The following is a 56892-nucleotide window of genomic DNA, read 5'->3' on the forward strand; positions in this document are numbered from 1 at the left end:
CCCGCCCCACCCGGCCCCGGTGGTTCTGTGAGGTTCCTTGCCCCTGGGCAAGGAAATGCCACCCTGCCGGTTGTGACTGGTGGCCGTTGCCCCAAGACTGGCGGCGGACAAGCGGACGACCAAGTGGGTGGAGTGCGGCGTGGGTGCGGTCGGGGAAGCGGTCGGGCGGGGGCTGGCGCGGTGGCGCGGGGCCGCGTTGCCGATCGTCCAATGTGCCCTGTCCGCTGGTCTTGCGTGGCTGGTGGCGACCCTCGTCATCGGGCACCTGCACCCGTTCTTCGCGCCCATTGCTGCTGTGGTGAGCCTGGGGGTGTCGCTGGGGCAGCGGTTGCGGCGGGTCGGGGAGCTCGTCGTCGGCGTGTCGGTCGGGGTGGGGGTCGGGGACGCGCTGATCAGTTGGATCGGGAGTGGGCCCTGGCAGATCGCGTTGGTCGTGGCGTTGGCGATGTCGGCGGCCGTGCTGCTGGACGGTGGGTCGGTCATCGCGTTGCAGGCCGGGAGCAGTGCGGTGCTGGTGGCCACGTTGTTGCCGCCCAGTGCCGGGGGTGGGTTCGACCGGATGATCGACGCGTTGACCGGTGGTCTTGTCGGGTTGGCCGTGGCGGCGTTGATCCCGGCCAATCCCGTGACGGTGGCGCAGCGGCAGCTCAAGGCGTTGACGAACACGCTGAGCCTTGCCCTGAGGAACATCGCCGAGGCGCTGGACGAGAAGGACGCGGTCAAGGCCGCCGGGGTGTTGGCCGAGCTCAGGACCAGTCAGACGGCCATCGACGACTACAAGGCGGCGTTGCAGACCGGTAGTGAGATCGCGAAGATCGCGCCCATCCGGTGGCGGTCGAAGGACGAGCTCCGCAGGTACCAGACGGCTGCGGGGCCGGTGGACTACGCGATTCGGAACACGCGGGTGCTCGCGCGGCGGACGATGGCGGCTCTCAAGGCGGACGAGCGGATTCCGGACGGGGTGCCGGGTGTGCTCAAGGAGTACGCGGACGCCGTGGACTGCCTGAAGGGCGAGTTGGAGAAGGGCAAGGAGCCCAAGCAGACGAGGGAGGCCGTGCGGGACGCCGCGCGGGCTCTCACCGCGCGGCGTCTCGGCGGGGACGGGTTCTCGTCCAAGGTGGTGCTGGCGCAGATCCGCAGTGTCGCGGTGGACCTGCTGCAGGCGACGGGGCTGAGTCGGAGTGAGGCGATGGAGGCGTTGCCGCCGCTCAGCCCTCCGGCCGGTTCAAAAGACCCACTAGAAGCGAGTGAACCTGCTCGTGATCGCGAGGATCGGTCAGGACGCACGCAGCGCCCGTGATCGCGTACCACTCCTCCGCGCCCTCGTAGCGGACCAGTGCGCGGAGCTTCCCGTCGTCGGAGAGGTTCGTGCACAGTTCCAGGTCTCCGGTGACGACGCCGACCTCGTCGGTCATCACGCCACCGGGGCCTGCCACGAAAAGCGTGGAGAGGGACGCCATCAGCACCTTCCGAGCATGCCCGTCAGTTCGGTCTTCTCCGCCGAGTTCACGCTGAGGCTCCAGCGGTACTTGGTGTGTACCCACATCTTTGCGTAAGTGCACCAGTAGGACGTCAGCGGCGGCTTCCAGGTGGCGGGGGTCTGGTCGCCCTTCGCCTGGTTCACGTTGTCGGTGACGGCGATCAGCTGCGGGCCCGACATGTCGTTCGCGAACGACTGGCGCTGCGCGGTGCTCCAGGACGCCGCTCCTGACCTCCAGGCGGCCGCCAGGGGCACGATGTGGTCGATGTCCACGTCGGACGCCGCGGACCACGTCGCGCCGTCGTAGGGCGAGAACCAGCGGCCCGAGGTGGCGGCGCAGGCGGAGTCCGTCACGACGTTGGTGCCGTCGCGCTTCAGCACGGCCTCGCGGGTGTTGCACGTACCCGACTGGGTGATCCAGTGCGGGAACTTGTCGCGCGAATAGCCCGTCATCGAGCCGTCCGCGCGGACGGTGAGGCCGGCCAGTTCCGACTTGGCGGTGGCGGCGGAGGGGATGTTCGGCGGTGTCGCGAGTGCAGGGGAAACAAGACCAAAGGTGATCGCCGCGGTGGCAACGAGAACACCAATGGTCCGGTTAACTTTTGACATCGGCCCGACCTTCCTTGTTGGAAAGTGATCGGGCCTACCCTCAGTCACGCTATGAAATTAAGCAATGCCTTCGAGTGACACTCAAGTGAATGACAAGCGCATGACTAAACGCCTCGGACGAGCCTCAGGTCCTCGGTGTGGCGGTACCAGGTCCACTTGTCCATCGGACGAGGGTGCTTGTGACCGTCCTGGACGACCGTCGTGGGCAGGCAGCCGAGCTGGAACGCGCGCGGGCGGCTCTCCCGGACCTTGGAGCCGAGCAGGCGCTTGTTGACGATCCGGATCCGGAGCCCGAGGCCACCGTCGGGGTCGGGCGTGCACTCGATCCGCGACGCCTGACCGCGCAGCACGTTGTCCGCGTCGCTGTACCCGACGCCACGAACCGGTGACAACACGCCGAGACCCACCAGCACTCCGCCGACGTCGTCGCGGACGAGCGGAACGGGATCCACGTCACCGTTCAGGGCGACGTCCAGGGCGCGGCCGGGATCGGTCGAAAGGCCCCAGAGAGCGGCGACGGACGAATCGGCGACGGGCACGTAACCCAGTGCCACCGAGCCCAGCTTTTCCTTGCGCAGCAACCTCAACGCCACCGCGGCGAGGTCGGCGTCGGTGCCCACGACGACGAGCCGGGGAGCGTCCAGATGTTGATCTACGTGGTCCTTGCCGGGGCGTGCCGGGACGGCCACCACGTCGTCACGTTGAGCGATCATTGGCGACTGCGTGTTTCCGCAGGCCAACACGATTCCGCGCACGGTCATCTCCTGGTCTACCCTCACTTACCGGCATTCGCTCGAACCAGTCCAAGTGCTTGGAGTTTCACATGCCGGCCGTCGTGCTGATCGGTGCCCAGTGGGGCGATGAGGGCAAGGGCAAGGCCACCGACATCCTCGGTGAGCGTGTCCAGTGGATCGTTCGCTACCAGGGCGGCAACAACGCGGGTCACACCGTCGTCCTCCCGGACGGTCAGAAGTTCGCCCTCCACCTCATCCCCTCCGGCATCCTCACGCCCGGCGTGAAGAACGTGATCGGCAACGGTGTCGTGGTCGACCCCGGCGTGCTGCTCACGGAGCTCGCGGGCCTGGAGGAGAAGGGCGTCGACACCAGCGGGCTGCTGATCTCGTCGGACGCGCACTTGATCATGCCGTACCACGTGGCCATCGACAAGGTGACCGAGCGCTACCTCGGCAAGGCGAAGATCGGCACGACCGGTCGGGGCATCGGGCCCGCCTACCAGGACAAGCTCGCCCGCGTCGGCGTCCGCGTGCAGGACCTGCTGGACGAGAAGATCCTGCGCCAGAAGGTCGAGGCGGCCCTGGACTTCAAGAACCAGGTGCTGGTCAAGGTCTACAACCGCAAGGCGCTCGACGCGGACCAGGTCGTCGACCAGGTCCTCGAGCACGGCCAGCACTTCGTGCACCGCATCGCGGACACGCGCCTGCTGCTCAACCAGGCCCTCGACCGCGACGAGATCGTCGTGCTGGAGGGCTCGCAGGGCACCCTGCTCGACGTCGACCACGGCACCTACCCGTTCGTCACGTCCTCGAACCCGACGAGTGGTGGCGCGACGGTCGGCTCCGGTGTCGGCCCGACGCGCATCAGCACGGTGATCGGCATCCTGAAGGCCTACACGACCCGCGTCGGCTCCGGTCCTTTCCCGACGGAGCTCAACGACGACCAGGGCGAGTACCTGCGCAAGCAGGGCGGCGAGTTCGGTGTCACCACCGGGCGCTCGCGCCGCACCGGCTGGTTCGACGCCGTGATCGCCCGGTACGCCTCGCGCGTCAACGGCATCACCGACTACTTCCTCACCAAGCTCGACGTGCTCTCCGGCCTCGAGAGGGTGCCGGTCTGCGTCGCGTACGAAGTGGACGGTCGCCGCGTCGACGAGATGCCGATGACCCAGACCGACGTGCACCACGCCGTACCGGTCTACGAGGAGCTGCCGGGCTGGTTCGAGGACATCTCGCACTGCCGCTCGTTCGACGAGCTGCCGGCCAACGCCAAGGCGTACGTCGAGTACCTCGAGAGCATCATCGGCGCCCGCGTCTCCGCGATCGGCGTCGGCCCGGGCCGCGACCAGACGATCGTGCGCCACGACGTCCTCGGCTAAATAGCACACGCTGGTGGGTGGTTTCCGGATTCTGGGAAACCACCCACTTCCGATTAGCTCGAAGTACGACGCTTTTTCAGGATCTGGGCGTCGTTGACTCTCCTGTCCCACTCGCCTGTACTTCCTGCCTATGACCTTGTCCATAGCAGGCGTAGCCGCGCGGCCGAAATCCGTGCCGCCGAAACAGGCGCGAAAACTGAAGCTGCCACTGCGCTGGATCAGCCCGATCGCGCTGGTCCTGCTGTGGCAACTGGCCAGCTCAACGGGTGTGCTGTCACCCGACAAACTCGCTTCTCCCGTCACGATCGCCGAATCCGCCGGTGAGCTCATCGCGGACGGCCAATTGGGCGATGCGTTCGCCGTTTCGATCACGCGCGTTTTCTTCGGATTTCTTCTCGGTGGTCTGGTCGGCGTTGTTCTGGGACTCGCCTCCGGCCTTTCCCGGTGGGGCGAGACGTTGCTCGACCCGCCCGTCCAGATGCTGCGCACGCTCCCGCACCTCGGCCTGATCCCGCTGTTCATCCTGTGGTTCGGGATCGGCGAGGAACCCAAGCTCGCGCTGGTCGCGTCCGGTGTCGCCTTCCCGCTGTACCTCAACCTGCACGCGGGCATCCGGCAGACCGATCCCGGCCTGGTCGAGGCGGCGAAGGTGCTCGGCTACAGCCGGTTCGAACGGATCGTGCACGTCGTGCTGCCCTCCGCCGTGCCGCAGACCCTGGTGGGACTGCGGATCGCGTTCGGCACCGCGTGGCTGTCGCTGATCGTCGCCGAGCAGATCAACGCCGACGCCGGCCTCGGCTTCCTGATCAACAACGCCCGTGAGTTCCTCCGCACCGACGTCGTGGTCGTCGGCCTCGTGGTCTACGCGCTGCTCGGCCTGACGACGGACGCCCTGGTGCGGTTGCTGGAGAGGAGGGTCCTGCGGTGGCAAAAGCGGTGAGCGTGCGCGGCCTGACCAAGGCCTTCGGCCCCCGGACGGTGCTGGACGGCATCGACCTGGAGGTCGAGCCGGGCGAGTTCGTGGCGTTGCTCGGACGCAGCGGCTGCGGCAAGTCGACGTTGCTGCGGATCCTCGCCGGCCTGGACCGCGAGGTGCAGGGCCGGGCGGAGGTCCCCGGCACGGTGTCGATCGCGTTCCAGCAGCCGCGCCTGCTGCCGTGGCGCAAGGTCTGGAAGAACATCGCACTGGGCCTGCACAGGCCGGACGGGCGCGCGGTCGCGCTGAAGGCGCTGGAGGAAGTGCGGCTGACCGACCACGCCGACGCGTGGCCGCTGACGTTGTCCGGCGGTGAGGCGCAACGGGTCTCGCTCGCACGGGCGCTGGTCCGCGAGCCGGACGTGCTGCTGCTGGACGAGCCGTTCGGCGCGCTCGACGCGTTGACCAGGCTCGCCATGCACCACCTGGTGGAAGACCTGTGGATCAGGCACAAGCCCGCCGTGCTGCTCGTGACGCACGACGTCGACGAGGCGCTGCTGCTGGCCGACCGGATCCTCGTGCTCGACGAGGGCCGGATCGTCGCCACGCACCACGTCGACCTGCCCCGCCCGCGTCGCCGGGCATCCGTTGTGGAGCAACGCACCCGCGTGCTCGCCGATCTGGGAGTGGACGTTGAAGAAGCTGCCTAATCGAAAGCTCCTGGCCCTTCTCGCCGCGATCATCTTCACGACCGGGTGCTCGGCGGGAGGCGGCTCGACCGACACGCCCGCAGGCGACGTCGTGCTCAAGGTCGGCGACCAGAAGGGCGGCGCGAAGGCACTGCTCACGGCCGCCGGTCTGCTGAACGACTTCCCCTACAAGCTCGAGTGGTCCACGTTCACCTCCGGCCCGCCGCTGCTCGAGGCCGCGTCCGCCGGAGCCATCGACATCGGGGGTGTGGGCAACACACCCCCGATCTTCGCCGCGGCCGCCAACGCCAAGATCGCCGCGATCGGCGCGTCCAAGGGACAGGTCGAGGCCGACGCGATCCTGGTGCCGGAGAGCTCGCCGCTGCAGAAGGTCACCGACCTCAGGGGCAAGAACATCGCGGTCGCCAAGGGCAGTTCTGCGCACGGCCAGGTGCTGCTCACGTTGCGCGCCAACGGGTTGTCGACCAAGGACGTCACGCTGAACTTCCTGCAGCCCTCCGACGCCTACGGCGCGTTCACGCAGGGCAAGGTCGACGCGTGGGCTGTCTGGGACCCGTACACGGCGCAGGCGCAGCAGGAGGCCAAGGCGCGCGTGCTGACCACCGGTGAGGGCAAGTCGAACGGGTACGGCTTCCAGGTCGCGGGCCGCAAGGCGTTGGACGACAAGGGGAAGAACCCGGCGCTCAAGGAGTACCTGATCCGCTACTACAAGGCCCAGAAGTGGGCCGACACGCACCGCGAGGAGTGGGCGAAGGCGTGGGCGGCGGAGACCGGCCTGAAGTACGAGGTCGCGCTCGCCGCGGTGAACCGCAACGGCGACCTGCCGGTGAAGATCGACGACACGCTGATCAAGTCCGAGCAGGAGCTCGCGGACGCGTTCACCGAGGAGAAGACGTTGCCGACCAAGGTCGACTTCGCGAAGTTCGTCGACACGAGGTTCCAGGGAGATCTCGCATGAGCATCACGCTGCACTGGTTCCTGCCGACCTCCGGTGACGGCCGCACGGTCGTGGAGCACTTCCACGCCAACCGCGCGCCTGCCGCCGGGGCACGTCGTGAGCCGGACATCGACTACCTGGCCCAGATCGCGCGCACGGCCGAGCAGGTCGGGTTCACCGGCGTGCTCACGCCGACCGGCACGTGGTGCGAGGACGCCTGGCTGACCACGGCCGCGTTGATCGCGCAGACGAAGACGCTGAAGTTCCTCGTGGCGTTCCGGCCGGGCGTGCTCTCGCCGACGCTGGCCGCGCAGATGGCCTCGACGTACCAGCGGATCTCACGCGGGCGGCTGCTGCTGAACGTGGTGACCGGCGGTGATTCCGTTGAGCAGCAACGGTTCGGCGACTGGCTCGACAAGGACCAGCGGTACGCGCGCACCGACGAGTTCCTCCAGGTCGTGCGCGGCATCTGGACCGGCAAGCCGTTCTCGTTCCACGGCGACCACTACCAAGTGCAGGACGCGGCGGTGCTGGCCGCGCCGGACCCGATCCCGCCGATCTACTTCGGCGGTTCGTCCGACGCCGCGCTGCCGGTGGCGGCGGCGAGGGCCGACGTCTACCTGACCTGGGGCGAACCGCCTCAAGACGTGGCGGAGAAGATCGCGCGGGTGCGGGCGCTGACGGACCGGCCGATCCGGTTCGGCATCCGGCTGCACACGATCAGCCGCGACACCTCCGCGGAGGCGTGGGCGGCGGCCGAGAAGCTGCTCGACGCGCTGGACCCGGCGGCGGTGGCGCAGGCACAGGCGCAGCTGGGCGCGTCGGAGTCCGTTGGCCAGCAACGGATGCTGGCGCTGCACGGCGGCGACCTCAGCCGTGGCGTGCGGGGCCTGGAGATCTATCCGAACCTGTGGGCGGGCGTCGGCCTCGTGCGCGGTGGCGCGGGAACGGCGTTGGTGGGCTCGCATTCCGAGGTCGCGGACCTCATCGAGGAGTACCACTCCATCGGCATCGACGAGTTCGTGCTCTCCGGTTACCCGCACCTGGAAGAGGCCTACTGGTTCGGTGAGGGCGTGCGGCCCCTGCTCAAGCAGCGAGGTCTGCTCGACGGGGACCGCACGCTCGCACTGGCTAGCGCTTGACCTTGGCCTCGACGGCCGTGTCGGGGTTGTCCGCGAACACGCCGTCGATGCCCTGCTTGAAGAACAGGTCGTACTCCTCGAAGGCCCGGCCGTACGCGGCCGGGTCGGTCGAGGACCGGAAGTCCGCCGGCAGGAACGAGTTCTCGTTGCGGAACGTCCACGAGTGCACGATCAGGCCGACCTTGTGGGCATCCTTCACGACCGTGGTCGGCGCCTTCAGGAAACCGCCTGCGTCACGCGGGATGATGATGTCCTTGGTGAGGCCGACGCCGTCCGCGTACGACCGCACCTCGCGCAGACCGGCCGGGGTGACCAGGTCGGCGTAGGTGCGCTTGTCCCCGGCCGCGATGAAGTCGTACGGCGCGCCGGAGGCGTTGACCAGCTGCACGATCGGCACGCGCAGCGACCGGTTGAGCTCCTTGAGGTTCGCGACCTCGAACGACTGCACGAAGACCTTGGCGCTGCTCCGGTTGAGGCCGTTGCGGTTCAGGGTGTCGACGAGCTTCGGCTCCAGCGCGAGACCGATCGACTGGAAGTACGTCGGGTGCTTGGTCTCCGGGTAGATGCCGATCTCGCGGTGCAGCTCGCGGGACAGGCGCTTGGAGAGGTCGATGACCTCCTGCAGCGTCGGGATCTCGAAGCGGCCGTCGTAGAGCGTGTTGCGCGGGCGGATCGCGGGGATGCGTTCCTTGGCGCGCAACGTCTTCAGCTCGGCGAGGGTGAAGTCCTCGGTGAACCAGCCGGTGACGGCGACGCCGTCGATGGTCTTGGTCTTCTTGCGGTCGGCGAACTGGGTCTTGTCGGCGACGTTCGTCGTGCCGCCGATCTCGTTCTCGTGCCGGGCGACCAGCTTGCCGTCCTTGGTCGGCACCAGGTCGGGCTCGATGAAGTCCGCGCCCATCCGTGCCGCGAGCTCGTACGCCGCGAGCGTGTGCTCGGGCCGGTACGCCGACGCGCCGCGGTGCCCGATGACGATCGGGCCCTTGTCGTCGTGCGCGGAGGCGGAGGGCAGGGACGCCACCACCGCACCCGCGAACACGAGGACCACGGCGGCTAGACCTCTCCGAAGCATCGTTCGACCTCCCGTTTGTGTTGAGAGCGGAACCCAAGCATCGCAACACGAAATGCAGGTGAACGGTTACTCACGGGAGAGTGCGGCTTCCTCCAGGTCCAGTTCGCGCAGCACCCGGAACAGCACCTCGTCGTCGATCTCGCCCTTGTCCCTGGCCTTGACGAACTCGTCACGTTCGGCGCTCAGCATCACCCGGCGCAGCCTGCGGTACGCGGCCGCCGGGCTCTCCTGCTCCTGCCTCCCGAGCCGTTCCCACGCGGCGTTGCCCCGCTGCTCGGCGAGCGTGCGCAGCTGGTCGCGCACGTGGTCGGGGACGTCGGAGATCTCCTCGTCGAGCCTCGTGACCGCCGCCTGGGCGGCCCGGTGCTGCACCTGCGCCTCGGCCAGCGCGTCCTGACGGGCGTCGTCGCTCTCGAAACCGATCTTGTTGATGACCCACGGCAACGTCAGGCCCTGCAGCAGCAGGGTCGCGACCGTGACGACGAACGCGCAGAACAGGATGATGTCGCGGCCGGGGACGTTCGTCGGGACGGCGGCCGCCGCGGCCAGCGTCACCACGCCCCGCATGCCGGCCCACGCGATCACCGTCACCTGGCCCAGGTGCGGCGGGCGTTCCCGCTCGCGCACGCGTTTGGACAGGTAGCGCGGGATGTAGGTGGCCGGGTACATCCAGACGAACCGGGCGAGGATCGCCGCGAGCAGCACGGCTCCGGCCCCCAGCAACAGGGCCGCGTTCAGGTCGACGTCCCGGATGATCGCCGACACCTGCAGGCCGATGAGCGCGAAGACGAACGCCTCCAGCAGCGCGTCCAGCGACCGCCACACCGCCGCGTCCTGCAGCCGCGTCATGTACTTGCCGCGCGGCGAGTGGTGGCCGATGTACAGGCCCGCGACGACGACGGCGAGCACACCGGACACGTGCGCGACCTCTTCGGCGATCAGGTAGGCGCCGAACGGCACCAGCAGCCCGAGCGCGCTCTCCAGCACGCCCTCGCAGAGCCGCCTGCGCAGGAACCTGACCACCACGCCCACGACCAGCCCGACCGCGATGCCGCCCGCCGTGACCAGCAGGAACAGCCCGACACCCTCGACGGGGTGCATGGCGGCGCCCGCAGCGGCCGCCACCGCGACCTTGAACGCCGTCAGCGCCGTGGCGTCGTTGATCAGGCTCTCGCCGACCAGCAACGTCATCGCCCGCCGCTGCAGACCGAGCTTCCGCCCGATCGCGACGGCCGCGACGGCGTCCGGCGGAGCCACCACGGCGCCCAGGACCAGCGCCGCCGCGAACGGCAGGTCCGGGAAGACCAGCTTCGCCGTCACCCCGACCACCAGCGTCGTGAACAGCACCAGCCCGACCGCGAGCAGGCCGATCGGCCGCAGGTTCGCCCGGATGTTGAGGTACGAGCTGTCCAGCGCGGCGCTGTAGAGCAGCGGCGGCAGCACCACCAGCAGGATCAGGTGGGGATCGAGCTCGAACTCCGGCACGCCGGGTATGAACGAGACCACCAGGCCGACGGCGACCAGCACCAGTGGTGCCGACCAGTTGAGCCGGCGCGCGATGGCAGTGACGACCAACGCACCGAGGAGCAGCAGCAGGAGTTCAGGCCCGACCATGCGCTCATTCTGCGTAATGATGGAAGCCATGACCTGTTCGCACGTGGCGACCCTGCCCCGGACCGTGCCACCGGAGTCGGCCCAGGACTGCGTGGACTGCCTCGCTCTGGGTGAGCGCAACTGGGCTCACCTGCGGATGTGCCTGTCCTGCGGGCACGTGGCGTGTTGCGACTCGAGCCCTCACCGGCACGCGACGGCGCACTTCGGAGCGTCCCAGCATCCGGTCATGCGCTCGTTCGAGCCCGGCGAGAACTGGCGCTGGTGCTATGTGGACAGTGCCGTCGTCTGAGTCTTTGCAGTCCCTTTGCATTGATCCCCTGGGGCTGTGACAGCCCCCACAGTACGGTCGGTCCGTGGCCAACCCGGACCTCGCCCGCATCGTCGCGGAGCACGACGAGGAGATGCCGTCGCGTTCGCTCTCACCCAGGTGGGAGCGGACGCTGTGGATCGCCGGTCTGCTGATCGCGTTCCTGGTCCTCAAACAGGTGTTCTTCCCGTTCGCCAAAGGAAGCCAGTACTACCTGATCATCTTCCTGGCGGTGACGCTGCCGCTGGTGTTCCTCGCGTACGGCCGCGGGCACACACCGCCCTGGTGGGACTGGGTGCTGGCAGGCCTCGCGTTCGTCGTCGGCGCGTACCCGCTGTTCGGCGGCTACGACGAGTTCCTGAACCGCCAGGGTCAGCTCACGACGCTCGACGTGATCGCCGGTTCGGTGCTGCTGGTGCTGATCCTGGAGGCCTGCCGGCGCACGACCGGCTGGGTGCTCCCGGTGGTCTGCCTCGCGTTCATCGCCTACGCCTACTACGGCGGGTTCCTGCCGCCGTCGTGGTCGGTCTCGCACTCCGGCGTCGACTTCCCGCAGATCATCAACGGGTTCTTCAACGACGGCAGCGGGTTCTACGGCACACCGCTGGACGTGGCGGCGACCTACATCGTGCTGTTCACGATCTACGGCGCCGTGCTGAACGCGTTCGGTGCCGGCAAGTTCTTCGTCGACATCAGCTTCGCCGCGTTCCGGAAGTCGCGGACGGCTCCCGGCCGCACCGCCGCCACCGCCGGTTTCCTGCTCGGCACGGTGTCCGGATCCGGTACGGCGACGACCGTGTCGCTGGGCGCCGTGACGTGGCCGATGCTGCAGAAGGCCGGATACCCCAAGGAGAACGCGGGCGGGCTGCTCGCGGCGTCCGGCATCGGCGCGATCCTGTCGCCGCCCACGCTGGGCGCGGCGGCGTTCATCATCGCCGAGTACCTGGAGGTCTCGTACCTGTCGGTGCTGGTCTGGGCGATCATCCCGACGCTGCTCTACTACCTGGGCATCGCGCTGGCCGTCGAAGCGGACGCGCGGCGTTTCGGGGCCAGGCCGGTCGACGTGGACGCGCCTCGCTTCTTCGACGTGCTGAAGCTCGGCTGGTACCACTTCCTGTCGCTCGGGATCATCATCGTCTTCCTGGCGCTGGACATCCCGGTCTACAAGGCCGTCGTGTACGCGACGGGCGTGGCCGCGCTGTTCGCGTTGATCAACCACCGGCGTGAGTGGCTGCGGCTGATCGCGGACGCGCTGTCCGTCGGCGTGCGCTCGGCGTTCCCGGTGATCGCGGTGTGCGCGGCGGCCGGCGTGGTGACCTCGACGATCACGAAGACCGGGCTGGGGCAAGCGCTTGCGGGGTCGTTGGTGGACCTCGCCTCGCTGCTGACGTCCGAACCCGTCGTGGTGCTGATGCTGACGGCGGTCCTCGCGGCCGTGGCGGTGTCGGTGCTCGGGCTCGCGGTGCCGGTGACGGCGTCGTTCATCATCTCGTGGGTCGTGATCGGGCCGGCGTTGATCACGCTGGGCGTCGAGCCGGCCGAGACCGCGATGTTCATCTTCTACTACGCGGTGCTGTCCGAGGTGACTCCGCCCACGGCCCTCGCGGCCGTCGCGGCGGCGGCGCTGACCGGCGGCGACGTGATGAAGACCATGTGGCAGACGTGGAAGTACACGCTGCCCGCGTTCCTCGTGCCGCTGGCGTTCGTGCTGACCGACGCCGGTTCCGCACTGCTGCTGCGCGGGCCGTTGCTGGACTCGGTGTGGGCGTTCGGGGCGTCCGCCCTGGGAGTCGCCGCTCTCGCCGTGCTGACGGGCGGCTGGTTGTTCGGTCCCGCGCGCTGGCCGGAACGGGCCCTGTGCGCGGTGGCCGCGTTGTTCCTGCTCTACCTGCAGCCGTTGACGATCGCCATCGGGGCCGGATTCCTCGTGGTGGCCGTGGCGGTACACCTGGTGACCCGTGGGAGGGTTCGTGAAGCTGCATAAGTACGCGATCGGTGCGATCGCTTTGGCGCTCGTGGTGTCCGGGTGTGGTGGCAAGCGCACACCCACCACTCCCGACGCCGGCGGCTCTCAAGCGTCCTGCGAGGCGTCCGACGGCCGGATCACGATCGCGACCGGCAACTCCGGTGGCGTGTACTTCGTGGTCGGCGGCGGCCTCGCGAAGCTGATCTCCGACAACTCGAAGCTGAAGGCGTCGTCCGCCGAGACCGGCGCGTCGGTGCAGAACATCCAGCAGCTCGTCGCCGGCACGTACGACATCGCGTTCTCGCTGGCGGACACCGCCGCGGACGCCGTCAACGGCACGGGCGCGTTCAACGGCAAGAAGGAGAAGATCGCGGCGCTGACGCGGATCTACCCGAACTACACGCAGGTGCTCGTCCGGGCGGACTCCGGCATCAACTCCGTGGCGGACATGAAGGGCAAGCGGATCTCGACCGGCTCGCCGAAGTCCGGCACCGAGGTCATCGCGGGACGCCTGCTGAAGACGGCGGGTCTCAACATCGACTCCGACGTGCAGGCGCAGCGCCTCGACCTGACCAAGACCGCGGACGGCATGAAGGACGGCAGCATCGACGGCCTGATCTGGTCGGGCGGGCTGCCGACGCCGCAGATCACCGACATCACGACGTCGCTGAAGGACCGGGTCAAGTTCATCGACATCACCCCGCAGCTGCCGGAGATGAAGAAGATCAGCCCTGTGTACGACACGGCGCCGATCCCGGCGGCGACCTACGGGGTCGCCGAGGTTCCCACGATCGTGGTGCCGAACCTGCTGCTCGTCCGCGAGGACTTCGCCGCCAACAACGCCTGCGCCGTCACCAAGCTGATCTTCGACAAGAAGGCTGACCTGGAGAAGGTCCACCCGGCCGTGAAGGACATCGCGAAGGACAAGGCGTCGGCCTCCGACCCCGTTCCGCTGCACCCTGGGGCGAAGCAGGCGCTGGGCTGAACTACTGTGAGGCCTCGTGCGCGTCCTGGTCATCGGGTCTGGAGCCCGTGAGCATGCCCTTGTCCTCGCGTTGTCGCGCGACCCGCAGCTGACTGCTTTGGCGTGCGCGCCGGGCAACGCAGGCATCGCGGGCCACTCCGAGATCTACGGCGTCGACGTCGCCGATGCCTCGGCGGTCGCCGCTCTCGCGAAGGAGTGGAAGGCCGATCTCGTCGTCATCGGCCCCGAACAACCTCTGGTGGTCGGGGCCGCTGACGCGGTCCGCGCCCTCGGCATCCCGTGCTTCGGCCCGTCCCGCGAGGCGGCCTGCATCGAGGGGTCCAAGGCGTTCGCCAAGGACGTCATGAACGCCGCGGGGGTGCCGACCGCGCACAGCGAGGTCGTGGACAACCCGGCCCGTCTGGACGCCGCCCTGGCCCGCTTCGGCCCGACGTGGGTCGTGAAGGACGACGGCTTGGCCGCGGGCAAGGGCGTGGTCGTCACGGCCGACCTGGCTCTTGCTCGTGCGCACGCCATGACGTTGCTCGACGGCGGCCACCCGGTGCTGCTGGAGTCGTTCCTGGACGGACCCGAGGTGTCGCTGTTCTGCGTCACCGACGGCGTGTCCGTGGTGCCGCTGATCCCGGCGCAGGACTTCAAGCGCGTGGGCGACGGAGACGCAGGCCCCAACACCGGCGGCATGGGCGCCTACGCGCCGCTGCCGTGGGCGCCGGAGGGCCTGGTGTCCGAGATCGTGGAGCGCTGCGTGCAGCCCGTCGTCGACGAGCTGCGCGCCCGCGAGACGCCGTTCGTCGGCCTGCTCTACGCGGGCCTGGCGCTGACGTCCGACGGCGTGCAGGTGATCGAGTTCAACTGCCGCTTCGGCGACCCGGAGACGCAGTCGGTCCTCGCGCTGCTGAAGTCGCCGATCTCGTCGCTGTTCCTGGCCGCGGCCAACGGGACGCTTTCGGAGCTTCCTGCTCTGGAGTGGGAGAACGGCTACGCCGTGACGGTCGTGCTCGCGGCCGAGGGCTACCCGAACCGTCCGCGCACCGGTGACGTGATCACCGGCTCCGAGGCGGACGGCGTCCTGCACGCCGGCACGCGCCGCCGTGAGGACGGCGCCGTGGTCTCGGCGGGCGGCCGCGTGCTGTCGGTCGTGGGCACCGGCAAGTCGTTGTCGAAGGCCCGCGACCGCGCCTACAAGCGCGTCGCGGACATCCACCTCACCGGCTCGCACCACCGTTCGGACATCGCCGCGAAGGCCATCGACGGGAAGATCACGCTGCCGTGAGCCTCCTCGGGTGTGTGCTGGGCGGGGCCGTGGGCGACGGTCTGGGCGCGCCGATCGAGTTCTCGTCGATCGACAACATCCGCCGCCTTTACGGTCCCAGCGGCGTGGTCGACCTCCCTTCGCTGGAGATCACCGACGACACCCAGATGGTGCTGTTCACGCTCGAAGGTCTTTTGCTGGCAAGGCAACACGGCGTGGACCCGCTGCTGACCGTGCGGGCCGCCTACGCGCGCTGGCTGCACACGCAGGGCGGCCCTCCGGTCGCAGACGACGGCTGGCTGATGGCGGACCAGCGCCTGCACTCACGACGTGCGCCGGGCCACACGTGCATCACCGCGTTGAAGCACAACGAGAAGAACAACTCGAAGGGCTGCGGCGGCGTGATGCGCGCCGCCCCCGTCGCCGTCTGGTCCTCCGACGTGCGCGAGGTCTTCGAGCTGGCCGTCGGCACGGCCAAGATGACGCACCACCACCCGAGCGGCTACCTGTCAGCAGGAGCCCTCGCCGCGATCGTGCACGCGTTGCTGGTCGGCACGGACCTGGTCGCGGCAGTGGGCATCGCCCGAGCCGAACTGATCCGCTGGGACGGCCACGAGGAGCAGACCTCGTTGCTGGACAAGGTGATGGGCCTCGGCCCGCTCACCCCGGAGGAGATCGAGTCCGAACTGGGCGGCGGCTGGGTGGGCGAGGAGGCCCTCGCCATCGGCCTGCACGCCGCCCTGGTGGCACCCGACTTCGCCTCGGCGCTGCGGCTGGCCGTCAACCACTCCGGCGACAGCGACTCGACGGGCTCGATCTGCGGCAACATCCTGGGCGCCCGAGACGGCGTCGCCGTGATCCCCGACTCCTGGCTCTCCGTCCTGGAACTGCGAGACGTGATGGAACGCCTCGTCCTCAGCTGGTGACGGGAATCCACAACTCCGCGGTGGCCCGATCGCCGTTGATCTGCGTCCGCAACATCGACGGCCCCTCGGCACTCTCGTAGCTGTTGGACGGGAACCACTGCGTGTACACGTCACGCCACATGTACTGAATGGTCTCGGGATAAGGCCCCTCAGCCGTGAACACCGCCCACGTCCCCGCAGGAATCGCGAGCGTCTCCATGTCCTCAGGCGCCTCCTTGCTGGTCACCACTCCCTGGAAGTAGTCGAGCATCGCGCCCTCCTCGACCCCTTCCTGGTTGAACGTGAGCGCCAACATCCCCTGCGGCTCCCCATCGCTGAGGGCCTTCATCCGCTCCAGCGCGGGCATCCCGATGCCCTTGACGAACTCGACGATCGCGGGATTCATCCCGAGGTGCACCAACGGCACCCGCGTCCCCCGCCCCACGACGTGGAACGCGTCTTTCTCGACAACCCGGTACTCCATGCTCGTACTCCCCTCCACAACCAGTCTGAACGTGAGAATCTGCTGCGACTGCAACGCCTTCTTCGTGGCCCGCGCCTCCTGAGGCCCAACCCCGTGCATGGCCTTGAAGGCCCTCGCGAAGGCCTCGTTGGAGCCGTAACCCCACTTGACGGCAATGTCGAGCAACGAACTCTGTCCACTGAGGACCTCGCTCGCCGCCTTCGTCAGCCGCCGGCGCCGGACGTACTCGCTCAGCGGAATCCCCGCCAGCGCGCTGAACATCCTTCTCAGGTGGTACTCGCTGGTGCCCGCGATGCGGGCGAGCACCTTGACGTCCACCTCGCGTTCGAGGTCGTCCTCGATGCGGGCCATGGCCTCGTTGAGTCGTTCCAGCACGTGGATGACGCTATGGGGCTCGGCCCGTTCTCACCCGACTAGCTGTGCCCTATCCGATCGCCTTCCGGACGTCGTCCGCGATCTTCTGGGCGATCGGCGTGAAGGCCACGACCTGGGCCTTGGGCTCGTCGGGCGCCCAGTCGCCGTAGCCGGTGAGCCGCACCTGCGTGCGCCCGGCCACGAAGGAGAGGGTCGGCGAGTCGCCCACCAGGAAACTGCAGGCAGCGAAGTCACCGATCTTCTCCGAACTCATCACGGCCTCACCCGTGACCTTGCGCGACGGCGAGTCCGGGTTGCAGTCCTGAGCGTCCTCGATCGCCATCCCGGCGTCGCGGTACGTCCTGAGAGCGATCTTCAAAGCCTTGCCCTGGCTCCTCTGCCCCGCGCTGAACCACTCCGGCGACAACCGCCTGCACTCCTGCGGGCTCGAGTAGAAGACGGCGTCCCCGAACCTGTCGAACGTCTCCCGCTCGTAGAAGTCCGCCTCGACCACCCCGGAGTCCTTGCCGTTCGTGAACTCCTGGAAGCGCTGACTGCTCAAGACATCGCAAGCGTTCGGCACACTCCCGTACCGCCCCGTGTGCACGTGCGTCGTCCTGCCCTGCGCACCCTTCGCGAGGTTCGCCGCGACACCCTCCAACAACTTCATGAACGTCGCCTTGGGATCCGTGATCTCCTTGACGTTGCTCATGCGCGACGCCCCCAGATTCACCTCGGCCCTGCCGTCCGCACTGAGAAGGCTCGCGTCGAAGCTGTCCGCCTTGAGCCCCTGCCTGACGAACCCCTTGAGCCCGGCCGCGGTCACCGGGGTGTCCTCCTTGCCCTGGTAACCGGCCGACTCCATGCCGTTGAACGGCGACTGCCTCACGGACAGCGTGAAGCGCTCGATCCCACCCTCCGCCATCGACTCGTAGAGGCACGTGGAGATCGCGTCGCTCTCGTCCTTGACCGTCGCATCGGCCACCGGCACCGACCGCGGCACGTAGGTCTGGCTGTGCCAGCCGTGAGCGGCGTCCCGGAAGCCGACCTCCTCGAGCAGCGCGGCCGGCATCACCGTGCAGGCGTCGACCACCGCCACGTCGCCGTACCTGACCACTTCAGGCTCAGTCCTCTGCGCGATCACGCTCGCGTCGGCGGCCTCAGGCTCAGGAGCTTTGGACTCGCCACCACTCCTGACCAAGATCGTCGCGGCGACGCCCCCACCGACCAGCAGCACCGCCGCGATCAGAGCGACGACGATCAGCCCGGTGCGCCTTTTCCCCGGCGGCTGCTGCGGTTGGTGCTGAAACGGATAGGGCTGCGGATACGGGTGTGGCGGGTAAGGCTGTTGTGGGCCGTGCACTGATTCCCCCAGGTGGTCGCGTGCGTTCCTCCCCCAACTCGCGGAAGCTACCGGAATCGCGGCAGGTCGCCAGTGGAAACGGGACGCAGGGTGACGTGGAACCAACGAGGGGTGGTCTTCGTCCAACTACAGGTACGTCTTACGTGGGCGTTGGTAGCCTGCGAAGCGGGACCGAACCGTTACCAACCGTACGGGGGTAGGACGTGACACAGGAGAGCGCGGGGGCGGGTGCCGCTCTCGGTGCCGTCGCGGGTGTGGCCGGCGGCGCGGTGGCTGGAGCTGCGATGGCGTTCAAGGCCGCGTCGTCGATGATGGACAGGCTGACCGCGGGTCCGTCGACTCAGCAGTTCAGCGTGAACAAGGACACCGTCCTAAAAGCCGGCAAGGTCGTCCACGACCAGCTCGAGCTGTTGGAGAAGGCGTACAGGCTCAACGTTCCCAAGCTGCGGATTCCGGGAAGTGACGACAAAGTCTCCGAAGACGTCGTCAAGGCGTGGAACGACAGGCTCGTCTTCCACAACGACTCCTACGCGAACCGGATCACCCTGTACTTGGAGAAGCTGCAGAACCTCGCCGACCAGTTGAAGTCCTCGGCAGAGCAGTACGGATACACCGAGGACGAGGTCAAGGCCGTGTTCAGCAAGTCGAAAGAGTGACAATGCGATTTCTCAAGTTCGCAGTCGCGGTTTTCGCCGTGGCCGCTGTTTCGGCTTGCACGACCAGCGGGGAAAAGGGAAATCCCACTCCCGCTCCGCAGTCGAGCAGCTCGTCCGGCAACGATTCGGGGACCACCTTGCCCGAGCGTCCGCAGGCTCTCAAGCTGGACTCGGTGGACACGTGCAAGCTGCTCACGGCGGACCAGATGAAACAGATCAGCGTTGTTTCGGCTGATCCCGTCAACCTGGCGTTGGTGGCCGGCAAGGAGTCGCCGAGCTGTGACTTCGGCAGCGATGGTGGCTTCGGCTACCAGGTCGGCGCCGTGACCCACAACGGCGTTTCGTACTGGCAGCGCGGTGGCGGCAACGTCGACACGAAATCGATCAAAGTCGGCGATTTCGGCGCGGTGCAGATCACGCTCAAGGGTGGTACCGGGTTCGACTGTTCGGTGGCGATCGACGTCGCTGACGGTCAGCAGCTGATGGTCAGCTACATCCCGACCACCACGAAGGAGAAGGACCAGTCCGTCCTGTGCGGGAAGGCCGAGAAGGCCGCTGGTCTCGCGCTCTCGACGCTCAAGACAGTGAAGTGAGGGGGAGCCATGTCGGGTTATCGGCAGCTCAACGACTGGAACTTCGACGGCTGGTCCAACCAGGATCTCGCTGAGGAGGTCCAGAAGCTCTCGGGCACCACGGTCGCGTCGCAGTTCGGTGAGGCCTCCGAGGCGCTGCGAACGCTGGCCAACACCATCGAGGGCGTCGATCAGACGATCCGCGCGCAGCTGAAGGAACTCAAGATCGACTGGGGCGGCGCCGCCGGCGAGAAGAGCCACCAGGAGACCGACGTGGTCGCTGCTGGTCTTGACGACAGCACCCAGGCGTCGAACGAGAGCTCCAAGGCCATCACGCAGCAGGGCGAGAGCACCAGCCAGGCCCGCTACAGCACGCCGCCGTCGCAGGACCTGCGCGGAGACACTCAGCAGAACCTCGGGGACAAGGTCGGCGGCTTCTTCGGCATCGAGACCGACCACGCCAAGGAGGTCGCGGCGACCAACGCGGCCCGCCAGCAGGCCATCGACAGCCTGAACGGGTACGTCACCGGTAGCCAGAGTTCGCTCGACGGCTTCCGCGCTCCTGCACAGGCGCCGGACATCGTGGTCTCCAGCGCCGCTGTCTCCACGCCAGTCGGACCGCAGGTCGGCACGCCTGCCGCCGGCGCTCCCGGCGTCACCGGTGGCCCCGGCTTCACCGGCTCCCCGGGTTCCCCCGGAACCCCGGGCTTCAACGGCACCCCAGGCGCCCCGACCCCGGGCATCCCGGGCAACGCGACCGGCATCATCCCCGGCACACCCCCCGGCACCCCGATCGCCGCAGGCACGGCCCTGCCCAAGGCGGTAGGCGGCGCCCCGTTCGGCGTGGCCGCCGCCGCAACCGCGGCCGCAGGCCTCGCCGGCGGCACGGCCGGCGCCCGCGCCGCGCAGGTCGTCGGCGGCGGACGCGGCCCGAGCCAGGCCCCGAAGACGCCCATCGCACCGGCCGGCCCGAAGGGCGCACCGAGCACGATCGGCGGCGGCAAGACCGGAGCAGGTGGCGGAGCAGGCGCAGGCGGCACCGGGGTTGCAGGCAAGGGGCCTGGTGGCGCGATGACGCCCGGCGGTGCCAGTGGTGTCGGTCCTGAGGCCGGCCGTGGCACGGCCGCCGCAGCCGGCAAGGCCGGCGTTGGTGGCAAGGGTGCCGGGTCGCTGATGTCGCCTGCCGCCAGTGCCGCCAAGGGTGAGGGTGACGAGGACGGCGAGCACGTGCGGAAGTACGGCGTCGACTCCGACGAGATGTTCGGTGATGACCGCATGGTGGTTCAGTCCGTCATCGGCGAAGACCCGAAGGACAAGTAGATCCGTTGAGCGCACCTGGTTCTGTGGTTCTGTCCACAGTGGAGTTCGCCGTGGTCTGGGAGGCGCAGCGCCTCCCGGCCGCGCACGTCGCGCTCGACACGCGGATCCCGTCCGTCACGCACACCGAGAAGTCCGAGGTGGTGAAGCGGGCCTGGGAGTCGCTGGAGGCGCGCGATCTCGCCCGCAACGGGCGGGTCGTGCCCGAGTTGGCCGACGGGTTCGCGTTGCTGGCGAACCACCAGGTGGCCATCGACCTGTGGATCTGGGCCGATCGGCAGATCAGCGGGCTGGCGGCGGCGATCGGGGACGAGGCGATCCTGGCGGTGCAGGACCGCGACGAGATGTGGTTGATCGAGGCGCGCGGCACGGCGCTGGCCGAGGCCGCGGTGTCGGTTGCCGGGGAGATGCCCGCCGGGTTCGGGCGGTCCATCAGTGCGCCGTACGACGAGCTGGTGGCTGCGTCCAAGGACGTGGGGCTCGACGCTCAGCGGATGATCACCACGTTGGAGCGGCGGGGCATGCGGCTCGGTGACGCTCAGGAGCTCGCCGGGATGCTCGACGGCATTTCCACGCGTGGGCAGTTCGGTGTGCAGCGGGGCGGGCGGCGGGCTAATCGCGTCGTTTCCTTCCACGACACGCACAACGGGCGGTATTTGCGTCAGCTCAAGCCGAGCAGTGACGGGCGCAGTTGGTGCACGATCACGCCTGTCGACAACCACCGGCTCGCCGGCTCGGTCTGGGAGCTGCTCCAAGAAGTCTGATCACGGAACCTCCGCGCGTGCCCGTCCGTCGAACTTCGGCGGGCGGGCATCGTCGTATCGAAAGAGCGAATCGGAGCACCGGCTGGTGCGGTTCGTTCTAAGGTCGGCGAGTAGACGTTGAGGGGGTAAGGCGCGTGGCTCCTACGAAGTTGAACGCTGAAGCCATGGAACAGTGCCGAACTACCGTGAGCAGTCAGGCCGGGCAGTTCGGCGCGATCGGTGACGGCTTTTCCGGCCAGTACGGCAATCCGGACATCTTCGGGAAACTCGGGTCATCCGGTGCGATTTCAGGCGCTGTGTCCGCAATGGACCAGGCCGGCGCGCAGGAGTTCGAGGCGGCCGAAAAGGTGCTGCGCAAAGTCGAAAGCGCGCTCGACAAGATTCAGACCAACGTCGCAGACGTCGAAGAAGTCAACAAGAACTCCATGAAGGCGGTGTGACGTGAGCGCGATGGACGAAGTCGCGGCGCTGCCCGGCGGCGCCGAACTGGCCGCGCTCGCGGACAAGGTCGAGACCGCGCAACCGCAGGCCGTGCGCGACATCGCGAACCGCTGGAAGCAGGCGGCGGGCAAGTGCGGCGACCAGACGAACGTCCTGCAGCGGTCCGTCACGCAGCTCGACGGCGCCTGGGAGGGCAAGTCCTCCGACGGTTTCGTCGCCTACATGACCAACGTGACGAAGTGCGGCACCTCCATGGCCGAGGCGCTCACCAGCGCCGCGGCCGACCTGGAGACGGCCGCGGCCGCGTTGGAGACCGCGAAGTCCTCGATGAGCCGCATCTGCGAGACCCTGCTGAGCCGCGCCCGCCAGACGCGCCGGCAGCTCGACGGCCAGCCGCAGGAGGACGTCGACAGCGTCATCCGCGGCTACTGCGCCGAGGCCCTCAGTGACGCCAACCCCGTTGTGTCCCAGGCGGAAAGCGCCGTCAACGCCGCCGCCGGCACGCTCAAGGGCCGCCCCGGCGCGCTGACCCCGAAGTTCTCGTCGCTCGAGGACCCGAACACCCAGTCGTTCACGCCCGCACCCGGCAAGCCCGTCGAGTGGGCGCCGATCGCACCGCACGACGACTCGACGAAGGCTTCGTCCACACCGGACACACAGCCCGCGCCGGCACCCGCGACCTCGAACCAAGGAGGAGGTGGCGGCGGCGGCGCTTCCGGTGGCGGCGGCGGCGCTTCCGGTGGCGGCGGCGGTGGTGGAGGCGGCGGAGGCGAGGGCGGCGGCATGGGCGGCCTCGGCTCCAGCGGAGGCCCGCCCTCGGGCAGCCCGCCTCCCGGCAACGTCGAGGAGTGGATCCGCGAGGCCATCAAGATCCTGCAGGCGAACGGGATCCCGGTCACCGAGGAGAACATCGACGAGATCTGGAAGATCATCGAGAAGGAGTCGAGCGGCAACCCGCACGCCATCAACCTCTGGGACTCCAACGCCCAGGCGGGAACGCCCTCCAAGGGCCTCATGCAGTGCATCGACTCGACGTTCAACGCCCACAAGCTGCCCGGCCACGACGACATCTGGAACCCGATCGACAACATCATCGCGGGCGTCCGGTACACGTTCTCGCGCTACGGCGGCTTCGAGGGCCACCCCGGCTTGAAGGCGATGTCCCAGGGCGGCGGGTACCAGGGGTATTAGCCTGGCGGCATGCTGACCGTGGCCGCCCGCGCCGACGTCCCGCCCTTCCACGTCATGGACGTGCTGTCCGCCGCCGCGCAGAGGCAGCGGACGCACGGTGACGTGATCTCCCTGGCCGCCGGGCAGCCGTCGAGCCCCGCGCCGCGCCCGGTGCGCGAGGCCGCGGCGAAGGCCCTCGACGCGCACGCGCTGGGGTACACCGAGCAGCTGGGGATTCCCGAGCTGCGGCAGGCCATCGCCGGGCACTACCAGCGCCAGTACGACCTGGACGTGTCGGCGGACGACGTCGTGGTGACCACGGGGTCGTCCGGGGCGTTCACGCTGGCGTTCCTGGCGGCGTTCGACGCGGGCGACAGGGTCGCGCTGGCGCGGCCGGGATATCCGGCCTACCGCAACATCCTCAAGGCGCTGGGGTGCGAGGTCGTCGAGTTGCCGTGCGGGCCGGAGACGCGGTTCCAGCCCACGGTCGAGATGCTCGACCAGGGCCTCAAGGGCCTGATCGTGGCCAGCCCCGCCAACCCCACCGGCACGACGGCCGACGTCGAGCCGATCGCGCGGTGGTGCGAGCGCAACGACGTCCAGCTGATCAGCGACGAGATCTACCACGGCATCAGCTACGGCGAGCCCCTCCACTGCGCCTGGGAGACCAGCCGGGACGCGATCGTCGTGAACTCCTTCTCCAAGGCGTTCGCGATGACCGGGTGGCGGCTGGGCTGGATGCTGCTGCCGGAGCGGCTGCGCAGGGCCGTGGACTGCCTGACCGGCAACTTCACGTTGTGCCCGCCCGCGCTGGCGCAGTACGCGGCGGTCGAGGCGTTCCACGAGGACTCGTACGCCGAGACGGCCGGGCACCTCGAGAGGTACCGCACCAACCGCGACCTGCTGGTCGAGGGGCTGACGGACCTCGGCATCGACAAGTTGGCGCCGGCGGACGGGGCGTTCTACGTCTACGCGGACGTCCGGCACCTCACGGACGACTCGATGGCCTTCTGCAAGAAGCTGCTCGACGACACCGGGGTCGCGATCGTGCCCGGCATCGACTTCGACCCCGTCGACGGGCACCACTTCGTGCGGATGTCGTTCGCGGGCTCCACGCAGGACGTCGAGGAGGCCCTCCGCCGCCTCAAGGCCTGGCTCTGAAAGCAACAAAACCGAGGCGCCGGACGTTCACGGAGCGGAGCGGGAGGAAGGGGAGTCCCATGTGGGCGATCATCGGGTGGCTGGTGGCGATCTGGATCGTGCTGACCGTCGTCGGGGCAGTGGTGAAAGGCCTTTTCTGGCTCGCTGTGATTGGAGGACTACTCCTCGCAGGCACCGCGGCTTACGGTGCGGTCAAATCCAGGAAGTGACCCCTGGATAAATGACGTTGCACCGCTCACCATGGGGCGATGTTGTTGGCCAACGAGGCACGCCTCGAGCGGTGGGAGCGAAAGGTCGAGTGGCCGTTGACGGCACTCGCCGGGGTGTTTCTCGCCGCCTACGCGTGGCAGGTCCTCGACGATCACGGGGTCATGCACGTGCCCCTGGAGATCGCGTTGTGGCTGATCTGGGCGCTGTTCGCGGCCGACTTCGTCACCAGGATCACGCTGGCGCAGAACAAGCTGAAATTCCTGAGAACACACCTGTTCGATCTTGCGGCGGTCGTGCTGCCGATGGTGCGCCAGCTCAGGGTGCTCAGGTTGATCACCGTCATCACGTTGCTGAACAAGAAGTTCCAGCACAAGATCAGGCAACGGGTCAGCATTTACGTGGCGGGTGTGACGGCAATTGTCGCGTTTTGTGCGAGCCTCGCCGTGCTGGACGCGGAAAGGCACGCGGAAAACGCCAGCATCACCACGTTCGGCGACGCGCTGTGGTGGACGCTGACCACCATGTCGACGGTCGGGTACGGCGACCGCTACCCCGTCACGGGCGAGGGGCGGCTGGTCGCGGGGTTGCTGATGGTCGGCGGCATCGCGCTGCTCGGTGTCATCACCGGCACGATCGCCAGCTGGCTGGTGGAGACGCTGCGCGGCGTCGAGAGCGCCGAGCTCGAAGCCGCGCAGGAGCTGCGGAACCTACGCACCGAGATCGCCGAACTCCGCGCGGAGCTCGGCACGCGCAGCCAGGGCTGAGGTCCACAGCCGCGCGTCCCAGCCCGCGGCCAGCGCACCGTCCACGTTGGACTGCCGGTCGTCGAAGAAGATCACGTCCGACGAGCCGATCACGGACTCCACGTGCCGCCAGATCGCCGCGTCGGGCTTCGCCGCACCCAGGTCGCCGGAGAACACCAGGTGCCGGAAGTGCCGCGCCCACGGCATCTTCTCGGCCAGCCGCGCGAACGTCGCGGGCGCGTTCGACAGCAACGCGAGCGGCACGCCGAGCGCCGCCAGGTCCTCGATCAGCGCCACGGTCTCCACGACCGGGCCGTCCAGCCACCCGGCGTTGTCGAGAGCGGTCAGCTCGCGCACCTCGTCGTCGCCGAACGTCAGCCCCAGCGACGACCCGATCAACGCCCAGTACGCGGCATCCGACCCACCGCGGTCGTACGCGTCACGGTCCCAGTAGGCCGCTTCGAACGCCTCAGGCGACACCCCGAGGCGTGCGGCGATCGCGGGCAGTGCCGGGTTGCGCGGGCTGATGACCTCGCCGAAGTCGAACACGATCCAGCGCATCTCAGACGCCCTCCCGCACCCGGCGCAGCACCTCGGCGACGTCGGACGAACTGACGTCGCCGTGCGTCACGAACCGGACCTTGCCGGACATCGGACTCGCGAGGACCCCGGCCTCACCAAGCGACAGCAGCGTCTTGTCCAGGTCGGGCACGGACGCCAGCACGATGTTCGTCGCCGGCTCGGCCACGTCCCACCCCAGCGAACGCAGCCCGGCGGCCAGCTCGGACGCATGGGCGTGGTCGTCGGCCAGCCGCGGGATCCGGTCCAGCGCGACCAGTCCGGCGGCGGCCAGCACACCACCCTGCCGAACCCCGCCGCCCAGCATCTTGCGCACCCGCCGTGCCTCGACGACGAACGACGCGGACCCGGCCACCACCGACCCGACCGGCGCGCCGAGAGCCTTCGACAGGCACACCTGGACGGTGTCGACCCCGGCGGTCAGCGACGACAAGGGCACCCCGAGCGCAACGGACGCGTTCCACAGCCGGGCGCCGTCGAGGTGCACGGCCAGCCCGATCGACCGGGCCGCCGCCACCAGCGCCTCGTGCTCCGCCACCGAGGTCACCGTGCCGCCGGAGGCGTTGTGCGTGTTCTCCAGGCTCAGCAACGTGGTGCGCAGCCCGTAGTAGGGGGACTCGCCACCACCCGCGGCGACCACGGCCTCGGGCGTGAGCGACGGCAGCGCGTGCGGCATGCCACCGGCCAGCCACGCGGCGGTCCCGAGCTCGGCGTCCAGCACGTGCGCGCCGAGCGGGGCCAGGAACCGGTCACCGCGCGCCAGGTGCAGGAACAGGGCGATCAGGTTGCCCATGGAACCGGACGGGACCCAGAGGGCGGCCTCGACGCCGAGCAGCCCCGCCACCCGCTGCTCCAGGGCGGCCATCGTCGGGTCGTGGTCGAGGACGTCGTCGCCGACCTCGGCCGCCGCCATCGCGCGGCGCATCTCCTCGTCCGGCTTGGTCACGGTGTCGGAGCGCAGGTCAATGGGGGTCACGACCCCGATCACATCACATCCGGTGAACGACCGAGGGGGTGATGTAGCTCTCCCCCGAGGTTCGTGCAACCGTTGGTGCCGCAGTTTCCGTCCTGGCAGTGCAACTCGAGGAACGAGCGGAGAGCAGTCCGCGTGGATCAGCGCGACGAGCAGGAGTTCGCGGAGTACTTCGTGGCTCGCCGTGAGGCCGTGCGCCGAACGGCATACCTGCTGTGCGGCGACTGGCACCGCGCTGACGACTTCGCGCAGACCGCGTTCGTGACACTGCACAGGAGGTGGCGGAAGATCCGGGACAAGCAGGCTCTCGACGCCTACGTCCGGCGCAGCGTCGTGCGTGCGGTGATCGACGAGTCGCGCCGTCCGTGGCGGCGCGAGAAGTTCACCGACGAGATGCCGGAAGCGCCGACGACCGACACCGAGATCGGTGAGACGGTCGCGACGCGGCAGGCGTTGATGAAGGGTCTGCGCAGAGTCCCGCCGAGGCAACGGGCCGTGCTCGTGCTCAGGTTCCTCGAGGGCCTGGACGTCACGGCGACGGCCGAGACGCTGAAGTGCTCGGAAGGAACCGTGAAGAGTCAGACCGCCCGCGGGCTGGCCGCGCTCAGGGAAGCCCTGGGCGATGCCATCGACGACCTGCGACCGGCGTCGTGACCAGCGAGAGGAGGACGTAGATGGACGAGCGGAAGCTCGCGGACCTGTTCCGCGAGGCAGCGCACGAGGCACCACCGGCGTCCTTCGACGCGGGCGACGTGCGGACGGCCTCGCGCAAGGCCACGCTGCGCAGGCGCAACTCGATCGCCGCCGGCACCACCCTCGTCGTCGTGCTCGGCCTCGGCGGCGTGGTGGCCGCCAACGGCTGGATGAGCGACAACGGCACGAACACCATGAACAGCGCGGGTTCTGGGCAGAACCGGGACGACGGTGCACAATCGCCGATGACCGCGCTGGAAGCGCCACCCACGGTCTTCTCCGGCAAGAGCGAGTCCACGCAGGGGGACGCGCAGGCGCCGGGAAGCACCGGTCTCACGACCGGTGAAAGCACAGTGCAGGGCTGTGCAGGTGTGGACCGAGAGCTCGCCGACGCCCTCGCCGTCGAGCTTTCGGTCTCACCGAGCGAGGCGGTACCGCCCGACCTGAGCTGTTCGACCGACTCCCGCGCGGCCGCGTTCAAGATCGACGGGCTGACGATCACCGCGATCGTCACGCCGAAGCCGTTCGAGGCGCCCGCCGGCGCGGAGAAGCTCAGGACCACCGCAGGCCAGGACCTCTACGTCTTCACCCAGGGTGACGGGGAGCTGAAGGGCCAGGCCAAGCGGTTCGCGGACGCACTGGCGCCAAAGTTCTGATCGTCCGCCGAGTAACCTGACTCGACTATGACGGCAGCAACTCCCAAGGGTGAGCGCAGGCGCCAGGCGCTCGTGGAGGCCGCGTCCGGCCTGTTCGCGGAAGGCGGCTTCGACGCGATCAGGCACCGTGCCGTCGCCGAACGCGCAGGTCTGCCGCTCGCGTCGACCACGTACTACTTCGACTCGCTGGACGAGCTGATCACCGCGGCCGTCGAGTTCCACGGCCGCAGCGAGCTCGCGAGCTTCCGGCGGCGGCTCTCGTCGAACCAGGAGCGGCTGAGCGACGACGCGCTGGTCGAGTTCGTGCTCGACCTGCTCGTCGGCGAGGACGCGACCGACGTCGAGGCCGTGCTGCTGCGCTACGAACGCCTCGTCGCGACCGGTCGCCGCCCGTACCTGCGGCCGTTGATGCGCGAGCTGTCGACAGAGCTGCGCGTGCTGGTCACCGACGTCTTCGCCCGATCGGGCCGCGAGGTCGACAGCGACCGCGTCGAGGAGTTGATCGCGCTGGTCGACGGCTCGGTGGTCAACTCGTTCATCGAGCTGAAGTCGGATCCGCGGGGCGTCGCGGGCAGGATGCTCCGTTCGGCCCTTTCGCGTCACGCGTGATGCAACCCCGCGTTCCTCTGATGCGTTCCCCTGGTTGAGGACGCGAGAGGGGATCGCATGCGCAAGGCCGATGAACAGGGCTTTCGTGAATTCGCGGCAGCCAATGCCGCGTCTTTGCGACGTACTGCGTATCTCTTCTGCGGCGACTGGCACACAGCGGAAGACCTGATGCAGTCGAGCCTCATGAAGATGTACCTGGCCTGGAAGCGCATCAAGGACCTCGACAACCTGATCGCCTACGCCCGCAAGGTGCTGCTGCGCACCTGGCTGGACGAGAAGCGCAGGCCGTGGCGCAGAGCGGAGCAACGGGACGGGGAACTGCCCGACGCCGCGGACGCCACCTCGGACCCGGACACGACCGGAGCGAAGCTGTGGGCACGTGAGCTCGTGCACACCGCGTTGCTGCAGGTGCCGCCGAGGCAACGGGCGGTGCTCGTGCTGCGTTATTTCGAAGACCTGTCGGTCGCCGAGGTCGCGGTGGCCATGGGGTGCACCGAGGGAACGGTCAAGAGCCAGACGGCGCGTGGCCTCGCGACGCTGCGCACCATCGTGGAGAAGCTCGACAACAGTTCGGGGAGGGTCGCGTCGTGAGTGAGCAGGAGATCCGCGAGGGAATGCTGCTGGCCGTCTGGGACGAGCCTCCGCTGGACTTCGACCCCGACACCCTGATCAGGCGGGTCGAGCAGAAAAAAAGTCGTCGCCGAGCGCTGGTCGCTGTGGGCGTGGCTACGGCGGTGATCGCCGTGGCGTCGTTCTCGCTGCCGGGGCTGCTGCCGCGCGAGAACCGGGACAGCCAGCTGGCCGCGGACAACCAGACCAGTGCGTCGCCCGCGCCCGCCGAGGCGGCCGAGAAGAAGGCCCAGCGCATCGGAGACCGGCTGGCGGCGTCCCTCGGGGCCCGGACGCCGAGCTTCAAGGAGATCTACGCGTCGTTCGGCCCCGGCCGGAACGCGGTCTACCGGACGCAGCAGACGCAGCCGCCGGAGTGGAGGCACGACGAGAAGGAGTACTCGGGCTTCCTGTACCTGACCGACGGCATCGGACCGACCGCATTGCAGGTGACGGTGTCCCGCAGGACCTTCACCAAGAACAACTACTGCGCCGGCGCGCCGTTGTGCCAGGAGGTCAAGCAGAAGGACGGGTCCACGGTCCACCAGGTCGAGCAGGTCTACGCCTCCCCCCAGGTCCAGCAGGCCTCCGTCGCGCGCGAGTTCGACAGCGGGCTCATCGTGGAGATCAGCTCCTTCGCGTACAACCCCTCGAACGGCGTCGGACAGCGCGAGACCGTCCCGGTGCGCGTGGGGGTGCTCACAGACCTGGTGACGGACCCGGACATCAGCTGGGAGTGAGTCGGGGGTGCACTAGATTGAGGACGTGACGAAGCCCCGCATCGCCAACGTCCTCGCAGGTCGGTACGCCTCCACGTCGCTCGCGACGCTCTGGTCGGCCGAGCACAAGATCGTGCTGGAGCGCCAGCTGTGGCTCGCGGTCCTCAAGGCGCAGGCGGCGGCGGGCATCGAGGTGCCGGCGACCGCGGTGGCCGACTACGAGCGCGTGCTGGAGCAGGTCGACCTGGAGTCGATCGCCGCGCGCGAGCGGGTCACGCGGCACGACGTGAAGGCGCGCATCGAGGAGTTCAACGCGCTCGCGGGCCACGAGCAGGTCCACAAGGGAATGACCTCGCGCGACCTGACCGAGAACGTCGAGCAGCTGCAGGTGCTGCGGTCGCTGGAGCTGATCCGTTCCAAGACCGCCGCTGTCCTCGGACGCCTCGCGCGCCTCGCCGCCGAGCACTCCGACCTCGTGATGGCCGGCCGTTCGCACAACGTGGCCGCGCAGGCCACGACGCTGGGCAAGCGCTTCGCCACGGGCGCCGACGAGCTGCTGGTCGCGTTCTCCCGCCTCGACGAACTGATCTCGCGCTACCCGTTGCGCGGCATCAAGGGCCCGGTCGGCACCGCCCAGGACATGCTCGACCTGCTCGGCACGCCCGAGAAGCTGCAGGAGCTGGAGCAGACGGTCGCCGGCCACCTCGGCTTCGAGCGCGTGCTGACGTCCGTCGGCCAGGTCTACCCGCGCTCCCTGGACTTCGACGTCGTCTCGACGCTCGTGCAGCTCGCCGCGGCACCGTCGTCGGTGGCGAAGACCATCCGGCTGATGGCGGGCCACGAGCTCGTGACCGAGGGCTTCAAGCCCGGCCAGGTCGGCTCCAGCGCGATGCCGCACAAGATGAACACCCGCTCGTGCGAGCGCGTGAACGGCTTCGCGGTGATCCTGCGCGGCTACCTGTCCATGGTCGGCGAGCTCGCGGGCGACCAGTGGAACGAGGGCGACGTGTCGTGCTCGGTGGTCCGCCGGGTCGCGCTGCCCGACGCGTTCTTCGCGTTCGACGGGCTGCTGGAGACGTTCCTGACGGTGCTGGACGAGTTCGGCGCGTACCCGGCCGTCGTCGCCCGTGAGCTGGACCGCTACCTGCCGTTCCTCGGCACCACGAAGGTGCTGATGGCGGCCGTGCGCGCGGGTGTCGGCCGGGAGACCGCGCACGAGGCCATCAAGGAGAACGCCGTGGCCGTCGCGCTGGCGATGCGCGAGCAGGGTCTCGCGCAGAACGACCTGCTGGACCGGCTCGCCGCCGACTCGCGCCTGCCGCTCGACAAGGCCGGTCTGGACGAGTTGCTGGCCGACCGCCTGTCGTTCACCGGCGTGGCGTCGGCGCAGGTAGCGGCCGTCGTGGAGCAGGTCGCCGCGGTCGTCGACAAGTACCCGGCCTACGAGCCGGAGCCGATTCTGTGATCGTGTCCGACCTGGTCGTGTATCCGGTCAAGGGGTGCGGCGGGTACTCCGTCGCCTCCACCGCCGCGGAGCCCACCGGGCTGCGCGGCGACCGGATGATGATGCTGGTCGACGACGACGGGGTGTTCCTGTCGCAGCGCAAGGTCCCCGCGATGGCGGCCCTGCGTCCGTCCCTCGTGGACTCGTCGCTGTCGATCGGCGGCGAGACCTTCCCGGTCGTCGTCGACGGGCCGCGGGTTCCGGTCGTCGTGCACACCTGGCACGGGTCCGGAGTGGACCAGGGCGCTGCCGCGGCGGCGTACTTCTCCGACGCGCTGGGGAGGTCCGTGCGGCTCGTGCGCACCCCACCGGACCTGCGCCGCGAGACGACCGGCGAGACCACCGGACTGGTCGGGTACGCGGACGGCAACGCGCTGCTGGTGCTCTCGCTGTCCTCATTGGACGGGTTGAACGAGCGCATCCTGGAACGCGGCGGGGAGCCGGTGCCGATGAACCGGTTCCGCCCCAACGTGGTCGTGTCCGGCTGGTCCGAACCGCACACGGAGGACCGGGTGCGGCGCGCGGCGATCGGTGACGTGGAACTGGCCTACGCCAAGGACTGCGTGCGGTGCGCCGTGCCGATGGTCGACCAGGCGACGGGGCTGAAGGACGGCCCCGAGCCGATTCGTTCGCTGGCGACCTACCGGCGCGACCCCGACGGCGGGGTCACGTTCGGGATGAAGGCCCAGGTCACGCGCACCGGCACGATCTCGGTCGGCGACAAGGTCGACGTGCTGGAGTGGCGCGCTTAGGCCTTCTGCCAGCGCAGGCGGTCGCCGCGCTGCGGATCCTTGCGGCACACCAGCTTCTCGCCGAGCAGTCCGATGCCGCGCGCACCCTCCGGGCCGCACGTCGCGCCCTCGTTGACCAGCAGCCCCTGCTGCGGGGGCTCTTCGCTGGTCGTCGTCGGCGGCTGCTGCGTGGCCGCCGGTGGCTGAGCGGGAGGCGGTTTGGGCTGCGTGGTCTTCGTGGTGGAGGTCGTCGACGTCGATGACGACGATGTCTTCACCGAGATGTCGGCGACGTCCGGGGTCGGCACGATGCTCACCGACTGGGTCACGCTCGTGTTCTGCGAGCCGCCCGAAGTGGGAGACGAAATCGGGCTGGAGTCGAAGCTCCAGCCGGCCACGCCCAGGATGACGAGCAATGCCGCACTGGCCAATGCCGGGATCCACAGGGCCTTTCTGGTGAGCACGGGTGCACCTTAAGCTTCTTCGCCCTTGATCTGTAGAGGTGCGGGGTGTACATCGGTCCCCGAAACACGGGCACGTAGGCTGACCAGCGTGCCTACGCTCGCTGACTACCAGCACGTCGCCCGCGGCAAGGTTCGCGATCTGTACGACGTCGACGACGAGCTGCTGCTCTTCGTCGCGTCCGACCGCATCTCGGCGTACGACCACATCCTGAGCTCGGAGATCCCCGACAAGGGGCGCGTGCTCACCGCGATGAGCGTGTTCTGGTTCGAGCGGCTCGCCCCGAACCACCTGGTCGCGTTCGACGACCCGCGCATCCCCGCCGAGGTCCGCGGCCGTGCGCTGCTGGTGCGCAAGCTGCAGATGGTCGACGTCGAGTGCGTGGCGCGCGGGTACCTGACGGGCTCGGGCATGGCCGACTACACCGCGACCGGCGCGGTGTGCGGGATCGAGCTGCCGGCCGGGTTGGTCGAGGCGTCCGAGCTGACCCCGCCGATCTTCACGCCCGCCTCCAAGGCCGAGATCGGCGCGCACGACGAGAACGTGTCGTTCGACGTCATCGCCGAGAAGCACGGCGTGGAGCTGGCGTCGAAGCTGCGCGATCGCACGATCGAGCTCTACAGCGAGGCGCGCGCGTACGCGCTGACGCGCGGCCTGATCCTCGCGGACACGAAGTTCGAGTTCGGGCTCTCCCCGGACGGCGAGCTGATCCTGGCCGACGAGGTCTTCACTCCGGACTCCTCGCGCTACTGGCCGGCCGAGGGCTACGAGCCCGGCCGCGTGCAGCCGTCGTTCGACAAGCAGTTCGTGCGCGACTGGCTGACGTCCGCCGAGTCGGGCTGGGACCGCAAGAGCGACGTCCCGCCGCCTCCGCTGCCCGCGGACGTCATCGAGGCCACCCGTGCCCGGTACATCGAGGCGTACGAGCGGCTCACGGGCAGGTCCTTCGCTGACTGGCTCGCCTGAGTTCGCCAGTGGCGTGGCCCGGAACGTTGCGGGCTGATTCACGCTCAGCAGGACGCCTCGCGGCACCACCCCCACGCCCCCGTACAACCAGTACGAAGGCGTGGGGGTGGCACCGCGATGCGCCCGTCTGACCGCGAATCACCCGGCAACGTTCCGAACCACGCCACTGGGCTTTCACGCGGATGTCACCACGGCATGGCGCACTCAATGCGTGCACTCACAGCTCGTGGTCTCTCTGTCCGGCATCGGTCCGCAGAACCTCGACCGATGCGCCGATCTCGCCGCGGCCCTCGACCCGCGGCAGGTGCCGTTGTCGCTGCTCGTAGTACCTCGCGAGCTCGGCAGGGCGCAGGAATGGGTGCGGCAGCGCGCCTCCCTCGGTGACGCCGTCGTGCTGCACGGCCTCGGCCAACGACGGCTGCCGTCCTACGAAGCCGGGTTGTTGCTGATGGGCGCCCGTCTGCAGATGGACGCGCTGGGGCTCCCCTCCGACACGTTCGCTCCCCGGCGCATCGTGGCGTCGCCCGGGACGTTGCTCGCGCTGGCCAAGCACAAGTTCAAGCTCTGCGCCGACGCGCACGCCGTCCGCGAGGTCGGCAGCGGCCTCGCGACGCTGGGACGCCTGCACGCGCTGACCGAGCGCACCAGCTTCGGTGAGCTGCGGTCGCTCGCGCTGGTCTACGCGGCGGCCAGGTCCGCGCGCCGCGGCGGGCTGACCCGGATCACCGTCGACGCCCGCGACCTGCACCGGCCCGGTGCGCGTCAGGCCGTGCTCGACGCCGTGGACATCGCACTCGCTCACGACGCCGTGCCGACCACCTACGTCAGACTGCCGTCTCCTCGCCAGGCGTCAGCAGCCTGACCTCGGTGCCGTCCGGCTTGAGCAGGTCGAAGAACCGGACGGCCATCTGCGGGCTCGCGAGCGTCTTCTCGTGGATCGGCACGGCGACACGCGGCTTCACGGCGCGCATGAAGTCGACGGCCTCCCCGGTCTTGAGCCACGGCGCGCCCGCGGGCAGTCCGAGCACGTCGACGTCCTCGTCCGGCACGAACAGCGAGTCGCCGGGGTGGTAGAACGCGCCGTCGCCGACCACGTAGGCGGCGTTCGGCACGATCGGGATGTCCGCGTGGATCGTGGCGTGCTGCCCGCCGACGACCCTGACAGCCGTGTCGCCGATCTTGAACGTGTCACCCGGCCGGGCGACGGTCGGGTTCTCGACGTCGGGCGCCGTGCCCTCGTCGACGACGAGCCGCGCCCGCGGGTTCGCCTTGAGCAGCGCCGGCAGCCGTTCAGCGTCGACGTGGTCGAAGTGCTGGTGCGTGACCAGCACCGCGTCCAGGTCGGTGAGGTCCTCGAACCCCGCCGAGAACGTGCCGGGGTCGATCAGGATGCGGGTGGTTCCCGTGTCGAGAAGTACGCAGGCATGACCGAAATGGACAACTTTCACGTAATCCTCCAATACCGACGTTCGGCGGGCTGACACGGTGAGGTGACGTCGGAAGTATCAAAAGGCATGAGGAAAACCCTGCATCTCCTCACGGCACTGGCTCTCGCCCTGCCGATGACGTCCATCATCCCTGCTACCACCACCTCTACACCTGCGCAGGCCTCGTCGCCGCAGTCGCAGGAAATCGGAACTGAGGAATCGGTCTCAGTCCGCGTGGGTGGCGCGAATCGTTCGACGGTGGTCGAACGACCGGGATCCGGTTACGTGAAGCTGCATTTCACGGACCTGCGGATCCTGCCGGGTGACGTGCTCACGGTGTCGAACCCTGACGGCACCGAGAAGTACACGTACACCAGAGACCTGAAGGCCTCCCTGACGGCCACAGTCGACGCGTCGGGCTTCTGGGCCATGTCGATCACCGGCTCGACCGCCGTGGTCTCGGTGACGAACCCGGCGTCGCGCGTGCGGATCGACAAGCTGACGCGCGGCTACACCGAGGCCGAGATGTCCTCGCAGCCGTCCGTGCAGAGCATCTGCGGCACGAACGACTACAAGGACGCGGTCTGCTACCAGTCCAGCAACCCCACCGAGTGGGGCAAGACCGCGTCCGTCGCGAAGCTGCTGCGCAACGGCAGTTCGCTGTGCACGGCGTGGCGCGTCGGTCCCAACAACCGCATGCTGACCAACGAGCACTGCTTCACCAGCACCACCGGCATCGAGGTGTGGTTCAACTACCAGTGCCCGACCTGCGGCGGCACGGCTTCGGCCACCGTCACGAAGGTTCTGGCGGCGTCGGTCCTCAAGTACAGCGCCGCTCTCGACTACACCCTCTTCACCGTGAACAACTTCGCGGCCATCAGCTCGTTCGGCTACCTCGAGCTGGACGCGCGCGTTCCGGCCGTGGGTGAGGAGATGTACATCGTCGGCCACCCGGCCGGGAAGCTGAAGAAGCTGTCGTTGCGCGACAACAACAACGGCGGCGGCTACTGCGTCGTGCGCGGCGTACGCGTGAACGGCAGCTCGTCGCAGTCCGACATCAGCTACATGTGCGACACCGAAGGCGGCTCGTCCGGCTCACCCGTGCTGTCGAGGCGCACGCACAAGGTGATCGGGCTCCACCACTTCGGCGGCTGCCCGAACCAGGGCGTGCGCATCGACCTCGTCGCCGCGCAGGTCAACTCACTGCTGTAAGGATCTCCTGCTCCTCTTCGGCCGTGAGCCCCGCCTTGCGGGTCCGCTCCAGCCCGAGGCCGCGCTCGTACTCCAGCGAGTCGAGCGCGGTCTCGGCCAGCGGCCTCACCCGCAACCCGTTCGCCAGCGCGTTGCTGACGTCGCGGCCGACCATCTTGGCCCACTCCTGCGGCAACCACATCGGCAGCGACCGCGGCCCGGCCCACGGGTTGATCCCGAGCTCCTTGAGCACGCTCTCCTTCACCGGCACCAGCTGCGTCCCGGGCGGAGCAGTCGCGCCGGCGATCTCGCCGATGGCCATCTGGAACGGCAGGACCGGCCCCGTCGAGTCGTACGTGCCCGTCACCCGCTCCTCGGCCGCGAACACGATCCACTGAGCCAGGTCCCGCGCATCGATGTGCTGGAACCCCAGGTCAGGGCTGTCCGGCACGACCACGCGCCCACCCCTGGCCATCCGCGCGGGCCAGTACCCGAACCGGTCGCTCGGGTCGTCCGGCCCGGTGATGAGCCCGGCCCTGACGATGAACTCGCGGCTCGCCACCGCCTCCCGGACCGCGATCTCACTCGCGACCTTGACGCTCCCGTACCGCTCGGCCGTGAACTCCTCGGCCGGATCGTCCTCCAACGGCGGCAACAACTCGTCGCTGCCCGTCGAGTGATCGGCGTAGACGGAGATGCTCGACACGAACGTCCAGTGCGGCGTCGTGGACCCGAACGCCTCCAGCGCGTCCCGCACCCAGTTCACCGAGTACTTCGACACGTCGATCACGGAGTCGAACTGCTCCCCGGCCAACTGGTCGAACGCACCGGGCTTGTCCCTGTCGACGCGGACCAGCCGCGCACCCTCCGGCACCCCGCCGGAAGCGCCCCGGGCAGCGCAGACCACCTCGTGGCCCCGGCGGACCGCCTCCGCCGTGATCGCCTTGCTGAGGAACACGGTTCCGCCGAGCACCAGGATCTTCATGATCTCCAGCATCCGTCCGATCGGGCCGCGGTGCCAACAGGTCTCGCTTTCGGCGAAATAGCATGTTGGAATGGGTCCAATACCCGATCGTTTGGACTCGATCAGTTGGAGTTGGTGAACCGGCGTTCGTCACATGCCGATGAACGTCTCGTGAGTGTGCACGCTTTTGTCGACGAGTCTCGGCGCAACAACACGTACCTGCTGGCCGCCGCTGTGGTTCTGCCGCGTGAGCTGACCAAGCTCCGCAAGTTGCTCAGGGGTCTGCGCATGCCGAACCAGCGTGAGCTGCACTTCAAGAAGGAGACCCCGGCCCGGCGCAAACAGATCCTGTCGGCCCTGGCACGGACCTCCGTTCAGGTCGACCTGTACCTCGCCTGCTGCCGCAGGGGCGAGGAACGCGCACGGCAGTCCTGCGTCGCCCATCTCACCGGCGATCTGCTCGATGCGGGAGCGGCTCGGCTCGTGCTCGACAGTCGGGAGGCCCGCGATGAGCACGACCTCCTGACGATCAGGACGAGCCTCGGCAAGTACGCGCGCGGCACGGGGCTGGTCTACGAGCACCTGCCCAGTGAGAGCGATCCCTTGTTGTGGCTCCCGGACATCGCCGCGTGGGTGCTACGGCGCCGGCGATGACTGGTTGCGTCGCGTTCAGCCGTTGATCGGCAACGTCGTCGACACGAGGGAACCCTAGAAAGCGCGAAGCACGGCGGCCGACCGTCCGGACGGGCACCGTGCTCACTTCTCCGGCTTACGGGCCGAAGCTGACACCAGATTACCAAACCGCCCGAGCGAGGCAAGCTCGTTCACCCGAAGGTGGATCACCGGCGATGTGCCCCCGAACACGTGTCGCGGGGATGAACTCGCAGCTCAGGTAGGCTCTCGAGGTACCGCCAGCCCTCCCATTCCCCAGGAGCAGTCTGTCGTGGCCCGAGTCGTCGTCGACGTCATGCCGAAGCCCGAGATCCTCGACCCCCAAGGCCAGGCGGTGGCGAACGCGCTGCCCCGGCTCGGTTTCGAGGGCATCACCGCCGTCCGCCAGGGCAAGCACTTCGAGCTGGAGGTCGCCGACGACGTCGACGACGCCACGCTCGCCAAGATCGCCGAGACCTTCCTCGCCAACCCCGTGATCGAGGACTGGACCGTGCGCAGGGTCGAGGCATGAGGGTCGGTGTCGTCACCTTCCCCGGCACGCTCGACGACGTGGACGCGCAGCGCGCCGTCCGGTACGCCGACGGGGAAGCCGTGCCGTTGTGGCACGGGGACCGCGACCTGAAGGGCGTTGACGCGGTCATCGTGCCCGGTGGGTTCTCGTACGGTGATTACCTGCGGTGCGGTGCCATCGCGCGGTTCGCGCCCGTCATGCAGGAAGTGGTCGAGGCCGCGAACAAGGGCATGCCGGTTCTGGGCATCTGCAACGGTTTCCAGATCCTCGCCGAGGCCCACCTGCTGCCCGGCGCGTTGACCCGCAACCACAAGCTGCACTTCGTGTGCCGCGACCAGTGGCTGAAAGTCGAGAACAACAGCACCGCGTGGACCGGCAGGTACGACCTGAACGCCGAGATCCTCGTGCCGCTGAAGTCGGGCGAGGGCGGTTACCAGGCCGACCAGACGACTCTCGACGAGCTCGAGGGTGAGGGCAGGGTCGTCTTCCGGTACGTCGGTGACAACCCCAACGGCAGCCGCAACAACATCGCGGGCATCACCAACGCCAGGGGCAACGTCGTCGGCCTGATGCCGCACCCCGAGCACGCCATCGACGCGCTCACCGGCCCCACGGACGACGGACTGGGCATGTTCCTGTCCCTGCTCGACCTGGTGGGGGCGGGTTCCCTGCAGGGGGTCGGAATTGGCACAGAGGTGAAGGCATGATCGACACCGTCAAGAACGCCGAGGCGACCCCCGAGCAGGAGCAGCCGTACGCGGAGCTGGGCCTGAAGGACGACGAGTACGCGCGCATCAAGGAGATCCTGAAGCGCCGCCCCACCGACGCCGAACTGGCGATGTACTCGGTCATGTGGAGCGAGCACTGCTCCTACAAGTCGTCCAAGGTGCACCTGAAGTACTTCGGCGACACCACGACCGACGAGATGCGCAGCAAGATGCTCGCGGGCATCGGCGAGAACGCCGGCGTCGTCGACATCGGCGACGGCTGGGCCGTCACGTTCAAGCTCGAGAGCCACAACCACCCGTCGTACGTCGAGCCCTACCAGGGCGCCGCGACGGGCGTCGGCGGCATCGTGCGCGACATCCTCGCGATGGGCGCGCGGCCGCTCGCGGTCATGGACCCGCTGCGGTTCGGCAGGCCCGACGCCGAGGACACGAAGCGCGTCCTGCCCGGCATCGTCGCGGGCGTCGGCGGCTACGGGAACTGCCTGGGCCTGCCGAACATCGGCGGCGAGGTCGTCTTCGACGAGTCCTACCAGGGCAACCCGCTGGTCAACGCCCTGTGCGTAGGCGCGATGCGCACCGAGGACCTGCACCTCGCCCACGCGAGCGGCACCGGCAACAAGGTCATCCTCTACGGCGCGCGCACCGGCCTCGACGGCATCGGCGGCGTCAGCGTCCTCGCCAGCGAGACGTTCGACGACACGGCCGGCAAGCGCAAGAAGCTGCCGAGCGTCCAGGTCGGCGACCCGTTCACCGAGAAGGTCCTGATCGAGTGCTCCCTCGAGCTCTTCGAGAAGGGCATCGTCGCCGGCATCCAGGACCTCGGCGGCGCGGGCCTGTCCTGCGCGACGTCCGAACTCGCCTCCGCGGGCGACGGCGGCATGCACGTCTGGCTGGACCGCGTCCCCCTGCGCGCCACCGGCATGACCCCCGCGGAAATCCTCTCCAGCGAGTCCCAGGAACGCATGTGCGCGGTGGTCGAACCGGCCAACGTCGAGGCGTTCATGGAGGTCTGCGCGAAGTGGGACGTCATCGCCACCGAGATCGGCGAGGTGACCGAAGGCGACCGCCTGGTCATCACCTACCACGACGAGGTCGTCGTGGACGTCCCCCCGCGCACCGTCGCCCACGAGGGCCCGGTCTACACCAGGCCGATCCAGCGCCCGGCAGACCAGGACGACCTCCAGGCGAACACCCCCAACAGCCTCCCGAGGCCCGCGAAGGACGACCTGCTGGCCCTGATCAAGACCATGGCGGCCAGCCCCAACCTGGCCTCCAAGAAGTGGGTCACCCAGCAGTACGACCGCTACGTCCGCGGCGGCACCGTCCTGGCCCAGCCGAGCGACAGCGGCATGATCCGCATCGACGAGGAAACGGGCCGAGGCGTAGCCCTCTCCACCGACTGCAACGGCCGCTACACCAAGCTCGACCCCTACGAGGGCGCCAAACTCGCCCTGGCCGAGGCCTACCGCAACGTGGCCGCCACCGGCGCCACCCCGGTAGCCGTCACCAACTGCCTCAACTTCGGCTCCCCGGAGGACCCGGCGGTCATGTGGCAGTTCAAACAGGCAGTCAAGGGCCTGGCCGACGGCTGCGCCGAACTCGGCATCCCGGTCACCGGCGGCAACGTCAGCTTCTACAACCAGACCGGCACCACCCCGATCCTCCCCACCCCGGTGGTGGGCGTCCTGGGAGTGATCGACGACGTCCGCCGCCGCATCCCCACCGGCATCGGCGCGGAAGCAGGCGAAACCCTCCTGCTCCTGGGCGAGACGCACGACGAGTTCGGCGGCTCGGAATGGGCACACCACGTCCACAACCACCTGGGCGGCCTCCCCCCGAAGGCAGACCTCAAGCGCGAGAAGCTCCTCGGCGAAATCCTCGTAGCGGGCTCCCGCGACGGCATGATCTCCGCCGCCCACGACCTCTCCGAAGGCGGCCTGGCCCAGGCCTTGGTCGAAACCTGCCTGATCGGCGAGGTGGGCGCACGAGTCTTCCCCGAGGGCGACCTGTTCACCGCCCTGTTCAGCGAGTCGGCAGGCCGCGTCCTGGTCGCCGTGCCCCGCACCGAAGAACAGCGCTTCGTGGACATGTGCACCGCCCGCAGGCTCCCGTGGCGCAAGGTAGGCGTCGTGGACCCGGAGTCCAATGCCCTGGAGGTCCAGGGCCTGGGCGAACTCCCGCTGGACGAACTCCGCGAGGCCTGGGAAGGCACCCTCCCGGCACTATTCGACTAAGCACAATACGAAAGCCCCTTCCACACACGTGGGAGGGGCTTTCGCATGCGAACAGCGTGACCAAAGGGCCTTCGCATGCGAACAGCAATGCCGAAGGCGAGGCCCCCACCAACCGCGAAGCGAAGCGAGCCGTAAGAGCCAAACAGATCGGAACCGCCAACCAGTGGCGACGCGAAGCGAGCCGTCCGAACTCTTACGACTGGGCGGCGGTGCAACCCCGGTCCTGCGATTGGGGCTTGACCTTGAGTGGCGGGGTGCTACCCCTGATCGGGCACGGCCGGGCGCTTTTCAGCCCGGCTTTTCCGGCCGTCTCAGCGCCCCGCCAGAGGCTCAAGGTCAAGCCCCAATCGCCAGCCTTTGATTCGTCACGACCCGCGCAACCACCAACGCAACGCAACCAACTCCCACGGAACGCAACCAACCCCGCTGGAACCGGCAACAACCAACGCAACCCGACCCGCGCAACCCCAACCTCAACTAGCAGCAATCCGCTGCAGCTGCTCCATCCGCCCGTTGAACAAGTTCTGATCCCCAGGAAAATACCCAGCCGCCTGCCACTGCCAAATCGTGTGAAAATCAAACCCAACCGGCAGAGCCCCAAGCTTGGAACTGTAATGCGCAATCCACAAAGGATTGTTGTCCCCAAACCGAACCGACCCACCAACACACTTGTTCCACCAGCTGGTGGAAGTGTAAATGGCCGGATACCGCTTGGTCCGAGCAAAAACAGTATCGCTAAAAGCCTTGACCCACCCAGTCATGGCAGCCTGACTCATGCCATAACAAGTATCCCCATAAGGGTTGTACTCCATGTCCAACGCAGGCGGCAAAGTCCGCCCATCGGCAGACCACCCACCCCCGTTGTCAACGAAGAAGTTGGCCTGAGCCGCCCCACCAGCCCGATCCGGCAACGCAAAATGATAAGCACCACGAATCATCCCGACGCCGAACGACCCGTCGTACTGCTGAGTGAACTTCGGGTTCAAATAATGAACCCCCTCAGTGGCCTTCACATACGAGAACCGAGCCCCCTTGTCCCAAGAGGACTTCCAGTCCACATCCCCCTGATGACTGGACACGTCCATCCCGGGCACCTTGCCCTCAACAGGCGGTGACTCCGCCCGAGAGGTACCCGCCCCCTCGTGTTTGAGGATCTGGGAGCCCGCCGTGTGGTCCGCGGAGCCCTCGGGCAAGGGCGCCGCGGACGCGGGGGCCGGCGTCATGCCGGCGACGATCGCCACGATGCTGATCAAGGTCCGCATGGAGTAGATCGTGCGACCATTTGTCGCAATTTGCTACCGGCGTCACCCGTCCAGGCGGGAGAGCTCCTCGGCGGTCAACTCCAGGTGGGTGGCGGAGGCCGAATCCTGGATGCTCGCCGGTCGGGAAGCACCCGGAATGGGGACTACCACTTCCGACTTCGCCAGCATCCACGCGAGGCAGACCTGGTGGGCGCTCACGCCGTGGGCGTCGCCGACCTCCTTGAACGGGCCGCTCAGCGCGCCCGCCTTGCCGATGCCGCCGAACGGGCTCCACGGCAGGAACGCGATGCCGAGCTTCGCGCACAGCTCCAGCTCGGGTTCGCTCGATCGGAACACCGGTGAGAACTGGTTCTGCACGGCCGCGAGGCGTCCGCCGAGGATCTCGTTGGCCTGCACGATCTCGTCCGGGTTGAAGTTCGAGACGCCCGCGTAGCGGATCTTGCCGTTGTCGAGCAGTTCCTTCAGGGCGCCGACCGACTCGGCGATCGGCGTCTTCGGGTCGGGCCGGTGGAACTGGTAGAGGAAGATCTGGTCGACGCCGAGCCGCCGCAGCGACCCGTCGACGGCCTTGCGCAGGTACTCGGGCCGTCCGTCGAGGGCCCAGCCGCCGCCGGACACGCGCGTGTGGCCGCCCTTGGTGGCCACGAACACCTCTTCCGAACGGCCGCGCAGCCCTTCGGCGATCAGCTCCTCGTTGTGGCCGAAGTCGGTGTCGTCGAGCGAGTAGGCGTCGGCGGTGTCGATGAACGTCACGCCCGCGTCCAGCGCGGCGTGGATGGTCTCGATCGCCTGCGCGCGCTCCGGCCTCCCCTCGACGGAGATGGGCATGCCGCCCAGGCCGATGGCGCTGACTTCGACTTCTCCGATACGACGCTTCTGCATGTCTCCCACTCTGGACCCTTCTGATTAAGCTGTCCAACGCAAGGAAGTGATCTCATTCAGCAGCTTGGATGATGAATGGTGGAACTCAGACAGCTCGAGTACTTCGTGGCCGTGGCCGAGGAGTGCCACTTCACGAGGGCTGCCAAACGCATGCACGTGGCCCAGTCGGGGCTGTCGGCGTCGATCAGGGCGCTGGAGGTGGAGCTGGGCGCGCCGCTGTTCCTGCGCACCACCCGGCAGGTCGAGCTGACCCAGGCGGGCAGGGCGCTCTTACCGGAGGCGCGCAGGGCCCTGGGCAGCGTCGAGTCGGCCAAGGACGCGGTCGCGGCGGTGCAGGGCCTGCTGCGCGGCACGTTGTCCGTCGGCAGCCTGCAGTGCCTGCACGTGGTGCACCTGCCCGCGGTGCTGTCGCGGTTCCACGAGCTGCACCCCGGTGTGGAGATCAGGATGCGCCAGTCCGGCAACGCCGAACTGGTCGAGGACGTGCGCGCGGGACGCCTCGACCTCGCGTTCGTCACCCGTCAGCCGAAGATCGCCGACGACCTGCGGGTGTCCACTTTGTCCAGTGAGCCGCTCGTGCTCGCGTGCTCGCCGCAAAGCCCCTTCGCCACGAGGGAATCCGTCGAACTCGCCGAGCTGGACGGCCGATCGTTCGTCGACTTCAACGCCGACTGGGGCACGCGCGACGAGGTCGACCGGGCGCTCGCCGCCGCCGGTGTCGAGCGGCGGGTCGCGGTCGAGGTCAACGACGTGCACTCACTTCTGGACTTCGTCGGCTTTGGTCTCGGGGTCGCGCTCGTCCCGCAGTCCTTCGCGAACAAGTCGGACTCGGTCCGCTTTCTCGGGATCCGCGGCGACGTGGACGTCCCCTTCGCGGAGACGGTCGTGGTCACCGGCAACACCCCGGGTGCCGCCGCCGGTGTTCTTCTCGACGTGGTCTTCGAGGCGCGGGCGGGCAGGCTCCGGGTCGCCGGATAGCTTCCAGCCCTCGTGCGCGGTCCGCATCGCCGTGCCGGGCAGCACTTCCAGCTCGCCGATCTGCCTGGCCGGTGGCGGATCGGTCAGCGCCAGGAACGTGCCGACCGTCGCGGCGCGGACGTCGACCTCCCCCTTGAACGTGACCTCGCTGAACGCGACCCCGCCGTCGAACCTCGTCTCCGTGAGGTTCAACCGGCCGTGGAAGGTGGCGCCGGAGAAGAGCGTGGTCTTGCGGATCTCCATGCGGGGCAGCGCCGTGATGCCGTAGAACTGCGCCCGGCGCGCGATGAACCTGTTGACCCGCCTGCCGTCCAGCTGGAAGTACTCCAGGGCGGCACCGGTCAGGTCGAGGTCGTAGTACACCTTCTTCTTGTCGTCGCCCCACGAGAGCAGGTCGCGGATCAGGCGTTGTGCGGTCCGCCGGACCTGCTGCTCCCGCTGCTCGTCCTGCGGCACCTCCTCAAGCAGCACCGTGTCCGGGTCGGCGCCGTTCTCGGCCCAGGACGGGTGCGCGAAGGGCCGGCGCAGGTACGCGCACAGGACGTCGAGGACGGTCTGCGTGTAGCGGGGCGTGGAGGTCGCGAGCCACACCAGTGAGTGCATCGCGCCCACGCGCACCTGGTCGGCCTCGTTGCCGAGCATCTCGACCGAACGCGCGAACCGTTCGTCGGCGACCTTCTCGCTCTCCAGCGAGTGCTTGAGGTGGTTGAGGTACAACGCGTACAGCGCGACGACCGCACCGCCCGCGACACCGGCGGTCTTCACGATCTCGACCGCCGGTGCCTTGACCAGGTAGAGCAGGACCGCTGTCGCCGCGGTGACCACCGCGGCGGAGATGACTGCGACGAGCCACTTCACGTCAGTTCCTCCACGCTTCGGGCAGATCGGCCTTCACCGCGAACGCACAGCCGTCCGCCTTCACGTCCGCCCACGTCGAACCGGTGAACTTCGTCTCGCCGCCGAACTTCGTCTCCGTGAAGAGCGCGATGCCCCGTGCCGTGAACCTGCTGAACCACGCCTTGCCCGCGATCTCGGTGTGGTGCATGTGGAACCGGCCGTTCATCGTCGCCTCGGTGACGTAGAAGTGGCCGTGGATCTTCATGTGGTGGAAGGAGTTCGAGTCCTCGAAGTGGGCGACCCGCATGTAGAGGTCACCGACCTGCCGGTACGACAGGTCCATGAACTCCAGGTGCGCCTTGGTCAGGTTGAGGTCGTAGATCGGCGGGTTCTTCTCCTCCAGGCGCGGCAGGAGGTCCTCGATCAGCCGCTGCGAGGTGAGCCGGACCTCCAGTTCGATCTCCTCGGGGTCGTTCTTCGTCTTGCGGTACGGCTGGCGCAGGTACGCGCAGAGGATGTCCAGCACGGTCTGGGTGTACTCGGCCCTGGACTTGGCGAGGCCGGCGAGCGCGTGCATGGCGCCCACCCGCACCTGCGCGGTCTCGTGGCCCAGCAGCTCCACGGCGCGCGCGAACCGTTCGTCGGCAACGCGGGACCGGTCGTGCTCGATGCGCTGGCTCTCGAGCTCCTGGCGCGCCTCCTCGACCTTGCGGCGCCGGTCGTTCAGCCACAACGCGTACAGCGCGACGATCGCACCGCCCGCGAGGCCGCCGGTCTTGATCGCCTCGTGCTTCGGCGCGCCGGGGTCGATGAGCAGCAACGCGCCGCCGACCAGCAGAAACGCGCCGATCGAGGCGAGAATGGTCGACAGGAGCAAACTTTTCCTCACGAGGTCGGCATTCTGCCAAGCGCCGGGTGCATGATGGGCTCGAACGGTCCGAACGCGGGTGGGGTGAGCGAGTGGAGCGGCCGAACTGGGCGCCGGGTGATGTCGACCTGGAACGGCCGAGCGTCGCGCGGGTGTACGACTACTGGCTCGGCGGCGCGCACAACTTCGCCGCGGACAGGGCGGTCGCGGAGAAGGCGCTCGCGGCGATGCCCGAGGTCAGGACCGTGGTCCTCAACCACCGCGCCTTCCTGCGCCGCGCCGTGCGCCACCTGCTCGGCCAGGGCGTCCGCCAGTTCCTCGACCTCGGCTCCGGCATCCCGACCGTCGGCAACGTGCACGAGATCGCGCAGACGGCGGACCCGGAGGCGCGGGTCGTCTACGTCGACCTCGACCCGGTCGCCGTCGCGCACAGCCGTTCGCTGCTGTCCGGCAACGACCAGGTGAGCGTCCTGCAGGCCGACGTCCGCGACGCGGTGGGCGTGCTGGACTCGCCCGAGGTCGCCAAGCAGCTCGACTTCGACGAGCCGATCGGCGTGCTCATGATCGCGCTGCTGCACTTCGTGTCGGACGAGGACGACCCGTGGGGCGTCATCGGCCGCTACCGCGACCGCCTGGCGCCGGGCAGCTTCCTCGCGATCTCCCAGGCCGGCTACGACGAGGGGGACGTGGAGTCGTCGGCATGGGGGGAGGCGCGCCGGATCTACGACCGCCAGGTCACGCAGTCGACGTTTCGCGGCAGGGCGGAGTTCGGCCGGCTGTTCGACGGGTTCGAGCTGGTCGAGCCCGGTGTCGTCCGGGTGCCGGCCTGGCACCCCGAATCACCGGCCGACGTGGACGAGGCCGGGTACCGCTTCCCGGGGTTCGCGGCGCTGGGCCGGAAGGCGTAGAGATGACTGCGGACGGCAACCGGCCGTATGCTCCGCGTTCGTGGGGTTGAGGCCGAGCAGATGACCGAACGGGTTGACCAGCGAGTGCGTGAGGACCGCTCTCCTTTGGACCCGGCCGTTTTGGCCGGTGCCGAGGCGTTCGCGCGCAGCTGGGCCACAGCCGTCATCGGGTCGAGCTACGTGCCGATGACCAGGGCCGAGGTCGCCCAGCACCTGCAGGACCTGACCGAGCTGCTGGTCGCGGCGCTGTTCGCGAGCCCGTTCCGCACGGCCCCCGGTTACGAGATCGGCTCACGGCTGGTCGACGCGCACTTCACCGGCACCGACACGCTCGGCCGCACCGTCCAGCTCCTCGGCGACGACCTGCTGGCCGACCTGGGCTTCCCCGGCGACGACAGGCTGACGTCCCGCCTGGCGGCCCTGCAGGGCGCCCTGGCCGCCGGGTACGCCCGCGCGCTGCGGGAGCGCACGCTCGCCGAGCAGGAGGCGATCAGGGCGGCCGTCCTGGACGCCCGCGACCAGGCCGAGTCGATGCTGCGCGCGTCCGAGGCCCGGTTCCGCGCCATGTTCACCGAGGCCGCGATCGGCATCGGCATCGCCGACATCGACGGCCGGATCCTCGACGTCAACCAGGCGCTGCAGGACATGCTCGGGTTCAGCGTCGACGAGATGCGCCAGTACAACGTGCGCGACCTCATGCACCCCGAGGACGCGGGCAGCGTGTGGCGGCTCTACGACCAACTCATCGCGGGCGAGTGCGACCACTACCGCGCCGAGAAGCGCTTCCACCGCGCCGACGGCGAGCAGGTGTGGACGCACCTGACGCTGTCGCTGGTCCGCGACGACCACGGCGAGCCGCAGTACCAGGTCGCCATGATCGAGGACGTCACCGATCGCCACCTGCTGCAGAACCGCCTGCGCTACCAGGCGCTGCACGACCCGCTGACCGGCCTGCCGAACCGCGCCCTGTTCCTCGAACGTCTCGGCCGCGTCTTCAACAACCGCGCGAAGCACTCCCGCGCCGGCCTCTGCTACCTCGACCTGGACGGCTTCAAGGTCATCAACGACTCGCTGGGCCACGACACGGGCGACCAGCTGCTCGTCGAGGTCGGCCGCAGGCTCGACCAGTCCGTGTCCGGCGAGGGCAAGCTGGTCGCGCGCATGGGCGGCGACGAGTTCGTCATCCTCGTCGAGGGCTCGTCCGGCGAGCAGGACATCGTCGAGGTCGCGGACCGGGTGCTGACCGCGCTGGAAGCCCCGATCCGCATCGCGGGCCACGAGCTGTCCGTGTCGGCGTCGATCGGCATCGTCGAACGCCAGCTCTCCGGCACGACCTCCGCCGACCTGATGCGCGACGCCGACATCACCCTGTACTGGGCGAAGGCCGACGGCAAGGCGCGCTGGGCGCTGTACGACCCCGAGCGCAACGCCCGCGAGGTAGCCAGGTTCACGCTCTCCGCGACGATGCCACGCGCCTTGGAACGCGGTGAGTTCTACGTCGAGTACCAGCCCCTGGTGCGCCTCGAGGACTCGACGGTCACCGGCGTCGAGGCACTGGTCCGCTGGCAGCACCCGGAGTTCGGGCGGCTCGCACCGGACAGGTTCATCGAACTGGCCGAGGAGACCGGCCTGATCGTCCCCTTGGGACGGTGGGTGCTGCGCAAGGCCTGCGAGGAGGCCCGGCGCTGGCTCGAGGAGTTCGGCGACTCGGCCCCGTTCGTGTCGGTGAACCTCGCCGTGCGCCAGTCCCGCGACCCCGAACTGGTCCGCGACGTCAAGCAGATCCTCGACGAGTGCGCGCTGCCGCCGCACCACCTGCAGCTGGAGCTCACCGAGTCGGCCATCATGGGCACCGCCGACGAACCGCTCGAAGCGCTGCGGGCGTTGTGCGACATCGGCGTGCGCATCGCGATCGACGACTTCGGCACCGGCTACTCGAACCTGGCCTACCTCAAGCACCTGCCCGTGCACGAGCTCAAGATCGCCGGCTCGTTCATGGAGGGGCTGCGCGCCGAGAACGAGGAAGACCCGGTCGACTCGCAGATCGTCGCGACCCTGGTGCAACTCGCGCACGCCCTGTCGTTGGGCGTCACAGCCGAGGGCGTGGAAACGCCTGCTCAGGCCGCCCGGTTGTTGCGGCTGGGGTGTGACACCGGTCAGGGCTGGTTCTTCGCGCGGCCCGGTCCGCCGGAGAACATCGACAGCCTTCTGCGTGGTGATCTCTAGGTCGGGGAACTCGGGTGCCATGAAGCCACTGGCGCTCGTCGTGCTCCTGCTGGTCATGTCGGCCCCGATCGCCCGCGCCGCCACCGAGGTGGTGCCGCTGCCCGCCGACAAGCAGGGGTTCGGCACGGCGAGATCCGCGGCGAGCCCCGTCTGGTTCACCCTCGGCCACCAGGGCCTTTCCGAGATCTTCCACCCCGACCTGAGCACGCCCGCCACCCGTGAGACCCGGTTGCTGGTCAACGGGAAGCCCGGCCGGGCGCACACCGAACCGGCCGACGACCGGTCGCTGACCTTCCGGCAGCACGTGCGCGGTGACGGGTGGCAGGCCGAGATCACCTACGTCACCGATCCGCAGCGCGCGGCCGTGCTCGCGGACGTGGACTTCAAGGCGCAGCGCCCGGTCCGGTTGTCGGTCGACCACGTGCGGATGAAGGGGTCGAGCGAGGTCAGGAGCACGCTGCCGACCGAACCGGTGCGACGCGCGCGTGGCACGTTCGCGGTCGGCTTCGGCGAGGGAGTCGCGCAGGCCGCGCTGGACCGGGGCTTCCGTGCCACCGCACGGGAGTACGTGCAGGGCTGGCACACGTACCTGGACGGCCTGCGCAGGCCGAAGTCCGCGGACCGGCGGCTCTACGACATGTCCGTGATGGTGCTGGCGGCGACCGAGGACAAGGCCAACCCCGGTGCCTCGATCGCGTCGCCGAGCTTCCCCTGGGCCTTCGGGTTCGACCGCGAACTGGCGCCGGAGCTCGGCCCGTACGCCCTGGTCTGGCCGCGCGACCTCTACCACGTGTCCACGGCCATGATCGCCGCCGGAGACGTCGGCTTCGCCCAGCGGTCGCTGGACTTCATGCTCAGCAAGCAACAACAGCCCGACGGCCACCTGCCGCAGAACACGCGGGTGGACGGCACCCCGGTGTGGCTCAAGGTCCAGCTCGACCAGGTCGCGGCCCCTCTCCTGCTGGCCTGGCACCTGGGCCGGCAGAACCAGTCCACTGTGGACTCGCTGCGCCGTTCCGCCGACTACCTGCTGAGCTACCCGAACGCGCCGTTCAGCGAGCAGGAGCGGTGGGAGAACCAGGACGGCTACTCGCCTGCCACGATCGCCTCGGTGATCGCCGGGCTGGTCTGCTTCGCGGACCTGTTGCAGCGCAACGGGGAGAACGCCGACAAGTACCTCCAAGCCGCCGACGAGTGGCAGCGGAAGGTGGAGGGCTGGACCGCGACGACGACCGGCCCGTACGAGCCCAAGCCGTACTACCTGCGGCTCACCAAGGACGGGCAGCCCGACGCGGCTACGAAGTACAACCTGGGTGACAACAACCCGGATGACATCGACCAGCGCGCGGTCGTGGACCCGAGCTTCCTGGAGCTGGTCAGGCTCGGCGTGAAGCGCGCCGACGATCCCGTCATCCGCAACACCGTGCAGGTCGTGGACCAGCAGCTGAAGGAGCAGGGCTACTGGCACCGGTTCACGCAGGACGGCTTCGGTGAGACCGCGGACGGCAGGCCGTGGGGCATCAACTGGCCGACGCCGACCCGCACGTACGGCAGGCTCTGGCCGTTGCTGAGCGGCGAACGCGGTGAGTACGAGCTGCTCGCCGGTGACAAGGCCAGTGCGGCCAAGCGCCTGAAGGAGATCGCCGCCGCCGCGAACAGCGGCCGGATGCTGCCCGAACAGGTGTGGAATGGCCGGGGAACGGGCTCGGCCACCCCACTCGCCTGGACGCACGCCCAGTACGTGCGGCTGGCGTGGTCGCTCGACGCGGGCCGTCCCGTGGAACGGCCCGACGTCGTCACGAACCGGTACGGCAGCTAGCGCTTCGACACGTTGTGCCCGGAGAGTTGCACGACCGGTGCCGCTCCGCCCAGGTCGGACGTCCGGTACTCGGCCCGGATCGTCTGCGACTCACCGGGGAACAGCGTGATGTAGTTGTCGCTCCAGTCCACCGGCAGCACCTCGGCACCGCCCTGGCCCTTGCGCAGCGACGCCCGCATGAAGAACGCCACGGAGGTACCGGTGTTCCTGACGGTGACCTGAGTGGCCTGCCTGCCGTCGGCGCCCGGCGTCGTCGTGGACGTCACCGACACCTGGCCCGCCTTCAGCGAGCTCAACGACTTCAGGTCCGTGTACTGGGCCTGCGGCGTGTACCACCAGTCGCCGGCGTTGTAGTTCAGCGTGTCCGCCTTGGTGGACAGCCAGTAGACGTTGCGGTCGACCTCCTTGCCGCTCGCGTCCTTGAGCAGCAGCCGCACGAAGTACGCGGGCGACAGGCCCGACGGCTGCGGCAGGTTCCCGACCCGCACGGAGCCGTTGGCCTTGGCCGGAACGGAACGCGTCTCGTTCGCCTTCTGCGTGCCGTCGGAGTTGAAGACCGTCACCTGCAACTGCAAGCCCTGCTTCGCCTCCAGGCCCATGTTGACCACGGCGAGCGACTTGTCGTCGTAGGAGTACTGGGCGTGCAACGCCTTGTTGGCCGTCTTGGCGCCGAAGTACGACCCCGCGGTCGCGAGGTTGTAGTTGTAGAGGTGCCAGAAGAGCTTGGGCCACGGGTCGTTCTGCATCCAGTAGATGACGCCCTGCGCCTGGTTCGCGCCGGTGTCGGAGAAGTCGCGGCCGAACGCCTCGAACTGCGCGCGGTTCGTCTCGTACTGCTGGAGCTGCGCTTTGCGGACGAAGTCGTCGACGTTCGACGGCTTGCCGTAGCGGTTGTCGAGGGCGGTGCCCCAGAAGCCGATCTTGCTGAAGTTGCCGGACGGCGACAGGTGGTACTGCTGCGCGTTGTAGTCCGTCAACTTGTTGATCTCGGCCTGGCTCAGGAACTTCTTGAGCTCGTCCATCTCCGGGATCGCGAGGCCGGGGCCGATCTCGGAGGCGAAGCCGGCAGACCCGCCCTTCTGGTTGTCGTACCAATAGACCGGCGGCTCCCACCAGTACGGGCCGTCCATCTTCATGCCCGAGTCACCGAGCTGCGGGGAGCTGCGGCGGGCGGCCGCGTTGATGATCGGCGTCTGCCAGTCGGCGCGCTTCAGGGCGTCCAGGTAGATCTTCTCGACGTCGGCCACCGGGGCCTCGTCCGAGCCGATCAGGAACGTGAACACGCTGGGGTGGTTGCGGATCCGCTTGGCCTCGCCCTCGGCGGACGCCCCGGCGACCCTCTTGTCCTCCGCCGTGAACCCGCCGGTGTTCTGCCACTTCGAGCAGCACTCCCAGCCGGTCATGAGCAGGATGCCCATGCGGTCGGCAAGGTCGTAGATCTCGTCGTTCTCGGGCTTGCCCTCGAGGCGGATCGTGTTGAGGCCCATGGACTTGGTCAGCATCATCTCGTCGGCGATCTTCCGCGCGTCGGTGCGCAGGAAGAGGTCCGAGGCCCAGCCGCCGCCGCGGATCAGGATCGGCTTGCCGTTGATCTGGTACTGGACGTTGCCGCTGATCATCTTCGAGGTGACCTCGCGGATGCCGAACGTCGTCTTCTGCTCGTCCGACCTCGCACCTGAGACGGTCGCCGCGGCCGTCGCGTCGTACAGCGGCTGCGCGCCCATCTGGTACGGCCACCAGACCTGCGGGTTGGTGACGTTGAGCGTGAACGTGACGGTCTTGGTCTCGTTCGCCGCCAGACTCACGTTCTGGCTGTAGTTCTGGCCCGCGGCGCTGCCGGCGACGGTCGTGGTGACCGCGTTGCCGGTGTTGTTGCGCGCGTCGACCTTGACGGTGGCCGTGGCGCTGTTGAGGTTCGGCAGCGGCAGGTCGGACAGGACGTGCAGGCCGCGCAACGAGACCGCGCCGCTCTGCGCGAGGTCGACGTCGCGGAACAGGCCCTGGTTGCGGTCGGGCGGCAGCTGGGCCCAGTCGATGAAGTGGATCACCAGGTCCTTGGCGGGGTCGGACGGCGACGCCTTGATCGCGAGCGCGTTGTCGCCCTTGCGCAGCAAGCCGGTGACGTTGAACTCGAACGTCGGGTACGCGCCGATGACGGTGTCCGTGCTGGCGACCTTCGTGCCGTTGAGCCACACCTCGCCGCGGGAGATCACGCCGCCGTTGAGCTTGAGGAACGTGTTGACGCCCGGCTGCGGGTCGGCCTGGAAGACCTTGCGGTACCACCACGGCACCTTGAAGTCGTTGGCGTCGGCCCTCTTCAGGTTCTCCGAGTAGTTGACGTCGCCGTACTTGCCGTTGGCGATCAGCCCGGCCATCACGGTGGACCGCGCGGGGACGGTGAGCCAGCCGGCGTCCGAGTAGCCGGGGCCGGAGATCACCGTGCCGGACTGCGTGGCCGTGGCGCTGGTCTGCATGCGCCAGTCCGGGATGGTGGAGGTCTGTCCCGGGGCGGCGGCCACCTCCAGCGCCGCTCCGGTGCCGGGCACGGGGCCCGCGTTGGCTGAGGTGCCTGGCACCAGCAGGGCCAGACCCACCGCCGCCACGACCAGTGTCGGCAGTGGTCGGTTGCGCAGCATGTCGCTCCTCGACGCATCGGGGCGGCGGCGCTTCGGGGTATCGTAAAGAAGGTTTCCTTTTACTGTGGTCACCGGCAATGCGCCTTACGGGTGACGCGGGACACGGCGTTCCCCACCCTGCGTGTCCGGTGATCCGATAGCTTGGCCGTCATGCGTCGACTTGCCGTCCCGTTCCTGCTGGCAGCGGTCCTGACCGGGTGTTCTTCGACAGAGCCCGGCACACCCTCCGCGGGCAACCAGACGGGCTCCGCGCCGGCGACCGGGTCTTCGACCGGTACGGCTCCGGTGAACAGGCCCAAGGCCGTCGACCTCAAGACCCTCGACCCGTGTTCGCTGATCACGCCCGAACAGAAGACCGCTTTGGGTTTGAGCAGGGTGGAACCGGGTACTCCCGAGGCCGATTACGGGGAGGGGAGCAAGCGGTGCAACCAGAGTTATGCGGACCGCAAATACCTCGGCACCATCGACACGCTGGTCAACGGCGGTGTGGACAGGCTGAAGAGGACGACGGGTGAGTCCAAGCTCACCTCCCTGCAGGTAGCGGGATATCCGGCCTACATCACGCAGCGGGAGTCGCCGGGTTCCGTCGGCGTCTGCGAGATCTACATCGACGCCCACGACGGCCAGTTGTTGCTGGTGGACGCCTATGGGGGGCTCGGTGACGAGAGCGCGACCCTGGACGGCGCCTGTGAGCGGGCCAAGGCGGCCGCGGCGGCCGCCGGCGCCGTGCTGGCGACCAAATGACAGTTGAGTAGAAGTACTCCGCTTTTACCGGAACCGGTCATCGCCGTCATGCATCAGAGTTAAAGTCGTCCCAAAAGCACACGCGGTCCGTTCCTGGGCCGTCACTGAGGAGGGTGTGCCGTGTTTCTCGCGGATGGTGGAGGTGGCGCTTCGTCGCCCCCCGAGTTCGGTCAGCGCAAGCTGAAGGTGGACCCGTCGGCCATTCCCCAGGCGAGGAAGGCTTTCGAGCAGGCGCTCTCGGAGTTCGAGGAGAGGATCGAGCGATCGGTCAAGAGCCTCCCCACGAAGCCGTGGGCCGAGGACCCGATCTCCAGTGAGACCTCGAAGGCGTTCAACGAGCAGACCTCCGACAAGGCCCTCGCCGCGCTGACCTTCTACAAGAAGCAGCTCGTCGGTGTGATCGACCAGCTCAAGATGATCGAGGAGCAGTACCGCCAGGTCGAGGGCGACAACGCGGCCATGTGGGGCAAGCACCTGCGGAACCAGGACTGAGAGGGGGACTGACCGATGACTGACCACCGCTTCCAGGGGTACGGACACCCCGAGCTGTACAAGATGATCAACTCCGGTCCCGGCGTCTCCGCCTCCATCCCGGTGGAGCAGGGCTGGAAGACCATCGCCGCGACGCTCGCGCAGATCGACGCCGACCTGCACGCCGGTCTGACCAAGATGGGCGCGGACTGGGAGTCCGACGCCGCCGACGCCGCCCAGGGCGCGCTGTCGCCGCTGGCCGAGTGGGCCGGTTTCGCCGAGACCGGCGCGACGACCATGGAGAGCTCCGCGCGCCTGCAGGGCGAGTACATCGCCGACGCGCGCAAGAAGATGCCCGAGGTCGTCCCGATCACCACCGAGAAGCCCGGCTTCCTCGACATCGCCGCGGGCGCGCTGACCGGTCCGGTCGGCATGGCGCACGTCATCGGCCAGCAGCAGGACCACGAACGCCAGGAAGCCGCCGCGGACAACGCCGCCGCCAAGGCCGTTCAGGTCATGGAGGACTACCAGTCGGACAGCCGCTGGAACTCCTCCACGCTCGGCGACTTCCCGACGCCGCCGCAGGTCGTGATCGACACGCCGCCTCCCGGCGACACGGGCACCGGCAGCACGCGGGTCGGGTACTCCTCGACCGGCACGCCCGGCCCGTCCGGCAACGGCACGACCACGCCGTCGTGGAGCACGCCGGTGTCGACGGCTCCGCAGCAGCAGGTCTCGACCGGCTGGACGCCGCCGCCCACGGACACCACGCACACGTCGTGGACGCAGCCCCCGACGACGACGCCGCCTCCCACCACCACCCCGCCTCCCACGACGCTGCCGAACCCCGGCCAGACCCACAACCCGACGCCGACCCCTCCCGGTGGTCCGGTGTTCACCCGGCCCGGCACGCTCGGCACCGGTGGTCCCGGCGGTTCCGGCACCGGTGGCCCTGGCGGCGGTCGCGGTGGTTCGGCCGGCGGTGTTGGCGGTGCCGGCGGCGGCAAGGCCTTCGGGTCGATGTCCGGCTCGCTCGGCGCGTCCGGCCAGCAGGGCGCGATGAAGCCCGGTGGCATGCCCGGCGGTCTGTCCGGTGCCATGGGCTCCGGCCCTGACGCGATGCGCGGCGGAGCCATGGGCTCCGGTGCGGGCGCGGGCAAGGCCGGTGCGGCCGGTGCCGGCGGCATGGGCGGCGGTGGCGCCCACGGCCAGAAGGGCGAGGGCGAGGACGACATCGAGCACAAGGCGGCCGACTACCTGGTCGAGACCGACGACGTGTTCGGCGACGAGCGCATGGTCGCTCCGCCGGTCATCGGCGGCGCGTCAGAGTGAGCCTGTTCGGCGCTCCGGCGGAGAGGGAGCCGATCACTCTCTCCGCCGAGGAGTTCGACGTGCTGTGGGAACGGATGGACGTCGGCCCCATGCCGCTCGTGCTGAAGGTTCCCACCCCCGGCAAGACGCGGGACGAGCGGATCGCGCTCGAGAACCGCGTCTACCAGCAGTTGGACCACCGGCGCCTGGGCAACTCGCGCGGGCTCTCGTCCCAGTTGGACGGGCTCCTGCGCATGTTCGTGAAGCCCGAGCGGGAGGCGGACGGCCGCCTCTGGCTCGGCCACAGCCTGCGCGTCCTCGCTGTCGCGAACGGCGACTGGGGTGCGCTGGCGACGTTGCGCGACGACCAGCTGACGTTCCAGCCGTGGGCGGGCTCCGGGCTCGCCTCGGCCGTCCTGTCGGTGCTGCCCGCGCACCCCGCGGGCACGGGTCTCTCCGTGACGCTGCCGAGCGAGGAC

Annotated in this window: 57 protein-coding genes and 1 pseudogene (1 of these 58 cut by a window edge); 42 read left to right on the plus strand and 16 right to left on the minus strand. The window is 68.7% G+C overall.

The genetic code is table 11. From position 1 onward, the window contains the following. Positions 1 to 139: 139 nt before the first annotated feature. Complete coding sequence (locus IE307_RS11360; protein WP_191297870.1) at positions 140 to 1300, plus strand: FUSC family protein; 1161 nt, start codon at positions 140 to 142, stop codon at positions 1298 to 1300. A 159-nt stretch (positions 1301 to 1459) separates the two neighbouring features. Here IE307_RS11360 and IE307_RS11365 read toward each other — a convergent pair whose 3' ends face one another. Beyond that, complete coding sequence (locus IE307_RS11365) at positions 1460 to 2089, minus strand: HNH endonuclease family protein (RefSeq protein ID WP_191297871.1); 630 nt, start codon at positions 2087 to 2089, stop codon at positions 1460 to 1462. A gap of 104 nt (positions 2090 to 2193) precedes the next feature. Further along, on the minus strand, positions 2194 to 2802 hold the full coding sequence (locus tag IE307_RS11370; RefSeq protein WP_229904621.1) for a hypothetical protein: 609 nt from the start codon (positions 2800 to 2802) through the stop codon (positions 2194 to 2196). A gap of 110 nt (positions 2803 to 2912) precedes the next feature. Between IE307_RS11370 and IE307_RS11375 the strand changes: the two genes are divergently transcribed. The 5 genes from IE307_RS11375 to IE307_RS11395 all read left to right on the plus strand — a co-directional run bounded on the left by IE307_RS11375 (position 2913) and on the right by IE307_RS11395 (position 7907). After that, entirely contained in the window at positions 2913 to 4202 is a 1290-nt protein-coding gene (locus IE307_RS11375; RefSeq protein ID WP_191297873.1) for an adenylosuccinate synthase, read from the plus strand. Between the two features lie 130 nt (positions 4203 to 4332). Then, entirely contained in the window at positions 4333 to 5142 is an 810-nt protein-coding gene (locus IE307_RS11380; RefSeq protein ID WP_191297874.1) for an ABC transporter permease, read from the plus strand. After that, positions 5127 to 5828 (plus strand): ABC transporter ATP-binding protein, encoded by a 702-nt coding sequence (locus IE307_RS11385; RefSeq protein WP_191297875.1) that lies wholly within the window; start codon positions 5127 to 5129, stop codon positions 5826 to 5828. The genes IE307_RS11380 and IE307_RS11385 overlap by 16 nt, the downstream gene beginning before the upstream one ends. After that, positions 5812 to 6786 (plus strand): ABC transporter substrate-binding protein, encoded by a 975-nt coding sequence (locus IE307_RS11390; RefSeq protein ID WP_229904622.1) that lies wholly within the window; start codon positions 5812 to 5814, stop codon positions 6784 to 6786. Before IE307_RS11385 ends, IE307_RS11390 begins: the two co-directional genes overlap by 17 nt. After that, positions 6783 to 7907, plus strand: a complete 1125-nt coding sequence (locus tag IE307_RS11395) for an LLM class flavin-dependent oxidoreductase (protein ID WP_191297876.1) — start codon at positions 6783 to 6785, stop codon at positions 7905 to 7907. The genes IE307_RS11390 and IE307_RS11395 overlap by 4 nt, the downstream gene beginning before the upstream one ends. Here the strand turns inward: IE307_RS11395 and IE307_RS11400 are convergent. Then, the gene (locus tag IE307_RS11400; RefSeq protein WP_191297877.1) at positions 7897 to 8979 is read right to left on the minus strand and encodes a glycerophosphodiester phosphodiesterase; all 1083 of its coding nucleotides are present in this window, start codon (positions 8977 to 8979) and stop codon (positions 7897 to 7899) included. The two genes, IE307_RS11395 and IE307_RS11400, sit on opposite strands and share 11 nt — an antisense overlap. 66 nt (positions 8980 to 9045) lie before the next feature. Then, positions 9046 to 10593 (minus strand): Na+/H+ antiporter, encoded by a 1548-nt coding sequence (locus IE307_RS11405; RefSeq protein WP_191297878.1) that lies wholly within the window; start codon positions 10591 to 10593, stop codon positions 9046 to 9048. Between the two features lie 28 nt (positions 10594 to 10621). On the opposite strand from IE307_RS11405, the gene IE307_RS11410 reads away from it, so the two are divergent. The 5 genes from IE307_RS11410 (at position 10622) to IE307_RS11430 (ending at position 16029) form a co-directional block, all read left to right on the plus strand. Beyond that, entirely contained in the window at positions 10622 to 10882 is a 261-nt protein-coding gene (locus IE307_RS11410; RefSeq protein WP_191297879.1) for a UBP-type zinc finger domain-containing protein, read from the plus strand. Positions 10883 to 10994: 112 nt separating this feature from the next. After that, positions 10995 to 12884: a TRAP transporter permease gene (locus IE307_RS11415; protein ID WP_191298351.1), complete on the plus strand. Its 1890-nt coding sequence runs from the start codon at positions 10995 to 10997 to the stop codon at positions 12882 to 12884. After that, positions 12871 to 13851 carry a TAXI family TRAP transporter solute-binding subunit gene (locus IE307_RS11420; RefSeq protein WP_229904623.1) on the plus strand — a complete coding sequence of 327 codons (981 nt, stop codon included), beginning with the start codon at positions 12871 to 12873 and terminating at the stop codon, positions 13849 to 13851. The genes IE307_RS11415 and IE307_RS11420 overlap by 14 nt, the downstream gene beginning before the upstream one ends. Before the next feature lie 16 nt (positions 13852 to 13867). Next, positions 13868 to 15124: a phosphoribosylamine--glycine ligase gene (gene purD, locus IE307_RS11425; protein WP_191297880.1), complete on the plus strand. Its 1257-nt coding sequence runs from the start codon at positions 13868 to 13870 to the stop codon at positions 15122 to 15124. Continuing rightward, positions 15121 to 16029, plus strand: coding sequence for an ADP-ribosylglycohydrolase family protein (locus tag IE307_RS11430; protein ID WP_191297881.1), 909 nt, complete (start codon positions 15121 to 15123; stop codon positions 16027 to 16029). Before purD ends, IE307_RS11430 begins: the two co-directional genes overlap by 4 nt. Here IE307_RS11430 and IE307_RS11435 read toward each other — a convergent pair. Continuing rightward, the gene (locus tag IE307_RS11435) at positions 16019 to 16867 is read right to left on the minus strand and encodes an AraC family transcriptional regulator (protein WP_191297882.1); all 849 of its coding nucleotides are present in this window, start codon (positions 16865 to 16867) and stop codon (positions 16019 to 16021) included. The genes IE307_RS11430 and IE307_RS11435 overlap by 11 nt on opposite strands. Before the next feature lie 49 nt (positions 16868 to 16916). Then, positions 16917 to 18083 carry a hypothetical protein gene (locus tag IE307_RS11440; RefSeq protein WP_191297883.1) on the minus strand — a complete coding sequence of 389 codons (1167 nt, stop codon included), beginning with the start codon at positions 18081 to 18083 and terminating at the stop codon, positions 16917 to 16919. Between the two features lie 329 nt (positions 18084 to 18412). On the opposite strand from IE307_RS11440, the gene IE307_RS11445 reads away from it, so the two are divergent. The 9 genes from IE307_RS11445 (at position 18413) to IE307_RS11485 (ending at position 25264) form a co-directional block, all read left to right on the plus strand. Further along, positions 18413 to 18865: a hypothetical protein gene (locus IE307_RS11445; RefSeq protein WP_191297884.1), complete on the plus strand. Its 453-nt coding sequence runs from the start codon at positions 18413 to 18415 to the stop codon at positions 18863 to 18865. A 2-nt stretch (positions 18866 to 18867) separates the two neighbouring features. Then, on the plus strand, positions 18868 to 19458 hold the full coding sequence (locus IE307_RS11450) for a DUF3558 domain-containing protein (protein WP_191297885.1): 591 nt from the start codon (positions 18868 to 18870) through the stop codon (positions 19456 to 19458). A gap of 9 nt (positions 19459 to 19467) precedes the next feature. After that, the gene (locus IE307_RS11455) at positions 19468 to 20757 is read left to right on the plus strand and encodes a WXG100 family type VII secretion target (RefSeq protein ID WP_191297886.1); all 1290 of its coding nucleotides are present in this window, start codon (positions 19468 to 19470) and stop codon (positions 20755 to 20757) included. A gap of 5 nt (positions 20758 to 20762) precedes the next feature. Next, the gene (locus tag IE307_RS11460) at positions 20763 to 21518 is read left to right on the plus strand and encodes an ESX secretion-associated protein EspG (RefSeq protein ID WP_191297887.1); all 756 of its coding nucleotides are present in this window, start codon (positions 20763 to 20765) and stop codon (positions 21516 to 21518) included. 185 nt (positions 21519 to 21703) lie between these two features. Beyond that, positions 21704 to 21958: a hypothetical protein gene (locus IE307_RS11465; RefSeq protein ID WP_191297888.1), complete on the plus strand. Its 255-nt coding sequence runs from the start codon at positions 21704 to 21706 to the stop codon at positions 21956 to 21958. Between the two features lie 10 nt (positions 21959 to 21968). Further along, on the plus strand, positions 21969 to 23150 hold the full coding sequence (locus IE307_RS11470) for a transglycosylase SLT domain-containing protein (RefSeq protein ID WP_191297889.1): 1182 nt from the start codon (positions 21969 to 21971) through the stop codon (positions 23148 to 23150). 9 nt (positions 23151 to 23159) lie between these two features. Further along, positions 23160 to 24290 carry a pyridoxal phosphate-dependent aminotransferase gene (locus tag IE307_RS11475; protein ID WP_191297890.1) on the plus strand — a complete coding sequence of 377 codons (1131 nt, stop codon included), beginning with the start codon at positions 23160 to 23162 and terminating at the stop codon, positions 24288 to 24290. A gap of 59 nt (positions 24291 to 24349) precedes the next feature. Continuing rightward, the gene (locus IE307_RS11480) at positions 24350 to 24499 is read left to right on the plus strand and encodes a hypothetical protein (protein WP_191297891.1); all 150 of its coding nucleotides are present in this window, start codon (positions 24350 to 24352) and stop codon (positions 24497 to 24499) included. A 39-nt stretch (positions 24500 to 24538) separates the two neighbouring features. Next, on the plus strand, positions 24539 to 25264 hold the full coding sequence (locus IE307_RS11485) for a potassium channel family protein (protein WP_191297892.1): 726 nt from the start codon (positions 24539 to 24541) through the stop codon (positions 25262 to 25264). Here IE307_RS11485 and IE307_RS11490 read toward each other — a convergent pair. Both IE307_RS11490 and IE307_RS11495 read right to left on the minus strand, forming a co-directional pair. Further along, a complete protein-coding gene (locus IE307_RS11490) occupies positions 25208 to 25804 on the minus strand; it encodes an HAD-IA family hydrolase (protein WP_191297893.1) in 597 nt (198 codons plus the stop codon). The two genes, IE307_RS11485 and IE307_RS11490, sit on opposite strands and share 57 nt — an antisense overlap. A gap of 1 nt (position 25805) precedes the next feature. After that, positions 25806 to 26747, minus strand: a complete 942-nt coding sequence (locus IE307_RS11495; RefSeq protein WP_373306006.1) for a threonine aldolase family protein — start codon at positions 26745 to 26747, stop codon at positions 25806 to 25808. Between the two features lie 183 nt (positions 26748 to 26930). Between IE307_RS11495 and IE307_RS11500 the strand changes: the two genes are divergently transcribed. From IE307_RS11500 to IE307_RS11530, 7 genes are read left to right on the plus strand one after another with little or no spacing between them, the layout of a single operon-like run. Then, positions 26931 to 27449 carry a SigE family RNA polymerase sigma factor gene (locus IE307_RS11500; RefSeq protein ID WP_191297894.1) on the plus strand — a complete coding sequence of 173 codons (519 nt, stop codon included), beginning with the start codon at positions 26931 to 26933 and terminating at the stop codon, positions 27447 to 27449. 20 nt (positions 27450 to 27469) lie between these two features. Then, the gene (locus tag IE307_RS11505; RefSeq protein WP_191297895.1) at positions 27470 to 28144 is read left to right on the plus strand and encodes a hypothetical protein; all 675 of its coding nucleotides are present in this window, start codon (positions 27470 to 27472) and stop codon (positions 28142 to 28144) included. A gap of 27 nt (positions 28145 to 28171) precedes the next feature. Beyond that, a complete protein-coding gene (locus IE307_RS11510) occupies positions 28172 to 28753 on the plus strand; it encodes a TetR/AcrR family transcriptional regulator (RefSeq protein ID WP_191297896.1) in 582 nt (193 codons plus the stop codon). Between the two features lie 57 nt (positions 28754 to 28810). After that, entirely contained in the window at positions 28811 to 29344 is a 534-nt protein-coding gene (locus tag IE307_RS11515; protein ID WP_191297897.1) for a SigE family RNA polymerase sigma factor, read from the plus strand. Continuing rightward, the gene (locus tag IE307_RS11520) at positions 29341 to 30102 is read left to right on the plus strand and encodes a hypothetical protein (RefSeq protein WP_191297898.1); all 762 of its coding nucleotides are present in this window, start codon (positions 29341 to 29343) and stop codon (positions 30100 to 30102) included. Before IE307_RS11515 ends, IE307_RS11520 begins: the two co-directional genes overlap by 4 nt. A 25-nt stretch (positions 30103 to 30127) precedes the next feature. Continuing rightward, a complete protein-coding gene (purB, locus tag IE307_RS11525; RefSeq protein WP_191297899.1) occupies positions 30128 to 31546 on the plus strand; it encodes an adenylosuccinate lyase in 1419 nt (472 codons plus the stop codon). Positions 31547 to 31548: 2 nt separating this feature from the next. Beyond that, positions 31549 to 32337 (plus strand): MOSC domain-containing protein, encoded by a 789-nt coding sequence (locus IE307_RS11530; RefSeq protein WP_191297900.1) that lies wholly within the window; start codon positions 31549 to 31551, stop codon positions 32335 to 32337. Here IE307_RS11530 and IE307_RS11535 read toward each other — a convergent pair. Next, entirely contained in the window at positions 32334 to 32780 is a 447-nt protein-coding gene (locus tag IE307_RS11535; RefSeq protein WP_191297901.1) for a hypothetical protein, read from the minus strand. The two genes, IE307_RS11530 and IE307_RS11535, sit on opposite strands and share 4 nt — an antisense overlap. Positions 32781 to 32868: 88 nt before the next feature. On the opposite strand from IE307_RS11535, the gene IE307_RS11540 reads away from it, so the two are divergent. Further along, positions 32869 to 33744, plus strand: a complete 876-nt coding sequence (locus IE307_RS11540; protein ID WP_191297902.1) for a phosphoribosylaminoimidazolesuccinocarboxamide synthase — start codon at positions 32869 to 32871, stop codon at positions 33742 to 33744. A gap of 226 nt (positions 33745 to 33970) precedes the next feature. Further along, the gene (locus tag IE307_RS11545) at positions 33971 to 34606 is read left to right on the plus strand and encodes a polysaccharide deacetylase family protein (protein ID WP_229904624.1); all 636 of its coding nucleotides are present in this window, start codon (positions 33971 to 33973) and stop codon (positions 34604 to 34606) included. On the opposite strand, the gene IE307_RS11550 is transcribed toward IE307_RS11545, so the two are convergent. Then, positions 34569 to 35192 (minus strand): MBL fold metallo-hydrolase, encoded by a 624-nt coding sequence (locus IE307_RS11550; protein WP_191297904.1) that lies wholly within the window; start codon positions 35190 to 35192, stop codon positions 34569 to 34571. The two genes, IE307_RS11545 and IE307_RS11550, sit on opposite strands and share 38 nt — an antisense overlap. A gap of 264 nt (positions 35193 to 35456) precedes the next feature. Between IE307_RS11550 and IE307_RS11555 the strand changes: the two genes are divergently transcribed. After that, the gene (locus IE307_RS11555; RefSeq protein WP_191297905.1) at positions 35457 to 36383 is read left to right on the plus strand and encodes a trypsin-like serine peptidase; all 927 of its coding nucleotides are present in this window, start codon (positions 35457 to 35459) and stop codon (positions 36381 to 36383) included. Here IE307_RS11555 and IE307_RS11560 read toward each other — a convergent pair. Further along, positions 36367 to 37359: an NAD-dependent epimerase/dehydratase family protein gene (locus IE307_RS11560; protein WP_229904625.1), complete on the minus strand. Its 993-nt coding sequence runs from the start codon at positions 37357 to 37359 to the stop codon at positions 36367 to 36369. The genes IE307_RS11555 and IE307_RS11560 overlap by 17 nt on opposite strands. Positions 37360 to 37497: 138 nt before the next feature. On the opposite strand from IE307_RS11560, the gene IE307_RS11565 reads away from it, so the two are divergent. The 4 genes from IE307_RS11565 (at position 37498) to purL (ending at position 41471) form a co-directional block, all read left to right on the plus strand. Then, positions 37498 to 37980 carry a hypothetical protein gene (locus IE307_RS11565; RefSeq protein WP_229904626.1) on the plus strand — a complete coding sequence of 161 codons (483 nt, stop codon included), beginning with the start codon at positions 37498 to 37500 and terminating at the stop codon, positions 37978 to 37980. A 289-nt stretch (positions 37981 to 38269) separates the two neighbouring features. Continuing rightward, positions 38270 to 38509 carry a phosphoribosylformylglycinamidine synthase subunit PurS gene (purS, locus tag IE307_RS11570; RefSeq protein WP_189157302.1) on the plus strand — a complete coding sequence of 80 codons (240 nt, stop codon included), beginning with the start codon at positions 38270 to 38272 and terminating at the stop codon, positions 38507 to 38509. Continuing rightward, the gene (gene purQ / locus IE307_RS11575; RefSeq protein WP_191297906.1) at positions 38506 to 39216 is read left to right on the plus strand and encodes a phosphoribosylformylglycinamidine synthase subunit PurQ; all 711 of its coding nucleotides are present in this window, start codon (positions 38506 to 38508) and stop codon (positions 39214 to 39216) included. The genes purS and purQ overlap by 4 nt, the downstream gene beginning before the upstream one ends. Next, positions 39213 to 41471, plus strand: a complete 2259-nt coding sequence (gene purL / locus IE307_RS11580; RefSeq protein ID WP_191297907.1) for a phosphoribosylformylglycinamidine synthase subunit PurL — start codon at positions 39213 to 39215, stop codon at positions 41469 to 41471. The genes purQ and purL overlap by 4 nt, the downstream gene beginning before the upstream one ends. A gap of 473 nt (positions 41472 to 41944) precedes the next feature. Here purL and IE307_RS11585 read toward each other — a convergent pair whose 3' ends face one another. Both IE307_RS11585 and IE307_RS11590 read right to left on the minus strand, forming a co-directional pair. Continuing rightward, on the minus strand, positions 41945 to 42664 hold the full coding sequence (locus tag IE307_RS11585) for a lysozyme (RefSeq protein WP_229904694.1): 720 nt from the start codon (positions 42662 to 42664) through the stop codon (positions 41945 to 41947). Positions 42665 to 42775: 111 nt separating this feature from the next. Then, positions 42776 to 43615, minus strand: coding sequence for an aldo/keto reductase (locus tag IE307_RS11590; protein ID WP_191297909.1), 840 nt, complete (start codon positions 43613 to 43615; stop codon positions 42776 to 42778). Between the two features lie 75 nt (positions 43616 to 43690). On the opposite strand from IE307_RS11590, the gene IE307_RS47415 reads away from it, so the two are divergent. Then, positions 43691 to 44593: a LysR family transcriptional regulator gene (locus tag IE307_RS47415; RefSeq protein WP_191297910.1), complete on the plus strand. Its 903-nt coding sequence runs from the start codon at positions 43691 to 43693 to the stop codon at positions 44591 to 44593. 117 nt (positions 44594 to 44710) lie between these two features. Here IE307_RS47415 and IE307_RS47610 read toward each other — a convergent pair. Then, positions 44711 to 45235, minus strand: a pseudogene (locus tag IE307_RS47610) (pentapeptide repeat-containing protein); the annotation flags it as partial. Between the two features lie 217 nt (positions 45236 to 45452). Then, positions 45453 to 46319 carry a pentapeptide repeat-containing protein gene (locus IE307_RS11600; RefSeq protein WP_191297911.1) on the minus strand — a complete coding sequence of 289 codons (867 nt, stop codon included), beginning with the start codon at positions 46317 to 46319 and terminating at the stop codon, positions 45453 to 45455. A gap of 71 nt (positions 46320 to 46390) precedes the next feature. Between IE307_RS11600 and IE307_RS11605 the strand changes: the two genes are divergently transcribed. From IE307_RS11605 to IE307_RS11615, 3 genes are read left to right on the plus strand one after another with little or no spacing between them, the layout of a single operon-like run. Continuing rightward, positions 46391 to 47206, plus strand: coding sequence for an SAM-dependent methyltransferase (locus tag IE307_RS11605; RefSeq protein ID WP_191297912.1), 816 nt, complete (start codon positions 46391 to 46393; stop codon positions 47204 to 47206). A gap of 60 nt (positions 47207 to 47266) precedes the next feature. After that, on the plus strand, positions 47267 to 49432 hold the full coding sequence (locus tag IE307_RS11610; protein ID WP_191297913.1) for a putative bifunctional diguanylate cyclase/phosphodiesterase: 2166 nt from the start codon (positions 47267 to 47269) through the stop codon (positions 49430 to 49432). Positions 49433 to 49451: 19 nt separating this feature from the next. Further along, positions 49452 to 51251: a glycoside hydrolase family 15 protein gene (locus IE307_RS11615; protein ID WP_191297914.1), complete on the plus strand. Its 1800-nt coding sequence runs from the start codon at positions 49452 to 49454 to the stop codon at positions 51249 to 51251. Here the strand turns inward: IE307_RS11615 and IE307_RS11620 are convergent. Then, on the minus strand, positions 51248 to 53887 hold the full coding sequence (locus IE307_RS11620; RefSeq protein WP_191297915.1) for a glycosyl hydrolase 2 galactose-binding domain-containing protein: 2640 nt from the start codon (positions 53885 to 53887) through the stop codon (positions 51248 to 51250). The two genes, IE307_RS11615 and IE307_RS11620, sit on opposite strands and share 4 nt — an antisense overlap. A 150-nt stretch (positions 53888 to 54037) precedes the next feature. Between IE307_RS11620 and IE307_RS11625 the strand changes: the two genes are divergently transcribed. From IE307_RS11625 to IE307_RS11640, 4 genes are all read left to right on the plus strand, one after another. Then, positions 54038 to 54631, plus strand: coding sequence for a DUF3558 domain-containing protein (locus IE307_RS11625; RefSeq protein WP_191297916.1), 594 nt, complete (start codon positions 54038 to 54040; stop codon positions 54629 to 54631). Between the two features lie 120 nt (positions 54632 to 54751). Beyond that, positions 54752 to 55123 (plus strand): transcriptional regulator, encoded by a 372-nt coding sequence (locus IE307_RS11630; protein WP_191297917.1) that lies wholly within the window; start codon positions 54752 to 54754, stop codon positions 55121 to 55123. A 15-nt stretch (positions 55124 to 55138) separates the two neighbouring features. Further along, positions 55139 to 56434 (plus strand): PPE domain-containing protein, encoded by a 1296-nt coding sequence (locus IE307_RS47265; RefSeq protein ID WP_191297918.1) that lies wholly within the window; start codon positions 55139 to 55141, stop codon positions 56432 to 56434. Then, positions 56431 to 56892, plus strand: the 5' portion of a protein-coding gene (locus IE307_RS11640; RefSeq protein WP_191297919.1) for an ESX secretion-associated protein EspG. Its footprint extends 357 nt past the window's final position; the window shows 462 of its 819 coding nt (coding positions 1–462); it begins with the start codon at positions 56431 to 56433; its stop codon lies beyond the right edge, outside the window. Before IE307_RS47265 ends, IE307_RS11640 begins: the two co-directional genes overlap by 4 nt.

The sequence above is a fragment of the Lentzea cavernae genome, from assembly GCF_014653695.1.
GTDB lineage: Bacteria > Actinomycetota > Actinomycetes > Mycobacteriales > Pseudonocardiaceae > Lentzea > Lentzea cavernae.

Bases quoted from the DNA above. Each gene is read 5' to 3' on its own strand.
- IE307_RS11365 (WP_191297871.1), bottom strand. From the start codon at position 2,089: ATGTCAAAAGTTAACCGGACCATTGGTGTTCTCGTTGCCACCGCGGCG.
- IE307_RS11625 (WP_191297916.1), top strand. From the start codon at position 54,038: ATGCGTCGACTTGCCGTCCCGTTCCTGCTGGCAGCGGTCCTGACCGGG.
- IE307_RS11450 (WP_191297885.1), top strand. From the start codon at position 18,868: ATGCGATTTCTCAAGTTCGCAGTCGCGGTTTTCGCCGTGGCCGCTGTT.
- IE307_RS11485 (WP_191297892.1), top strand. From the start codon at position 24,539: ATGTTGTTGGCCAACGAGGCACGCCTCGAGCGGTGGGAGCGAAAGGTC.
- IE307_RS11415 (WP_191298351.1), top strand. From the start codon at position 10,995: ATGCCGTCGCGTTCGCTCTCACCCAGGTGGGAGCGGACGCTGTGGATC.
- IE307_RS11615 (WP_191297914.1), top strand. From the start codon at position 49,452: ATGAAGCCACTGGCGCTCGTCGTGCTCCTGCTGGTCATGTCGGCCCCG.
- IE307_RS11380 (WP_191297874.1), top strand. From the start codon at position 4,333: ATGACCTTGTCCATAGCAGGCGTAGCCGCGCGGCCGAAATCCGTGCCG.
- IE307_RS11370 (WP_229904621.1), bottom strand. From the start codon at position 2,802: ATGATCGCTCAACGTGACGACGTGGTGGCCGTCCCGGCACGCCCCGGC.
- IE307_RS11505 (WP_191297895.1), top strand. From the start codon at position 27,470: ATGGACGAGCGGAAGCTCGCGGACCTGTTCCGCGAGGCAGCGCACGAG.
- purL (WP_191297907.1), top strand. From the start codon at position 39,213: ATGATCGACACCGTCAAGAACGCCGAGGCGACCCCCGAGCAGGAGCAG.
- IE307_RS11410 (WP_191297879.1), top strand. From the start codon at position 10,622: ATGACCTGTTCGCACGTGGCGACCCTGCCCCGGACCGTGCCACCGGAG.
- IE307_RS11510 (WP_191297896.1), top strand. From the start codon at position 28,172: ATGACGGCAGCAACTCCCAAGGGTGAGCGCAGGCGCCAGGCGCTCGTG.
- IE307_RS11515 (WP_191297897.1), top strand. From the start codon at position 28,811: ATGCGCAAGGCCGATGAACAGGGCTTTCGTGAATTCGCGGCAGCCAAT.
- IE307_RS11400 (WP_191297877.1), bottom strand. From the start codon at position 8,979: ATGCTTCGGAGAGGTCTAGCCGCCGTGGTCCTCGTGTTCGCGGGTGCG.
- IE307_RS11495 (WP_373306006.1), bottom strand. From the start codon at position 26,747: ATGCGCCGCGCGATGGCGGCGGCCGAGGTCGGCGACGACGTCCTCGAC.
- IE307_RS11375 (WP_191297873.1), top strand. From the start codon at position 2,913: ATGCCGGCCGTCGTGCTGATCGGTGCCCAGTGGGGCGATGAGGGCAAG.
- IE307_RS11395 (WP_191297876.1), top strand. From the start codon at position 6,783: ATGAGCATCACGCTGCACTGGTTCCTGCCGACCTCCGGTGACGGCCGC.
- IE307_RS11470 (WP_191297889.1), top strand. From the start codon at position 21,969: ATGGACGAAGTCGCGGCGCTGCCCGGCGGCGCCGAACTGGCCGCGCTC.
- IE307_RS11610 (WP_191297913.1), top strand. From the start codon at position 47,267: ATGACCGAACGGGTTGACCAGCGAGTGCGTGAGGACCGCTCTCCTTTG.
- IE307_RS11590 (WP_191297909.1), bottom strand. From the start codon at position 43,615: ATGCAGAAGCGTCGTATCGGAGAAGTCGAAGTCAGCGCCATCGGCCTG.
- IE307_RS11620 (WP_191297915.1), bottom strand. From the start codon at position 53,887: ATGCTGCGCAACCGACCACTGCCGACACTGGTCGTGGCGGCGGTGGGT.
- purQ (WP_191297906.1), top strand. From the start codon at position 38,506: ATGAGGGTCGGTGTCGTCACCTTCCCCGGCACGCTCGACGACGTGGAC.
- IE307_RS11405 (WP_191297878.1), bottom strand. From the start codon at position 10,593: ATGGTCGGGCCTGAACTCCTGCTGCTGCTCCTCGGTGCGTTGGTCGTC.
- IE307_RS11475 (WP_191297890.1), top strand. From the start codon at position 23,160: ATGCTGACCGTGGCCGCCCGCGCCGACGTCCCGCCCTTCCACGTCATG.
- IE307_RS11560 (WP_229904625.1), bottom strand. From the start codon at position 37,359: ATGCTGGAGATCATGAAGATCCTGGTGCTCGGCGGAACCGTGTTCCTC.
- IE307_RS47265 (WP_191297918.1), top strand. From the start codon at position 55,139: ATGACTGACCACCGCTTCCAGGGGTACGGACACCCCGAGCTGTACAAG.
- IE307_RS11480 (WP_191297891.1), top strand. From the start codon at position 24,350: ATGTGGGCGATCATCGGGTGGCTGGTGGCGATCTGGATCGTGCTGACC.
- IE307_RS11490 (WP_191297893.1), bottom strand. From the start codon at position 25,804: ATGCGCTGGATCGTGTTCGACTTCGGCGAGGTCATCAGCCCGCGCAAC.
- IE307_RS11455 (WP_191297886.1), top strand. From the start codon at position 19,468: ATGTCGGGTTATCGGCAGCTCAACGACTGGAACTTCGACGGCTGGTCC.
- IE307_RS47415 (WP_191297910.1), top strand. From the start codon at position 43,691: ATGGTGGAACTCAGACAGCTCGAGTACTTCGTGGCCGTGGCCGAGGAG.